Annotated in this window: 44 protein-coding genes, 1 tRNA gene and 2 pseudogenes (2 of these 47 only partly in view); 20 read left to right on the forward strand and 27 right to left on the reverse strand. The window is 70.8% G+C overall.

What is annotated here, in order from left to right:
• Positions 1-689: the 3' portion of a helix-turn-helix transcriptional regulator gene (locus ACGFNN_RS27780; RefSeq protein WP_393559900.1), read on the forward strand. It extends 304 nt beyond the left edge of the window; the window shows 689 of its 993 coding nt (coding positions 305-993); its start codon lies off the left edge, out of view; the stop codon is at positions 687-689.
• 110 nt (positions 690-799) lie between these two features.
• Here ACGFNN_RS27780 and ACGFNN_RS27785 read toward each other — a convergent pair whose 3' ends face one another.
• A complete protein-coding gene (locus ACGFNN_RS27785; protein ID WP_362540265.1) occupies positions 800-1,801 on the reverse strand; it encodes a sigma-70 family RNA polymerase sigma factor in 1,002 nt (333 codons plus the stop codon).
• Between the two features lie 147 nt (positions 1,802-1,948).
• On the opposite strand from ACGFNN_RS27785, the gene ACGFNN_RS27790 reads away from it, so the two are divergent.
• Positions 1,949-2,494, forward strand: a complete 546-nt coding sequence (locus ACGFNN_RS27790) for a GNAT family N-acetyltransferase (protein WP_393559902.1) — start codon at positions 1,949-1,951, stop codon at positions 2,492-2,494.
• Between the two features lie 34 nt (positions 2,495-2,528).
• Here the strand turns inward: ACGFNN_RS27790 and ACGFNN_RS27795 are convergent, their stop codons facing one another.
• Positions 2,529-3,311 carry a dioxygenase gene (locus ACGFNN_RS27795; protein ID WP_393559904.1) on the reverse strand — a complete coding sequence of 261 codons (783 nt, stop codon included), beginning with the start codon at positions 3,309-3,311 and terminating at the stop codon, positions 2,529-2,531.
• A gap of 191 nt (positions 3,312-3,502) precedes the next feature.
• Here ACGFNN_RS27795 and ACGFNN_RS27800 point away from each other — a divergent pair, with 191 nt between their 5' ends.
• Positions 3,503-4,015: a MarR family transcriptional regulator gene (locus tag ACGFNN_RS27800; RefSeq protein WP_365520298.1), complete on the forward strand. Its 513-nt coding sequence runs from the start codon at positions 3,503-3,505 to the stop codon at positions 4,013-4,015.
• Positions 4,016-4,094: 79 nt separating this feature from the next.
• On the opposite strand, the gene ACGFNN_RS27805 is transcribed toward ACGFNN_RS27800, so the two are convergent.
• Together ACGFNN_RS27805 and ACGFNN_RS27810 are read right to left on the reverse strand one after the other, a co-directional pair.
• A complete protein-coding gene (locus tag ACGFNN_RS27805; protein ID WP_393559907.1) occupies positions 4,095-5,624 on the reverse strand; it encodes an MFS transporter in 1,530 nt (509 codons plus the stop codon).
• Positions 5,625-5,873: 249 nt separating this feature from the next.
• The gene (locus ACGFNN_RS27810) at positions 5,874-6,542 is read right to left on the reverse strand and encodes a TetR/AcrR family transcriptional regulator (RefSeq protein WP_362540814.1); all 669 of its coding nucleotides are present in this window, start codon (positions 6,540-6,542) and stop codon (positions 5,874-5,876) included.
• A 265-nt stretch (positions 6,543-6,807) separates the two neighbouring features.
• Between ACGFNN_RS27810 and ACGFNN_RS27815 the strand changes: the two genes are divergently transcribed.
• On the forward strand, positions 6,808-8,088 hold the full coding sequence (locus ACGFNN_RS27815; RefSeq protein WP_393559909.1) for a M6 family metalloprotease domain-containing protein: 1,281 nt from the start codon (positions 6,808-6,810) through the stop codon (positions 8,086-8,088).
• 12 nt (positions 8,089-8,100) lie between these two features.
• On the opposite strand, the gene ACGFNN_RS27820 is transcribed toward ACGFNN_RS27815, so the two are convergent.
• Together ACGFNN_RS27820 and ACGFNN_RS27825 are read right to left on the reverse strand one after the other, a co-directional pair.
• Entirely contained in the window at positions 8,101-9,840 is a 1,740-nt protein-coding gene (locus ACGFNN_RS27820; RefSeq protein ID WP_393559911.1) for a class I adenylate-forming enzyme family protein, read from the reverse strand.
• Between the two features lie 143 nt (positions 9,841-9,983).
• Positions 9,984-10,169, reverse strand: a pseudogene (locus ACGFNN_RS27825) (NmrA family transcriptional regulator); the annotation flags it as partial.
• Positions 10,170-10,226: 57 nt separating this feature from the next.
• On the opposite strand from ACGFNN_RS27825, the pseudogene ACGFNN_RS27830 reads away from it, so the two are divergent.
• A pseudogene (locus tag ACGFNN_RS27830) lies at positions 10,227-10,559 on the forward strand (winged helix-turn-helix transcriptional regulator); the annotation flags it as partial.
• A gap of 263 nt (positions 10,560-10,822) precedes the next feature.
• Positions 10,823-10,895 (forward strand) — tRNA-Arg (locus ACGFNN_RS27835).
• 99 nt (positions 10,896-10,994) lie between these two features.
• Here ACGFNN_RS27835 and ACGFNN_RS27840 read toward each other — a convergent pair.
• Positions 10,995-12,413 carry an ATP-binding protein gene (locus ACGFNN_RS27840; protein ID WP_393559913.1) on the reverse strand — a complete coding sequence of 473 codons (1,419 nt, stop codon included), beginning with the start codon at positions 12,411-12,413 and terminating at the stop codon, positions 10,995-10,997.
• A gap of 95 nt (positions 12,414-12,508) precedes the next feature.
• Between ACGFNN_RS27840 and ACGFNN_RS27845 the strand changes: the two genes are divergently transcribed.
• Positions 12,509-12,667: a hypothetical protein gene (locus tag ACGFNN_RS27845; RefSeq protein WP_393559915.1), complete on the forward strand. Its 159-nt coding sequence runs from the start codon at positions 12,509-12,511 to the stop codon at positions 12,665-12,667.
• A 224-nt stretch (positions 12,668-12,891) separates the two neighbouring features.
• Here ACGFNN_RS27845 and ACGFNN_RS27850 read toward each other — a convergent pair whose 3' ends face one another.
• From ACGFNN_RS27850 to ACGFNN_RS27880, 7 genes are all read right to left on the reverse strand, one after another.
• Positions 12,892-15,096 (reverse strand): phosphocholine-specific phospholipase C, encoded by a 2,205-nt coding sequence (locus tag ACGFNN_RS27850; protein ID WP_393559917.1) that lies wholly within the window; start codon positions 15,094-15,096, stop codon positions 12,892-12,894.
• Between the two features lie 213 nt (positions 15,097-15,309).
• Positions 15,310-15,522, reverse strand: coding sequence for a hypothetical protein (locus tag ACGFNN_RS27855; RefSeq protein WP_393559919.1), 213 nt, complete (start codon positions 15,520-15,522; stop codon positions 15,310-15,312).
• A gap of 172 nt (positions 15,523-15,694) precedes the next feature.
• Positions 15,695-16,366 (reverse strand): potassium-transporting ATPase subunit C, encoded by a 672-nt coding sequence (locus ACGFNN_RS27860; RefSeq protein WP_393559921.1) that lies wholly within the window; start codon positions 16,364-16,366, stop codon positions 15,695-15,697.
• Positions 16,367-16,371: 5 nt separating this feature from the next.
• A complete protein-coding gene (gene kdpB, locus ACGFNN_RS27865) occupies positions 16,372-18,507 on the reverse strand; it encodes a potassium-transporting ATPase subunit KdpB (protein WP_393559923.1) in 2,136 nt (711 codons plus the stop codon).
• Complete coding sequence (gene kdpA, locus ACGFNN_RS27870; RefSeq protein ID WP_393559925.1) at positions 18,504-20,195, reverse strand: potassium-transporting ATPase subunit KdpA; 1,692 nt, start codon at positions 20,193-20,195, stop codon at positions 18,504-18,506. The genes kdpB and kdpA overlap by 4 nt, the downstream gene beginning before the upstream one ends.
• Positions 20,196-20,202: 7 nt before the next feature.
• Entirely contained in the window at positions 20,203-20,292 is a 90-nt protein-coding gene (gene kdpF, locus ACGFNN_RS27875) for a K(+)-transporting ATPase subunit F (protein ID WP_362540215.1), read from the reverse strand.
• Between the two features lie 429 nt (positions 20,293-20,721).
• On the reverse strand, positions 20,722-22,560 hold the full coding sequence (locus ACGFNN_RS27880) for an APC family permease (protein ID WP_393559927.1): 1,839 nt from the start codon (positions 22,558-22,560) through the stop codon (positions 20,722-20,724).
• A 395-nt stretch (positions 22,561-22,955) separates the two neighbouring features.
• Here ACGFNN_RS27880 and ACGFNN_RS27885 point away from each other — a divergent pair, with 395 nt between their 5' ends.
• From ACGFNN_RS27885 to ACGFNN_RS27895, 3 genes are all read left to right on the forward strand, one after another.
• On the forward strand, positions 22,956-23,558 hold the full coding sequence (locus ACGFNN_RS27885) for a hypothetical protein (protein ID WP_393559929.1): 603 nt from the start codon (positions 22,956-22,958) through the stop codon (positions 23,556-23,558).
• A 145-nt stretch (positions 23,559-23,703) separates the two neighbouring features.
• A complete protein-coding gene (locus ACGFNN_RS27890; protein WP_393559931.1) occupies positions 23,704-24,891 on the forward strand; it encodes a PQQ-binding-like beta-propeller repeat protein in 1,188 nt (395 codons plus the stop codon).
• Between the two features lie 184 nt (positions 24,892-25,075).
• Positions 25,076-25,837 carry an ATP-grasp domain-containing protein gene (locus ACGFNN_RS27895; RefSeq protein ID WP_393559933.1) on the forward strand — a complete coding sequence of 254 codons (762 nt, stop codon included), beginning with the start codon at positions 25,076-25,078 and terminating at the stop codon, positions 25,835-25,837.
• Between the two features lie 75 nt (positions 25,838-25,912).
• On the opposite strand, the gene ACGFNN_RS27900 is transcribed toward ACGFNN_RS27895, so the two are convergent.
• The 3 genes from ACGFNN_RS27900 to ACGFNN_RS27910 all read right to left on the reverse strand — a co-directional run bounded on the left by ACGFNN_RS27900 (position 25,913) and on the right by ACGFNN_RS27910 (position 31,785).
• Positions 25,913-26,770: an adhesin gene (locus tag ACGFNN_RS27900; protein WP_393560126.1), complete on the reverse strand. Its 858-nt coding sequence runs from the start codon at positions 26,768-26,770 to the stop codon at positions 25,913-25,915.
• Between the two features lie 96 nt (positions 26,771-26,866).
• Complete coding sequence (locus tag ACGFNN_RS27905) at positions 26,867-28,705, reverse strand: MFS transporter (protein ID WP_362540196.1); 1,839 nt, start codon at positions 28,703-28,705, stop codon at positions 26,867-26,869.
• Between the two features lie 293 nt (positions 28,706-28,998).
• Positions 28,999-31,785 carry a D-alanyl-D-alanine carboxypeptidase gene (locus ACGFNN_RS27910; protein ID WP_393559935.1) on the reverse strand — a complete coding sequence of 929 codons (2,787 nt, stop codon included), beginning with the start codon at positions 31,783-31,785 and terminating at the stop codon, positions 28,999-29,001.
• Positions 31,786-31,980: 195 nt separating this feature from the next.
• On the opposite strand from ACGFNN_RS27910, the gene ACGFNN_RS27915 reads away from it, so the two are divergent.
• From ACGFNN_RS27915 to ACGFNN_RS27925, 3 genes are all read left to right on the forward strand, one after another.
• The gene (locus tag ACGFNN_RS27915) at positions 31,981-32,700 is read left to right on the forward strand and encodes a GPP34 family phosphoprotein (protein WP_362540190.1); all 720 of its coding nucleotides are present in this window, start codon (positions 31,981-31,983) and stop codon (positions 32,698-32,700) included.
• Positions 32,701-32,951: 251 nt separating this feature from the next.
• Positions 32,952-33,809, forward strand: a complete 858-nt coding sequence (locus ACGFNN_RS27920) for a helix-turn-helix domain-containing protein (protein WP_393559937.1) — start codon at positions 32,952-32,954, stop codon at positions 33,807-33,809.
• A gap of 202 nt (positions 33,810-34,011) precedes the next feature.
• A complete protein-coding gene (locus ACGFNN_RS27925; RefSeq protein ID WP_393559939.1) occupies positions 34,012-34,221 on the forward strand; it encodes a DUF397 domain-containing protein in 210 nt (69 codons plus the stop codon).
• 90 nt (positions 34,222-34,311) lie between these two features.
• Here the strand turns inward: ACGFNN_RS27925 and ACGFNN_RS27930 are convergent, their stop codons facing one another.
• Positions 34,312-36,678 (reverse strand): tetratricopeptide repeat protein, encoded by a 2,367-nt coding sequence (locus ACGFNN_RS27930; RefSeq protein WP_393559941.1) that lies wholly within the window; start codon positions 36,676-36,678, stop codon positions 34,312-34,314.
• Positions 36,675-37,088, reverse strand: a complete 414-nt coding sequence (locus tag ACGFNN_RS27935; RefSeq protein WP_393559943.1) for a hypothetical protein — start codon at positions 37,086-37,088, stop codon at positions 36,675-36,677. The genes ACGFNN_RS27930 and ACGFNN_RS27935 overlap by 4 nt, the downstream gene beginning before the upstream one ends.
• Positions 37,089-37,686: 598 nt before the next feature.
• Between ACGFNN_RS27935 and ACGFNN_RS27940 the strand changes: the two genes are divergently transcribed.
• Positions 37,687-39,270, forward strand: coding sequence for a sodium:solute symporter family protein (locus tag ACGFNN_RS27940; RefSeq protein ID WP_393559945.1), 1,584 nt, complete (start codon positions 37,687-37,689; stop codon positions 39,268-39,270).
• A 119-nt stretch (positions 39,271-39,389) separates the two neighbouring features.
• Here the strand turns inward: ACGFNN_RS27940 and ACGFNN_RS27945 are convergent, their stop codons facing one another.
• The 3 genes from ACGFNN_RS27945 to ACGFNN_RS27955 form a co-directional block, all read right to left on the reverse strand.
• On the reverse strand, positions 39,390-40,505 hold the full coding sequence (locus tag ACGFNN_RS27945) for an ADP-ribosylglycohydrolase family protein (RefSeq protein ID WP_393559947.1): 1,116 nt from the start codon (positions 40,503-40,505) through the stop codon (positions 39,390-39,392).
• Positions 40,506-40,709: 204 nt separating this feature from the next.
• Complete coding sequence (locus tag ACGFNN_RS27950; RefSeq protein WP_393559949.1) at positions 40,710-41,183, reverse strand: carboxymuconolactone decarboxylase family protein; 474 nt, start codon at positions 41,181-41,183, stop codon at positions 40,710-40,712.
• Between the two features lie 106 nt (positions 41,184-41,289).
• Positions 41,290-42,396, reverse strand: a complete 1,107-nt coding sequence (locus ACGFNN_RS27955; RefSeq protein ID WP_393559950.1) for an alkene reductase — start codon at positions 42,394-42,396, stop codon at positions 41,290-41,292.
• A 58-nt stretch (positions 42,397-42,454) separates the two neighbouring features.
• Here ACGFNN_RS27955 and ACGFNN_RS27960 point away from each other — a divergent pair, with 58 nt between their 5' ends.
• Complete coding sequence (locus ACGFNN_RS27960; RefSeq protein WP_362540169.1) at positions 42,455-42,829, forward strand: MerR family transcriptional regulator; 375 nt, start codon at positions 42,455-42,457, stop codon at positions 42,827-42,829.
• Between the two features lie 108 nt (positions 42,830-42,937).
• Here ACGFNN_RS27960 and ACGFNN_RS27965 read toward each other — a convergent pair whose 3' ends face one another.
• Positions 42,938-45,514, reverse strand: coding sequence for a bifunctional FO biosynthesis protein CofGH (locus ACGFNN_RS27965; RefSeq protein ID WP_393559952.1), 2,577 nt, complete (start codon positions 45,512-45,514; stop codon positions 42,938-42,940).
• A gap of 120 nt (positions 45,515-45,634) precedes the next feature.
• On the opposite strand from ACGFNN_RS27965, the gene ACGFNN_RS27970 reads away from it, so the two are divergent.
• Together ACGFNN_RS27970 and ACGFNN_RS27975 are read left to right on the forward strand one after the other, a co-directional pair.
• Positions 45,635-46,471, forward strand: coding sequence for an HAD family hydrolase (locus ACGFNN_RS27970; RefSeq protein WP_393560128.1), 837 nt, complete (start codon positions 45,635-45,637; stop codon positions 46,469-46,471).
• A 75-nt stretch (positions 46,472-46,546) separates the two neighbouring features.
• Positions 46,547-47,734: a hypothetical protein gene (locus tag ACGFNN_RS27975; RefSeq protein WP_393559954.1), complete on the forward strand. Its 1,188-nt coding sequence runs from the start codon at positions 46,547-46,549 to the stop codon at positions 47,732-47,734.
• 67 nt (positions 47,735-47,801) lie between these two features.
• Here the strand turns inward: ACGFNN_RS27975 and ACGFNN_RS27980 are convergent, their stop codons facing one another.
• The gene (locus ACGFNN_RS27980) at positions 47,802-49,286 is read right to left on the reverse strand and encodes a peptidoglycan D,D-transpeptidase FtsI family protein (RefSeq protein ID WP_393559956.1); all 1,485 of its coding nucleotides are present in this window, start codon (positions 49,284-49,286) and stop codon (positions 47,802-47,804) included.
• 210 nt (positions 49,287-49,496) lie between these two features.
• On the opposite strand from ACGFNN_RS27980, the gene ACGFNN_RS27985 reads away from it, so the two are divergent.
• Positions 49,497-50,228 (forward strand): siderophore-interacting protein, encoded by a 732-nt coding sequence (locus ACGFNN_RS27985; RefSeq protein ID WP_393559958.1) that lies wholly within the window; start codon positions 49,497-49,499, stop codon positions 50,226-50,228.
• A 4-nt stretch (positions 50,229-50,232) separates the two neighbouring features.
• Here ACGFNN_RS27985 and ACGFNN_RS27990 read toward each other — a convergent pair whose 3' ends face one another.
• The 3 genes from ACGFNN_RS27990 to ACGFNN_RS28000 all read right to left on the reverse strand — a co-directional run bounded on the left by ACGFNN_RS27990 (position 50,233) and on the right by ACGFNN_RS28000 (position 55,380).
• Entirely contained in the window at positions 50,233-51,801 is a 1,569-nt protein-coding gene (locus ACGFNN_RS27990; RefSeq protein WP_393559959.1) for an APC family permease, read from the reverse strand.
• Between the two features lie 240 nt (positions 51,802-52,041).
• On the reverse strand, positions 52,042-53,961 hold the full coding sequence (locus tag ACGFNN_RS27995) for an AMP-dependent synthetase/ligase (protein ID WP_393559961.1): 1,920 nt from the start codon (positions 53,959-53,961) through the stop codon (positions 52,042-52,044).
• A 141-nt stretch (positions 53,962-54,102) separates the two neighbouring features.
• On the reverse strand, positions 54,103-55,380 hold the full coding sequence (locus ACGFNN_RS28000; protein WP_393559963.1) for an acetyl-CoA C-acetyltransferase: 1,278 nt from the start codon (positions 55,378-55,380) through the stop codon (positions 54,103-54,105).
• A gap of 74 nt (positions 55,381-55,454) precedes the next feature.
• Here ACGFNN_RS28000 and ACGFNN_RS28005 point away from each other — a divergent pair, with 74 nt between their 5' ends.
• Together ACGFNN_RS28005 and ACGFNN_RS28010 are read left to right on the forward strand one after the other, a co-directional pair.
• On the forward strand, positions 55,455-56,777 hold the full coding sequence (locus ACGFNN_RS28005) for a 3-oxoacyl-ACP reductase (protein ID WP_393559965.1): 1,323 nt from the start codon (positions 55,455-55,457) through the stop codon (positions 56,775-56,777).
• Between the two features lie 5 nt (positions 56,778-56,782).
• On the forward strand, positions 56,783-57,245 hold the 5' portion of the coding sequence (locus ACGFNN_RS28010) for a MaoC/PaaZ C-terminal domain-containing protein (RefSeq protein ID WP_393559967.1). The gene runs 392 nt beyond the window's last position; the window shows 463 of its 855 coding nt (coding positions 1-463); the start codon lies at positions 56,783-56,785; its stop codon lies off the right edge, out of view.

Here is a 57,245-nt window from a genome sequence, read left to right on the forward strand (position 1 = left end):
TGCGGGCTCTGGCCAAACTGGAACAGGTGCTGCCGTCGCGCCTGCGGCACCGGGTCTCCGCCCTGCAGCACGCCACCATCGCGCTCACCCGGGGCGACGGCGCGACGATCGACCCGCGGACACTCACGGTGATCGCCTCGGCGGCCACCGCGCGGGAGCGGCTGCGCTTCGGCTACCGCGCGGCGGACGGGGCCGCCTCGAAGCGGCTGACCGAGCCGTACCGGCTGGTGAGCGCGGGCAACCGCTGGTATCTGATCGCCTACGACCTGGACCGCGAGGACTGGCGCACCTTCCGGGTGGACCGGGTCGACGAGCCGTTCGCCACCGGCGCCCGCTTCACCCCGCGCGCGCTCCCCGCCGGGAGCGAGGACGCGGCGGAACTGCTCGGCCGGACGATGTCGGTGGCCCAGCCGTCCTGGGCCGTCGACGTGACGTTCGACGGGCCCGCCGCGGTCGTGGCGGACCGGCTGCCCCCGGAGCTGGGGCCGCTGGAGCCGAGCGGCGAGGACAGCTGCCGGCTGCGCACGCGGACGTCGGGCTCGCTGGAGTGGATCGCCCTGCGGCTCGCCCTGGCGGACTGCACCTTCGCGGCTCATGGACCACTGGAACTCGTGGAGTGCGTCGCCGCCCTCGGCGCTCGTCTCTCCCGCGCCGCACCGGTGATCGAGAAGCTGCCGGAAAAGGGATGAGCCCCGGCGCCGGGGGGGGTGGGCGCCGGGACTCAGTTCAGGGGACCGGCGGGAGACCGGTCGTCGGGCCGGTGCGAACCGGCTTGATGGGGAGATTACGGGTTATCGGCTCATGCCGCAGCATCAAAGCCCGTGTCGTGAGCCATTCGCTTCAATTCGAGCAGTGCGTGCTTCTCGATCTGGCGGATCCGCTCGCGGGTGAGACCGTGCTGCTTGCCCACCTCGGTGAGCGTCCGCTCGCGGCCGTCCTCGATCCCGTAGCGCATCTTGATGATGGAGGCGGTGCGGTTGTCGAGCTTGCCGATCAGGTCCTCGAGCTCCTCGCTGCGCAGCAGCGTCATCACGGACTGCTCGGGCGAGATGGCGGAGGTGTCCTCGAGCAGGTCGCCGAACTGGGTGTCCCCGTCGTCGTCCACCGACATGTTGAGGCTGACCGGGTCACGGGCCCAGTCCAGGACGTTGCCGACCCGCTCGGCATTGGATCCGAGCTCCTCGGCGATCTCCGCGTGCTCCGGGTCGCGCCCGTGCTCGCGGTTGAACTCGCGCTGCACGCGGCGGATCCGGCCGAGCTCCTCCACCAGGTGCACGGGGAGCCGGATCGTGCGCGACTGGTCGGCGATGGAGCGGGTGATGGCCTGCCGGATCCACCAGGTGGCGTACGTCGAGAACTTGAAGCCCTTGGCGTAGTCGAACTTCTCGACCGCGCGCACCAGGCCCGCGTTCCCTTCCTGGATCAGGTCGAGGAGGGGCAGGCCCGCCCTGGGGTAGCGCCTGGCCACGGCAACGACGAGCCGGAGGTTGGAACGGATGAATATGTCCTTGGCGCGCTCACTCTCGGCGAACAGCGCCTCGAGCTCCTCACGCGTCGCTCCGCCTGCGTCGCTCTCCACCTCGCCGTCGAGGATCTGCCGGGCGTAGACGCCCGCCTCGATCGTCTGGGAGAGCTCGACCTCCTTGGCGGCGTCGAGCAGCGGTGTGCGAGCGATCTCGTCCAGGTACATGCCGACCAGGTCGCGATCGGCGATCTCCCCGCCCCCGGCGCGAACACTGCTTGCCCGGTCGGTCCCGCCGGTGCTGGCGGACGAACGACGGGCGACGGCACGGGTTGCCATGCGTGCTCCCTTGCTGAGTAGGTCGCGACACCCTTTCGGGTGCCCTGCATCCGATGGAAACAACGACTGGAATCCGGACAGAATTCCCACGGGGACCATTCACTTTCGAGATCATGCAGTACCCTGTCGCCCCCAACCCGAGGACACATGGTGCAGATACGCACAGAAGTGCAGGTCAGGGCAGGCGTGGAGGCCGATCTCACGGCCCTCACGAACATCTACAACCACTACGTCCGTGAGACCGCCCTCACCTTCGACACGGTCGAGTTCACCCCGGACGAGCGGCTCCCCTGGCTGCTCTCCCACCCGGAAGACGGCCCCCACCGGCTCCTGGTTGCTCCGAACCCGGATACCCGTCACGGCGCGCCGTATGTCCTCGGCTATGCCACCAGCAGCCCCTACCGCCCCAAGGCGGCGTACAGCACCTCCGTCGAGGTGAGCGTGTACTGCGCCCCGGAGGCCACGGGGCGGGGCATCGGCCCGCTTCTCTACGCGGCACTGTTCGAGGCACTGGCGGGCGAGGACATCCACCGCGCCTACGCGGCGATCGCCCAGCCCAACGAGCCCTCGGTCCGCCTCCACGACGCCTTCGGTTTCCGCCATGTGGGCACGTACACGGAGGTGGGCAGGAAGTTCGGCCGCTACTGGGACGTCTCCTGGTACGAGAAGCCGCTCGGGAAGCCTCACGAGTGAAGGCGCACCCGGTGTGAGTGCGCCCCCGTGAGCGTCAGCCGAACTGCACCGAGCGCTTCGCCAGCCCCATCCAGAAGCCGTCGATGACACTGCTCGCCCGATCGAGGTCGCCCTCCGCGGCGCCGAGCGTGACGAACAGCGGGGCGAAGTGCTCGGTGCGCGGGTGCGCGAGCCGGCCCGCCGGCGAGGCGTGCTCGAAGTCCAGCAGGGAGTCGACGTCCTGGGCCAGCAGTGCCCGGTGCCCCCAGTCGTCGAACTCGGCCGACCAGCCGGGAGTGCCGCCGCCGGTGTGCCGCAGCGCGGCCAGGTTGTGGGTGAAGAACCCGCTCCCGACGATCAGGACCCCCTCGTCCCGCAGTGGGGCGAGCTTCCGCCCGATGGCCATCAGCTTCTGCGGGTCGAGGGTCGGCATCGAGATCTGGAGCACGGGGATGTCCGCGGCCGGGAACATCTCGACCAGCGGCACGTACGCCCCGTGGTCCAGGCCCCGGTCCGGGATGTCCTGGACCGGGGTTCCGGCGCCGCGCAGCAGTTTGCGGACGTCGTCCGCCAGCTTCGGGGCACCGGGGGCGGCGTAACTTACCGTGTAGTAATGCTCGGGGAATCCCCAGAAGTCGTAGACCAGCGGGACCACCTCGGTCGCGCCGAGGGCGAGCGGGGCCTCCTCCCAGTGGGCGGAGACCATCAGGATCGCCCTGGGGCGCGGCAGCCCCGCCGACCAGGCGGCCAGCTCGCCGGGCCAGACCGGATCGTCGGCGAGTGGAGGCGCGCCGTGGGAGAGGTAGAGGGCCGGCATACGTTCCGCGGTGGCTGTCATGACACTCCCGTTCCCTGGCCGATCAAGGTATGTGTGTTCCCTACAGGTACCGGGCATCCGCGTGTGCGAGCCCGGGGTCGGGCGGGTGGAGCGAACCCTCGGACCACCCTGCGCAAGTTCTTGAACCTTCAAGGTCCAACATCCCGAGACCTTAGCTCTATCTAGTTCAACTTTCAAGAAAAGGTCGTACAGTGGAGTACATGACCACGGCATCCCCCGGCGGGCCCCGGTGGCTCTCCGACGAAGAGCAGAGCGTGTGGCGCGCCTATCTCCACGCCACCACGCTCATGGAGGACCATCTCGACCGCCAGTTGCAGCGCGACGCGGGCATGCCGCACATCTACTACGGACTGCTGGTCCATCTCTCCCAGGCGCCCCGGCGGCGTATGCGCATGACCCAGCTGGCCAAGGACGCCAAGATCACCCGCTCCCGCCTGTCGCACGCCGTGGCACGGCTGGAGAAGAACGGCTGGGTGCGCCGCGAGGACTGCCCCTCGGACAAGCGCGGCCAGAACGCCGTGCTCACCGACGAGGGCCACGAGATGCTGTCACGGTCCGCGCCCGGACACGTCGAGGCCGTACGCCAGGCGATGTTCGCCCGTCTCACCCCCCAGCAGGTGACGAGCCTCGGCGAGATCATGCAGGTCATCGCCACCGGCCTGCAGCCGGAGGGTACGGACGCGGATCTGCCCTGGCTCCGCTGAGCGGAACCAGGGCAGACGAAGGACGGCCGCGGACGGGGCCGCCGCGAAGTTCACACGCGAAAGGCCCCTGACGCCCGGGTCAGTGTGCGACGACCGGGATCCTGAACTCGTCCTCGGCGCCGTCCGCCGACTCCCCCGCGCCGCCGGACGGGCCGGCGGTACCGGTGCCCGGACGTCCGGTGTTGATCAGCGTCACCGCGATCGCCGAGGCGACGACCAGGATGCCGACGGCCCACCAGATGGCGGCGGCGAAGCCGCTGACCATGGCCTGCAGCTGGAGCAGCTTCGGGTCGCTCGCACCGGCGGCGTGGTCGGCGATGTACGCGGTGGTGGCACCGGCCGCGATGGTGTTGAGCAGCGCCGTACCGATGGCGCCGCCGACCTGCTGCGAGGTGTTCACCATCGCGGAGGCCACACCGGCGTCACGCGGCTCGATGCCGTGCGTGGCCAGGGACATCGCCGGCATGAACGCGGTACCCATGCCCAGGCCGAGCAGCAGCTGCGCCGGCAGGATGACGGCCGCGTAGGAGGTGTCGATGTCCAGCTGGGTCAGCAGGAGCATGCCCACCGCCGCGAGCAGGAAGCCGGGCCCCATCAGCAGCCGCGGCGGGACGCGGGTCATGAGGCGGGCGCCGATCTGGGTCGACCCGGTGATCATGCCCACGATCATCGGCATGAAGGCGAAGCCGGTCCTGACCGGCGTGTAGCCCTTCACGACCTGGAGGTAGTACGTCAGGAAGAGGAAGAGCCCGAACATCGCGATGATGGCGAGGCCCAGCGAGAGGTAGACGCCTCCGCGGTTGCGCTCGGTCAGCACGCGCAGCGGCAGCAGCGGCGACTTCACCCGCGACTCGGTGAGGACGAAGGCGAGCAGCAGCACTCCGGCGGCCACGAACATGCCGATGGTCAGGGCGTCGGACCAGCCGGCCGCCTCCGCGCGGGTGAAGCCGTACACCAGCGAGACGAGGCCCAGCGTGGACAGGATGACGCCGGGGATGTCGAGCGGCGAGCGGTTGCGGCCGCCGGCGGGCTCACGGATGACGAACCAGGCACCCGCGGCGGCGACGATGGCGAACGGGATGTTGACGAAGAAGGTCCAGCGCCAGTTCAGGTACTCGGTCAGGAAGCCGCCCAGGATCAGGCCGACCGCGCCACCGCCACCGGCGATGGCCCCGTAGATACCGAAGGCCTTGGCCCGCTCCTTGGCGTCGGTGAACATCACCGCGAGCAGGGACAGTGCGGCCGGCGCGAGCAGCGCGCCGAAGACGCCCTGCAGGGCACGGGAGCCGAACATCATGGCCTCGCCCTGGGCCGCGCCGCCGAGCGCGGAGGCGGCGGCGAAGCCGAGCAGGCCGACGACGAAGGTCCGCTTGCGGCCCCAGAGGTCGGCGATGCGTCCGCCGAAGAGGAGCAGCCCGCCGAAGGCGAGCGCGTAGGCCGTGATGACCCACTGCTTGTTGCCCTCGGAGATGCCCAGGTCGGTCTGGGCGGAGGGCAGGGCGATGTTCACGATGGTCGCGTCGAGCACGACCATCAGCTGGGCGAGGGCGATGAACGCCAGCGCTTTCCAGCGACTGGGATCAGGGACGGTGCCGGCTGTTTTCGACATGGGGGTAGCCACCTAAGGACGCGAGGAACCACCGGTCCGGCGTACGGGGCACGCGAGGCGAGCCGTACGGGACCGAGGAAGGGCAGGAGGTGCCGGCGGCGCGACCTGTGTCTCAGGTCCGGGCCGGTGCCAGGGACGGTGCGGCCCGTCCGGGGCCGCGGGATCTGCGGTCGGGATGGGACCGCGGGTCAGGTTGCACGGCCCGTGGCGGGCCGGGGATTCGGGTGACGGTTCTCCGGTGCGCGGGCGTCAGTGCCCGCTGCGCAGGACCTCCAAGGTCGCCGCCGATCCGGGGAGCTCGGAGCGGGCCGGGGCTTCCAGGCCGTCCAGGAAGAGCTGCAGATGGCGGTGGGTGAACCGGTCGATGTCCGGGCAGGCGATGCCTGGCAGCGGCCGGGTGAGCTGGGACAGGGCGACGAGCACGTCACCGACGGCGATGTCGGTGCGCAGCCTCCCCGCGGACATGGCGCGCTCCACGAGCCCTTCGACGGCCTCTTCGAGGCGACGGCGCTCGGCGAGCAGTTCGGGGTGGTCCTTGTCGAAACCGCCGGACAGCATCGGGCACAGCGCGCCGATCCGTTCGTCGGCGGCCGCGTGCACGAAGCGGCTCAGCGCGGCGAACGGGTCGGACTCGGCCGCGACGGCCTCCTCCACCCGGTCGGTGGTGCGGGAGGTGACGGCCAGGACGACCTCGTGGACCAGGGCGGCCCGGTCGGGGAAGTTCCGGTAGAGCGTGGCGTTGCCGACTCCGGCGCGCCGCGCGACCTCGTCGAGCGGCACGTCGGGCCCGAACTCGACGAACATCTCGCGCGCCGCCGCCACGATCCGCTCCCTGTTGCGCAGCGCGTCCGCCCGCGGGCGGGGTGTACGGCGCTGCGCGGCGCAGGGTGCGGGGGCGGTTCCGGCGACGGATTCCACTGCCACGGCCCTTCCCTCCGAGTGAGTCTTCCCGGCCTCCGGCGGATCCGGGGACCATGTCCCCGTTTCGTCGGAGACACAGGTTCAAACGGGGAAAGCCTCCCCGGTTATTTCCCGCACCTTTGTGACCTGAGTCACACAATCGTGGGTGCCGGAATTTCCCCCCATCGGCGCACCCGGCAGGCGGTCTCCGGCCACCCGGCAGAGGCTGATCCGCAGAGCGCAGTCAGGACCGGCCGACTGCCGCGGACCGAAGGCGACGCCCATGCAGCAGCCCCGCCACCGGATACGCGGATACCGCCGCCCGCTCGCTCTCGCCGGAGCGACCGCCCTGGTCATCGCCACGATGGCCTCCGCCAGCTCCACCCTCCCCATAGCCAGCCGCGCCTCCGCCGGACCGGTCGCGGCGGCCCCCCGGGGCACCGGCCTGGCACCCTGCCGGATACCCGCGGCCATGGGCGTACAGATGTCGGAGGGGATGCCGACCCCGCCCGGCTACGCCCGCTCGACCGGGCGGATCAGAGCCCTCAACCTGATGATCGACTTCCCCGACGCGAAGGCCACCGAGCCCGCCGCGGACCGGCTGGCCGAGTTCTTCCCGCAGACCTCCGACTGGTTCCGCACCAGCTCCTACGGGCGGCTGACCTACCAGCCCGAGACGCCCGTGAACGACTGGCTGCGGATGCCCCTGCCGTTCTCCGAGTACGGCATCGAACGCGGTTCACCGTACGAACCCGGCTACCGCAAGATGGTCAAGGACCTGGTGGAGGTCGCCGACCCCAAGGTCGACTTCTCGGCGTACGACCTGGTCAACGTGCTGGTCACCCCGAACGCCGGGCCCTCCGCGCTGGACACCGTCCTCTCGGTGACCTTCTCCGGCAACGACGACGCCCCCTTCGCCGACGGCATCCCACTCGCCAACACGTCCTTCGTCTACAGCCGCCAGGACGACGGTTCCGGCTCGTACGCGGAGACCGGCTACCGGGTCCTGCCCCACGAGAACGGCCATGTCTTCGGCCTGCCCGACCTCTACACGATGGAGGGCGGCGGCTCGGTGGGGCACTGGGACATCATGTCCGAGGACTGGGGGGCCAACAACGACCTCCTCGGCTGGCACAAGTGGAAGCTCGGATGGCTGGACGGCGACCAGATCAGCTGCGCCGCCATGCCCGGCACCAGCGAGCACGTCCTCGAACCACTCGCCACGAAGGGCGGCCCGAAACTCGCCTTCGTACCGGTGAGCGCCCAGTCCGGCTACGCCGTGGAGGTGCGGACCGCCGAGGGCAACGACGAGGCGGTCTGCCGCCCCGGCGTCCTCGTCTACAAGGTGAGCTCCGACGTCGACACCGGCCAGGGACCGATCTCCGTCGAGGACAGCACCGAGGACAGCGGCGGCTGCACCCGGCGCCCCAACGTCCACGCCGAGCTCTCGGACGCCACCTTCCAGCCCGGTGAGACCTTCACCGACCGGGCCGACGGGGTACGAATATCCGTGCTCGACAAGGATTCCCAGGGGAACTACCGGGTGCGCATCACCCGGCCGTGAACGCCCGTCCCCTCACCCCCGCCACCCCTCGCGCAACTCCCGCTTGAGGAGCTTCCCCGTGGGGTTCCGCGGGAGAGGCTCCTCGGTCAGCCGCACGTACGCCGGCACCTTGAACGCAGCCAGGCTCCCGCCCACGTGCTCCCGCAGCGCGTCCGGCGTCACGGCCGATCCTGGACGCACCCGGACGACCGCCGCGACCTCCTCGCCCAGCACCGGATGCGGCACGCCGAGCACCGCCGCGTCCTCCACGTCGGGATGCTCGTGCAGGGCCGCCTCCACCTCGACGCAGTAGACGTTCTCGCCGCCGCGGATCACCAGGTCCTTGATCCGGTCGACGACGGTGACCCGCCCGTCCCGGACGACCGCGAGATCCCCCGTACGGAACCAGCCGTTCGTGAACGCCGCCCCGGTCGCGTCCTCGTCGCGCCAGTAGCCGTGCACCAGGGACTGGCCGCGCAGCCACAGCTCGCCCGTCTCGCCGTCCGGCAGCTCCTCCCCCGCCGGTCCCGCGATCCGCACCTCGGTGACCGGTGTCGGCGTGCCCACGGATTCCGGGTGTGCCCGGTAGGCGCCGCCGAAGTTGGCGAGCACCCCGCCACTGGTCTCCGTGAGGCCGTAGCCGTTGCGGGGCTCGACGCGCTCCCCGTACCGGGCGGTGAGCCGGGCGACCAACGAGGGCGGAGCCGCCGCACCACCCGTGTTCAGCCCGCGCAGACCCGCGAGCTCGTCGCCCGCACGGTCGGCGGCGGCGAGCAACTGGAGCGCGGTGGCCGGGACGCCCGCGTAGTGGGTGACCCCGCGCTCCCGGATCAGCCGCAGCGCCTCGTCCGCATCCCACTTCGGCATCAGCACCAGGGTGCCGCCCGCCGACATCGCCGAGTAGAAGCTGGTGAACGCCGCGACATGGAAGAAGGGGAACGTCATCAGGGTGACCGGGACGGGCCCCTGCCCCGGGATGACACCGCGCCCCAAGGCCGACACCGCCGCCTGGTAGCGGGGGTTGAGGGCTGCGCCGGCCTGGGCGAGATGAGTGGCCACGGCGCCCTTGGGGCGTCCGGTGGTGCCCGAGGTGTAGATGATCGTGGCGTCGTCCTCGGGCCGCACCTCCACATCGGGCGGAGCGGCGTACGGGTCGGGCTCCGGCAGATCGGCGTACCGCTCGCCGCCCTCGGGCAGCTCCCCGTCGTGGTGGAAGACGACGAAGCGCGCCCCGGCCTTCCGCCCCCACGCCTCGACCTTGCCGAGCTGCTCCCCGTCGACCAGGAGGACCTTCGGCTCGCAGTCGTCGAGGGCGAACGCGAACTCACCCTCGGTCCACCAGGAGTTGAGTGGTACAGCGATCAGTCCGGCCAGCTGGGCGGCCCAGAAGGCGATCTGCCACTCGGGGTGGTTCCGCATGGCCACGACGGCCCGGTCACCGGGGCGCAGCCCGTACGTCTCGGTGAAGCGTACGGCGAGGGCGGATGCCGCCGCGAAGAACTCCCCGTACGTGCAGACCCGTTCACCGTAGATCAGGAACGGCTGGTCGCCGAAGGCCCAGGTGGTCTCCACGAACTCCCGCAGGGTGCGGGGGCCGTGCGCGTACACGAGCGGCCCGTGCTCGGCGCGTTCGACGGCGAAGGGTGCGCCGGGGGCGGTGAGCGAGGCCTCGACGCGCGCGCGTTCGCTCTCGTCGGGTGCGGCGCCCTGACCGCGCTCGAGATCGGGGGTACGACTGGGTTCGGGCGAATGGCCGGGTTCGGCGTGCGGCACGGGCGGCCTCTCACGTGCGACGGACTGGCTCAGCGACGCGGCGACGCTATGCCCGCACCCGGCGCCCGTCAACCGACCCTCCCCCGGCCGGTCGAACGGGCCGGCCCCGCTCCCACCGCGACGCACGGCAGAGCCGCCGCGACTCACCGGAAGGCCGGGAGGCTCCGCGCCGCCCAGGCGGAGAACGGGGCAGCCGGGCGGCCGAGCACCTTCTCGACGTCCGGACTCACCGCCTGCTCGGCGGGGAGCGGCAGCCCCAGGATGTCGAGCGTTCCGCCGACGACCTCCGCCGGCATGAACTGCGCCATGCGGGCGGACGCCGTCTCACGGGGGCAGGCGCCGGCACAGCCTGGGCACCCGGGAACACAGCGCCTCAGGCGTGCCCGATCACCCCCGTGCTCGACATCGTCTTCAACCGCTGGACGACTCCGATCCTGTGGACCCTCAACGCCTTCGGCCGCCAGCGCTTCGTCGTACTGCAGCGCAACATCGGCACCATCACCCCCAAGGTCCTCACCCAGCGCCTGCGGCAGATGGAACGCGACGGACTGGTGACACGCACCTACCACCCCGGGGTGCCACCGAGGGTCGAGTACGAGATCAGCGACCTCGGCCGCAGCCTGGCCCCGCTCTTCGCCCACCTCACGGAGTGGTCCACCGAGAACCTCCCCCGCGTCGAACAGGCACGGCGCGACTTCGACGCGGCGGAGGAACCGCCCGGCGGGCGGCGAGGCGGCGCGTGCGGTGAGGCGGCGCGTCGTACAGCCGACCGCTCCGGCCATCGGGTCGGCACGCGGAACGCGTTCCGCTCGGTGCTCCCATCCCGAGGAACCCGGGACACCACAGCCGCACCCCGGCACACCCTCGCGCGACGAACCCACCCGCTACACTGATCCCGGTGCACGGCCACAACCGCGCACCGCACTGCTCCTCGGAACCGAGTGCCCGGCTCTACCGGCCCGGACACACCTTTCCGGGGCTCGCCTTCGTAGCTCAGGGGATAGAGCACCGCTCTCCTAAAGCGGGTGTCGCAGGTTCGAATCCTGCCGGGGGCACAAGGGAAAAGGCCCGGACCGATCACGGTCCGGGCCTTCTTGACGGCAGCACCTGACGGCAGTCGTGCCCAGGCGAACCGCGGAGACGATCCGACGCACTCAGGATGACCATCCCGCGAGGAGATCCGTCGGGCCGTACGCAGCGTCGACGCCCGCACAGTCGGTCCCGCTGCGCGAGACAGCGATCACCGGCACGGGAGCCGGCGTGAGCGCGGCGCGGTGTCGGTGCAGCGCCGCGAGATCGTGCCGGTCGAACGGGGAGTTCTCCAGCCACTTCACCGAGCCGACGAACAACAACTCCTTGGCGATCGGGGCGCGGTCCGCTCCCACGATGTCGATCTCCACGTCGTTGGTCCGGGTCCAGTAACCGCCGATGGCGGGGGCGGCGGGAAGGTGCGCGTCGGGCAGCAGCCGTGCCAGCGCCTCACGCACCAGAGGTTCAACAGCCCTGCCACGCCAGCTGGTCCAGCTCTCGCGGATGCGCTCCAGCGTCAGGTCTCCGCGGCCTCGCTCGATCTCCTGCATCGCGGGCCCCAGAAACTTCAGCCAGAAGCGGAGGTAGGGATCTGCGACCCGGTAGCGACGATCCTTGGAAGGCCGCGTGGATACGGGAAGCTCCGCCGCGATCACCCGTTTGTCCAAGAGCATCCCCAGTGACCGCTGTAGCGGGGTCGCCCCGATGCCGCCGGCGGCGCGGGCGATATTGGAGAACGTGCGTTCTCCACTGCCGATCGCCGAGAGGACGGTGCGGGCTTGGACCTGCTGGGGGAACTCCGCGGCCAGCGAGCGCTCCGCCGACACCAGCAAGGCCGATACCGGATCACTGAGCGCCGCGTGCAGGAACTCCCACATCCCGGCGCCGCGCGGCCACTCCGTACAGACCAGGGGCAGCCCACCGGTGATCAAGGTCGCGTCGAAGGCCGAGGCGGCATCGAGGTCGAGCATCGCGCCCACCTCCGCCGGGTTGAGCGGACCCAGCACCATCTCCCGTCCACGCTGGTGGAACGGGCGTCCATAACTGTTCAGCGCCTCCATCATCGACAGGTCGGAGCCGATGAGAACCAGCAGAACCGGCCTCTTCTCGAGCATTCGGTCCCAGGCCCGTTGAAGCATGCCCTCGAAGGCGCCCTCCGCATCCATCAAATAGGGCACCTCGTCCATGACCACCACACTCGCCCGGTCCTGCGGCAGTGCCGCCGCCAGCACATCGAACGCGGCATCCCAACTCGCCGGACGGGCCGCGGACAGCAGATTCGCCAGCGGAAGGCTGGACGACTGCGCATCCCGACCGAGCCGCTCCAGGTCCGCCCCCGGCGACGCCCCTGTGGCGGCGTAGAAGAGGAAGGGCGTACCGGATCTCTCGGCGAACCGCTCCACCAACCGCGACTTACCCACCCGGCGGCGCCCTCGAAGCATCACGCACCGCCCGGGCCGCTCCCCGCCGACCCCGGCCATCACCTTGGCCAGCTCTCGATCCAGCGTCTCGAGCTCGTGTCGCCTGCCCACGAAGTCCGCCATGTCGCCACCTCCTCAGCGTCACCCGATGACACAGATACTAACATCAAGGTTAGTAACCTCAATGTTAGCTTTCGGGTCTCGGGAAATGCCGCCCCATGCTGAAGGCAGCCGGCCCGCATGGGCACAAGTACGCCGTCGACGCCGTTCTGGCGGCTGTGGTCGGGCGGGAAGCCGCGCGAGGAGCTGAGGCAACCGTCTTCACCTCCGACAGCGACGACATGATCAACCCCTCGCGGGACGCTTCGTGCGAGTGAAGAGGGTCTTACGAGACTTCGCCCATACCCCACCCCGTCCGGGGCCGTTGTACTCGCGTGCTTCAGCTCCGTCGGTCACCGACGACCGGGACGCCTCCGCAGCAGCCGGCTCTTGTGGCTCATGGCCTCACGCCGCGTGTCCTGCATGACGTCCGCGCGGCAGTGAGCATCCCCCCGCGAGCCCGTCCGACCAGCACGGCTGACCGGCCGGCACCGGCGCCGCCTCACTCCGTGCCGGCTCGGGTCATCCCCGGCTGGAGGTGGGCGGCCATGGCCGGGTCGCTGATGCCGTCCCGGCCGGTCTCCACGCGGCCGGCGAAGCGGTGCTCGGAGAGCGAGCCGTCGGTGGTGACCGTGAAGTCGTACCAGTCGCCGCTGGTCCACAGCGGCCAGCGCTTGTGCACCTCCCTGCGGGGACCGACGTGCACCGCCCGCGGGCCTGCGAAGCGGTAGGCGTGGGGCTCGACCCGGAGCATGATCCCTCGTGCGCCCGGGTTGCGGACCGTGAGGACGACGGACTTCGCCGCACGGTCGTAGCGGAGTTTCAGGGAGGGCGTGATGGGCGCGTCGGTGCTCCCCGTGAAGGAGCGGAAGAAGCCGCCCGGGCCGTGGACCTCGAGGTCGTAGGCGCCGGAGTCGGCGTCGGCGTCGGTGGGTGTCCACACGTCGGTGAGCTGTTTGCCGGGCTCGACGGTGTAGCGCCGCGGTATCCGGTCGAGGTGGTGCCTGTCGTAGACGTGGAAGACGGCGCCCTTGTCCCCGGTGTTGAGGAATCGGAGCTCCACCGTGCCGGCCTCGCGGTCCACGGAGGCGTCGGTGTGCAGTTCGTAGGGCAGCGCACGCGAATAGCGCGGTCCGGGCTCCTGGAAGAGCGGTTCCGGTACCGCCGGTGCCTTCGGGGCCGGGAGGGTTCGCTGTTCGGCGTCGGAGTCGGCCCAGTTGCTCTGGTCCGGGAGGTCGGGGAAGCGGCGCTCGTTGGGGTGCCTGAAGTCGAAGGCAGAGGTGAGGTCGCCGGAGATCGCCCGGTGCCAGGGACTGATGGTGTCCAGCTCGATGTCGAAGCGCTGTTCCAGGAACATGCCCACCGACGTGTGGTCGAAGACCTCCGAGGAGACCCAGCCGCCCCTGCTCCAGGGGGACACGGCGTAGAGCGGAACCCGTGGGCCGAGCCCCCAGGGCCGTGTGGTTCCGGTCACGGTGTCCTGCGGCTTGAGCCACTTCGCCGGGTCGGCGGAGGCGTCGAAGTACTCGCCGTCCAGGGGGATCGTCGACTTGCCGGCGAGGCTGCCGTCGAGGTTGTACGAGGGGACGGCCGGTGCGGGAACGTGGTCGAAGAGGCCGTCGTTCTCGTCGAAGGTCAGCAGGAAGACGGTCTTGCTCCACACCTCGGGGTTGGCGGTCAGCGCGTCCAGCACGTCCGCCGTGAAGTTGCCGCCGTGCGTCGGGCTGGAGCCGGCTCCGGGGTGCTCGGAGTTCGACGCGGTGGTCAGCACCCAGGAGACCTGCGGGAGCGTGTCGTTGCGTACGTCTTCGCGGAGGCGGTCGAGGAAGTCGGGCCCACCGGTCATGCCGTGCTCGTAGACCGGGGTTCCGGGCCGCGCGGTCCGGAAGCTCTCGAAGGCGAGGCAACCGTGCATCGCGCCGGTCCAGTTGTCGTTCATGTCCTGGTAGATGTGCCAGCTGACACCGGCTCGCTCCAGTACGTCAGGGAGGGTGTCCCAGGTGAACGCGTTGCTCGCGTACGTGTACGTCTGCGGCCAGGCGTCGGGCACCCACTTGCCCTTGATCCAGCTCCGAAGGTTGTTCGGCTCGGACTGGTCGTCCTTGGGGTTGATGCCCTGGCGGCCGAGCTCGGGGTTGAAGTTGGAGCCGGACCAGAACGTGATGCGGTTGGGGTCGGTCCCGGTGGTGACGGAGCAGTGGTACGCGTCGCAGATGGTGAACGCCTCGGCGAGAGCGAACTGGAAGGGGATGTCGTCGCGCCGGTAGTACCCCATGGAGTACTCGGACTTGAACTTCGGCCAGAAGCCGGACTTCCCCTGGTTCCATGCGGCCTGCGCGTCGGAGAAGGAGTGCGGGGTGCTGGGGACGAGAAGCGCGCTGGAGCGCGCCGGGTCGAGGTGGTAGGGCGGGATCTCCCTGGAGCCGTCGGACTGGTACCAGACGGGCTTTCCGCTCTCCAGCGGAACGGGGAAGCGGTCGCCGAAGCCGCGTACTCCTCGCATCGAGCCGAAGTAGTGGTTGAAGCCCCGGTTCTCCTGCATCAGGATCACGACGTGCTCGACGTCCTTGATGGTCCCCGTGCGCACCGCCGCGTCGACGGCGAGCGCGCGGCTGATGGAGGTGGGCAGCGCGGAGGCGGCGGCCGCCGCGCCGAGGGTCGTCGCGGATCTGCGTAGGAAGTCACGTCGGGTGCTGGCGGAACTCATGGCGGCTTCTCTCGCTCGGTGCGGCGGTGAGGACAGGAACTGCCGGGCACAGGGTTCTGCCTGCTGCGGCGACAGCCACCGCACCTTAGGGAGGCGGAAATGACACCTCGTACGTCGGAGACGGAAGACGGCATGAACGGCACCTGGCCGGAAGCGCGGCTCACGGCATTACGGAACCGAAGGAGGCGAAAAGTCGTCGGGCCACTGCCGGCGTCACCGCGCCGGGCTGCGTAGCCGGGTCATCGCGCGGTGCAGGTCGTCGAAGGCCTGTTGCTCGTCGCGCGGGCTGTAGCGGCGGGCGGAGAGTATGCGGTCGCGGGACCTGCGGATCCGGGCGTAGGCGTGGAAACGGGCGAGGACTTCCTCGACCACGCACTCGGGTGGCGTGGACGTGGCATGGGGGTCCGCGCTCTCCGAGGCCGGCATCTCTGCTCCCTGTTCATGTCGAATCGTGGTGCTCGGACGGAGAGTGGGGGACTGGGCCGTGGGTATGGCGCCCGGCCCTTCCCCGACCCGCCGCCCCGCCCCGCTGCTCGCGCCTGACGCGAGCAGCGGGGCGGGGCGGGGAAGCGGGCTCGACTTCCTGGGCGTAACCCGCTCACCGGCCGGCTACGAGCGCCTTGAGGGCGGTGTTCAGTTCGAGGACGTTGACCCGGGGTTCGCCGAGGAAGCCGAGTTGGCGGCCGTCGGTGTGGGCGTCGACGAGCTTGCCGACCTGCGCGACGGGCAGGCCGTTCCGTTCGGCGACGCGGTGCACCTGGATCTCGGCGTACTTCGGGGAGATGTTCGGGTCGAGTCCCGAGCCGGAGGAGGTGACCGCGTCGGCGGGTACGTCGGCGGGGGCGACGGTGTAGCCGTTGACGGAGTTGTCCTTGATGACGGCGGCCTTGGCGTCCTTGACCCACTGGACCAACTCCGCGTCGCCGGCGGCCCGGTTGGTGGCTCCGGAGAGTATGAGCTCGTACTGGGTGTTGACGCTGTTGGTGCCCAGGCCGTTGGCCGGCCGGCCCTGGAACCACTTGAGATCCGGTTCCGGGGTCTCCTGGCCGTCCTTCAGCGGCAGGTTGTACGCCTGGCCGATCAGGGAGGAGCCGACGACCTTGCCGTCGGCGGCCGTGATCTCGGAGCCGTTCGCCCGGTCGGGGAAGAGTCCCTGGCCGATGCCGGTGACGGCGAGGGGGTAGAGGACGCCTGTCACCAGGGTGAGGACGAGCAGGGCGCGCAGGCCGGCGCCGAGCAGTCGGGCGGTGTTGCTCACTGAGTTGTTCATGGCTGTCAGCCGATTCCGGGGATGAGTGAGATGAGCATGTCGATGATCTTGATTCCGACGAAGGGGGCGACCAGCCCGCCGAGGCCGTAGACCGTGAGGTTGCGACGGAGCATCCGGTCGGCGCTCATGGGCCGGTAGCGGACGCCCCTGAGGGCGAGGGGCACCAGTGCCACGATGATCAGCGCGTTGAAGACGACCGCGGAGAGGATCGCGGAGTCCGGGGAGGTCAGGCCCATGATGTTGAGCTTGTCCAGGCCCGGGTACACCGCAGCGAACAGCGCCGGGATGATCGCGAAGTACTTGGCGACGTCGTTGGCGATGGAGAAGGTCGTCAGCGCGCCCCGGGTGATGAGGAGCTGCTTGCCGATCCCGACGATCTCGATGAGCTTGGTCGGGTCGGAGTCGAGGTCGACCATGTTGCCGGCCTCCTTCGCGGCCGACGTGCCGGTGTTCATCGCGACGCCGACGTCCGCCTGGGCGAGAGCGGGCGCGTCGTTGGTGCCGTCGCCGGTCATCGCGACCAGCTTCCCGCCGGCTTGCTCCCGCTTGATCAGCGCCATCTTGTCCTCGGGGGTGGCCTCGGCGAGGAAGTCGTCGACCCCGGCCTCCTCGGCGATGGCCTTGGCCGTCAGCGGGTTGTCGCCCGTGATCATGACGGTGCGGATGCCCATCCTGCGGAGTTCGTCGAATCGTTCCCGCATGCCGTCCTTGACGACGTCCTTCAGGTGGATCACGCCGAGCACGCGGGCGCCATCGGTGTCCTCGACCGCGACGAGCAGCGGGGTGCCGCCCTCCTCGGAGATGCGGTGCGCGGCCTCCTCCGCGCCGGTGTCGACGGTGCCGCCACGCTCCTGGACCCAGGCGATGACGGAACCGGCCGCTCCCTTGCGGACCTTGCGGCCGTCGACGTCCACGCCGGACATGCGGGTCTGCGCGGTGAAGGCGATCCACTCCGCCCCCACGAGCTCGCCCTGGTGGCGCTCGCGCAGGCCGTACCGCTCCTTGGCGAGGACGACGACGGAGCGGCCCTCGGGCGTCTCGTCGGCCAGCGAGGAGAGCTGTGCGGCGTCCGCGACCTCCGCCTCGGTGGTGCCTCGTACCGGTACGAACGCGGCGGCCTGACGGTTGCCGAGCGTGATGGTGCCGGTCTTGTCCAGCAGCAGGGTGGACACGTCACCGGCGGCCTCGACCGCACGGCCCGACATGGCCAGCACGTTGCGCTGCACCAGACGGTCCATGCCGGCGATGCCGATGGCGGAGAGCAGCGCTCCGATCGTCGTCGGGATCAGGCAGACCAGCAGCGCCACCAGTACGACCATGGTCAGGTGCGTGCCGGCGTAGTCCGCGAAGGGCGGCAGGGTGGCGCATGCCAGCAGGAAGACGACGGTGAGTGAGGCGAGGAGGATGTTCAGCGCGATCTCGTTGGGCGTCTTCTGCCGCGCGGCGCCCTCCACCAGGTTGATCATCCGGTCGATGAAGGTCTCGCCGGGCTTGGTGGTGATCCTGACGACGATGCGGTCGGAGAGCACCTTCGTACCGCCGGTGACCGCCGACCGGTCACCGCCCGACTCGCGGATCACGGGCGCGGACTCGCCGGTGATCGCCGACTCGTCCACGGACGCGACGCCCTCGACGACGTCCCCGTCGCCGGGGATGACGTCGCCCGCCTCGCAGACGACCTGGTCCCCGATGCGCAGGTCGGTGCCCGGCACCAGCTCCTCACGGCCGGCGACGACCCGGCGGGCGACGGTGTCGGTCTTCGCCTTGCGCAGGGTGTCGGCCTGCGCCTTGCCGCGGCCCTCGGCCACCGCCTCGGCCAGGTTGGCGAAGATCACGGTGAGCCAGAGCCAGGCGCTGATGGCCCAGCCGAACCAGTCGCCGGGGTCCTTGAAGGCGAACACCGTCGTCAGGACGGATCCGACCAGGACGACGAACATGACGGGTGACTTGACCATCACCCGGGGATCGAGCTTGCGGAAGGCGCCGGGCAGCGACGTGACGAGCTGCGCCGGGTCGAAGAGACCCGCGCCGACCCGTCCTTCCGTGGTGGCGGGGGTGCTGTGCGGCTCCCGCGCCTCGGTGGTGGTGGCCGTGACCCCTGTGGACATCGTGTCCTCGTGCTTCTGCGTGTCGGTGTTCATGCCGCCAACCCCTCGGCGAGCGGTCCCAGCGCGAGCGCCGGGAAGTAGGTGAGACCGGTGATGATCAGGACCGCGCCCACCAGGAGGCCGGTGAAGAGCGGTTTCTCGGTGCGCAGGGTTCCGGCGGTGACCGGTACGGGCTTCTGCCCGGCCAGCGAGCCCGCCAGCGCCAGGACGAACACCATCGGCAGGAATCGTCCGAGCAGCATCGCGAGGCCCAGGGTGGTGTTGAACCACTGGGTGTCGGCGTTCAGTCCGGCGAAGGCGGAGCCGTTGTTGTTCGACGCCGAGGTGTAGGCGTAGAGGATCTCGGAGAAGCCGTGCGCCCCGCTGTTGGTCATCGAGTCGCCCGGGGTGGGCAGGGCCATCGCCGCGGCGGTGAAGGTCAGCACCAGGGCCGGGGTGATCAGGATGTAGCAGGCCGCGAACTTGATCTCCCGGGTCCCGATCTTCCTGCCCAGGTACTCCGGCGTGCGGCCGACCATCAGTCCCGCGATGAACACCGCGATGATCGCCATGATCAGCATGCCGTAGAGGCCGGACCCGACTCCGCCGGGCGCGATCTCGCCGAGCATCATGCCGAGCATGGTGATGCCGCCTCCGAGCCCGGTGAGGGAGGAGTGGAAGGAGTCCACGGCGCCGGTGGAGGTCAGGGTGGTCGACACCGCGAAGATCGACGATCCGCCGATCCCGAAGCGCACCTCCTTGCCCTCCATCGCACCGCCCGCGAGGTCCAGGGCCGTTCCGTGGTGGGAGAACTCGGTCCACATCATCAGGGCGACGAAGCCGACCCAGATGGAGGCCATGGCGGCCAGGATCGCGTAACCCTGGCGGACCGAACCGACCATGAGGCCGAAGGTCCGGGTCAGGGAGAACGGGATCAGCAGGATCAGGAAGATCTCGAAGAGGTTGGTGAAGGGGGTGGGGTTCTCGAAGGGGTGGGCGCTGTTGGCGTTGAAGTAGCCACCGCCGTTGGTGCCCAGCTCCTTGATGGCCTCCTGGGAGGCGACCGCGCCGCCGTTCCACTCCTGGCTGCCGCCCATGAACTGGCCGACCTCGTGGATGCCGGAGAAGTTCTGGATGGCGCCGCAGGCCACCAGGACCACGGCGGAGACCGCCGCGATCGGGACCAGGATGCGGACGACGCCCCGGACCAGGTCGGCCCAGAAGTTGCCCAGTTCACCGTTGCCGGCCCCACCCGCGCCGCGTCGGGAGCGGTGGAGGGAGAACCCGCGTACGAGGGCGATGGCGACGGCCATGCCCACGGCGGCGGAGACGAAGTTCTGGACGGCCAGTCCGGCGGTCTGGACGACGTGCCCCATGGCCTGCTCGCCGTAGTACGACTGCCAGTTGGTGTTCGTCACGAAGGACACGGCCGTGTTGAAGGCCTGGTCGGGGTCGATCGAGGCGAAGCCGAGCGAGCCGGGCAGGACGCCCTGGAGCCGCTGGAGCAGGTGGAGGAAGAGGACACCGGCGAAGGAGAAGGCCAGCACGCCGCGCAGGTAGGCCGGCCAGCGCATGGCCGCTCCGGGGTCTGCGCCGATGGCCTTGTAGATCCACTTCTCGACGCGCCAGTGCGTGTCCGAGGTGTAGACCCTGGCCATGTAGGTGCCGAGGGGTATGTAGGCGAGCGCCAGCGCGGCTGTCAGGGCGAGCAGCTGGAGCACACCGGCAAGGACGGGGCTCATGACGCTCTCAGAACCTCTCCGGGTAGATCAGGGCGAGGACGAGATAGCCCAGCAGGGCGACGGCCACGATCAGGCCGACCACGTTGTCCACGGTCACAGCTTCGTCACTCCCTTGGCGACGAGAGCCACGAACGCGAAGACCGCGATCGTGACGACGACGAAGGCCACGTCGGCCATCACGTGCTCCTAGTGGGATGAGATGCGGGGGAATGAGATGAGATGTGGCGGAAGAGGATCCGACATACAGAGGAAAGCGCCTCCGGGGCTGGATGCCGCCGCCGTTGATGGCTCCCTTACGGCGGCGGGGGCGGCCTTGATGCTTCTTTTACGAGGGGGTTCCGGCGGGGTGGGCCGACGGCGGGCCCGGAGCGCCCCGAGGCCACGGGGCCTCCCGGAGCGTCAGGTGCCTTGAGGACTCCCGCGGCTCCCCGGTGGCCGCCCCACCCGGGAGCCGCCCACGCCGCCGGACGCCGCCCACCGGACGCCGGGCGCCCCCTCGCGGGCCTGGCTCCTCGTCCGCGAGCCGTCAGGGCAGGCGGAAGCGGAGCCGGCAGATCAGGGCGTCGGTCTCGCGCCGCACGGCCCGGGCGACGACCGCTCCGCGCCGGTTCTGCAGCAGCCGGTGCCACCACCGCTCGGGCTCGGTCTCCGGGATGAGCACGGTGATCCGGGTGCCGGGATCGGCTCTCCTCGTCTCGCGGACATAGGCGGCGACGGGGTGCCCGAGGGACCGGCGCTCGGAGGGTACGAGGGCCAGGGCCACGCCTGGGTCCCACCGGGCCCAGGCGCGTTGCAGTTCGTACGAGCGGGCGCGGTCTTCGGTGTCCGGGTGGACGACGTTCACCGCCCGTACCTCGTCGCCGAGGCAGGCCGCGGCGCTCAGCGCCTCGCAGGTGAGCCGGGTCAGGTCCGACACCGGGACGACCACGACGGACCGCGCCCGGCGCGGGGGCTCGGGGACCTCTCCGATGCCGAGGCGCTCCCCGATACGGCCGTAGGCTCGCCGGACGGTCTCGAACGCGACGACGAGCAGGGGCAGGGCGATCACGATGAGCCAGGCCCCGTCCTGGAACTTGGTCGCGGTCACCACGACGGCCGACACCCCGGTGAGCAGGGCGCCCACTCCGTTGAGGAGGGCTCTGCCCCTCCACCCGCGCCCTCGTTCCCCGCGCAGGTGCACGACCATGCCGACCTGGGCGATGGTGAAGCTCACGAAGACCCCGATGGCGAACAGCGGCACGAGGGTGTTGGTGTCGCCGCCCGAGAAGAGCAGCAGCGCGGCGGAGACCGCGGCGAGGGCGAGCACACCGTGCCGGTGGACCTGGCGGTCGGCCTGGAGGGCGAAGACGTGCGGCAGGTGGTTGTCCCTGGCCAGCAGCTTCAGCAGCACGGGCAGCCCGCCGAACGACGTGTTCGCGGAGAGCGCCAGGAGGATCGTCGTCGCGAACTGGACGACGTAGAAAGCCGCGTTGTGACCGAGCGCGGCGTCCGTGAGCTGGGCGAGCACCGTGACGCCCTCGACCGGCTGGAGGTGGAAGCGGGAGATCAGCACGGAGAGGCCGATCAGCATCACGCCGAGCACGGCGCCGAGGGCGACCTCGGCGTGCTGGGCCCGCCTGGCTCGGGGCGTACGGAAGACGGGCACGGCGTTGGCTATCGCCTCCACACCGGTCAGGGCGCTGCATCCGGAGGCGAACGCCTTCAGCAGGAGCGCGCCGACCGTGGTGGCGTCGTCCGCGAGCACGGACGCGTGTCCGTCCGAGGCCGCGGTGCTCACCGGGGCCGACCTGAACAGGCCGACGGCGATCAGCGTGAGGACCGATCCGACGAAGACGACGGTGGGCACGATGAAGAGCCGCGCCGAATCGACGATGCCCCGCAGGTTCACAGCGGTGATCAGGACGAGGACCGCGAGGCAGAGCCGGAGCCGGTCCTCGTGGAGGGCGGGGAAGGCCGATGTCAGCGCGGCGACGCCGGCGGTCACGGCGACGGCCACGTTGAGCACGTAGTCGAGGACCAGCGACGCGGCGGCCACCAGGCCGGTGCGTCGGCCCAGGTGCTTCTTCGCGACGGCGTAGGCGCCGCCACCGTCCGGGAACGCGGCGATGACCTGCCGGTAGGAGGCGACCAGCACGGCCAGCAGCGCCGCGATGGCCAGCGTCACCGGAAGGGTGAAGCCGAGGCCGTGCGCACCGGCGGCGGCCAGCACCAGGACGATGGCCTCCGGGCCGTACGCCACCGAGGCCATGGCGTCCAGGGACAGGGCCGCCAGTCCGGTGACGGCGGTGAGCCGGTGGCGTTCGCCGGTATCGGGCGGTTCCTCGGGCGCGGGCGCCGAATCCGGCTCGCTGGTCAGAACGGTCATGGGACTGGTCTCCTTCTCGGGGGTCGCGACCCGCCCGGGTCCGGCTCCGGGCGGGGATCGGGCCCGGACCGGCGGGGAGGCGCGGGATCCGGGGTGGTCCCAGGCTGCGTGCTCCTCTGCCGCGTCGGGCCTTTCCCTGGCGCGTTCTTCGCGCCCGGACGGCGGACTTTGACGCTCCGCTGACTCACGTCCGGCCAGAACGACGGGCGTCACGGGGCCAGCACTCCGCACCCAGGACACCGGCGTGAAGCACCTGATACGGCACGGAAGGCGACGGAGCGTCATACGACGCGCCAGGCGACGGCTCGTCCAGGACCGTCAGGAACACGCACGGACCGCGTCAGGGAAACGTCATGGCCTGCCCCCGGGCGGCGCCCGCCTGCTTGGGTCGGGCCATGGGACGCCGCGAGGACGCGAGCGGTGCGGCCGGTGCCCGAGCGCTGCCGCCCGCCAGGACGCCGCACTACGCACACCGGACGAAGGAGCTGCGGAGTGCCGCTCGGCAAGCGATCGCGCTCCTCCTCGCGCTGCTGCTCATCGACAGGGCCGCGGAAAGCCTCACCTCCGGCCGGACGGTCCTGTGGAGCGGGCTCGCCCTCCTGCTGTTCGCGGTGCTGTACCCGCCACGGGTGACCGCGGCCCCCGGGCGGCTGGTCTGCCGTGGGCTGGTGCGCGCGCGGGCCGTGCGCACCGATCTCCTGGTGTCCGTGCACGTCCCCGAAGGCCTCACCCGCCGCCTCGTGCTGCGGGACTCCCTCGGTGGCCGGGTCGAGATCGATCCGGAGGTTCTCATCGCCGATCCCAGGCTCTGGTACCGGCTGGCCGAGGACGCCAGGCTCTCCGCGGACCGCGGGTCACTGATCCGCGGCGGGCCGGCCCTGCGTCGGCTGGGCGCCCGCATCGACCGGGAGACGGCGCGGGCGGTGTTCGCACTCTCCGGCTTGGAGGAGGCGACGGGGCCTCGGCCGCAGGACGAGCGCCCAGGGCTGGACCGTTGACGCCTGATCACCAACTGACAGGAAACAGAAGGCAATTGTTCACCATGCGAGGGAACATGACCCCTGCGGCGGATCCCCTGGTCAGCGACCGGACCGCCGCACGCGCGTCGCCGACGCGACGCGAAGACCGTGGGGAGAGGAACACGTGAAGCTCCGAAGAACCTTAGGCGTCCTGCTGGGTGCCGCCCTGTCCGTCGTCACACTGGTGGCACCTGCCGGGGCGCAGACCGCCCCGACCGGTACATCGGCCACCTACCAGATCAACGCACGACACAACGGCAGCCTGGTCGACGGCGCCGTGGGGGCGCCGCCGCTCAGCCGGAAGTGGTCACGCGATCTGGGCGGTGACGTCTCCTACCCCGTGGTGGCCGGCGGGCGGGTGTTCGTCACCGTCTCCTCCACCGACGGGTACGGGACCGTGCTCCACGCCCTCGACGCGGCGACGGGCGAGGACACCTGGGCCCCTGTCGACCTCGGCGGCACGTACTGGTGGTCGGCGCTCGCCTACGGAGGCGGCAGGCTCTACGCCCAGACCTACGACGGCGAGCTCACCGCCTTCGACCCGGTCACCGGGAAGAAGATTTGGAGCATCTCCCTCCCGGGGCAGTACTCCTTCACCTCGCCGCCCACGTTCTCCGGCGGCATGGTGTACACGGGCGGAGCGGGCTCCGGAGGGACCCTGTACGCGGTGAAGGCCTCGGACGGTTCGGTGGTCTGGACCCAGGACGTCGCGAACGGGGACAACAGCTCCCCGGCCGTCGACGCCAACGGGGTCTACGTCTCCTACGCCTGCGAGCAGACCTACGCCTTCGCGCCCGCGACGGGCGCTCCGGTCTGGCACCACGACACGGAGTGCTCGGGCGGCGGAGGCCGCACCCCCGTACTCGCCGACGGCAGGCTCTGGGTGCGCGACGACGCGGGCATGACCCCCTCGGTCCTCGACGCGGCGACCGGGACGGTCCGCGGCACGTACGACGCCGCCGGCTGGTCACCCGCCCCGGCCTTCGACGGCCGCCAGGGCTACTTCGTCGACGAGGGCGTCCTCACGGAGCGGCACAGCCGCACCCTGGAGACGCGATGGAAGTTCGAGGGTGACGGCGAGATCAGCACCGCGCCGATCGTCGTCAACGGCTACGTCTACGTCGGTTCCCGAACCGGGCAGCTGTGGGCGCTCAACGGCGCCACCGGGCAGCCCGTCTGGTCCACGGACGTCGGCGCGCCGATCAACGAGCCCGACGAGCACAACGTCTCTCAGCCGCTGACCGGCCTGGGCGCGGGCGGCGGTCTCGTGATCGTTCCCGCCGACGACCTCGTGGTCGCCTACGGGCAGTGAGCAAGGGGGTGGCCGCCACCTCCGGCGGCCACCCCGGCTCGGGGGCGGGACCTTGGGGCCGGACCGGACCAGCGCGGTCGAAGGCGGGTGCGGGACCGCTGGTCCGGCAGGACGGCCGGGACTCATCGAACGTCCGGCGAAATCCGGTGGGCCGACCGCCTCCGCTGCGGCAGGATCCGGGCTCATGACCCTCGTGCTCCCGCCCCGTCTCACCGCCTCCGCCCGGACTCTCCGCGACACGGCCGAGCGACGGGGGCTGCCCGTCGTGCAGTTGACGGACCAAACAGTTCCGGCGGAGCTGTCCGCCGGCTGCCCCCGCACGCCGGTCCATCTGCACGCGGGTCCTTCGTTCGCCGACGCCGTCGCCCCCGCGCTGGGCATCGCGCCGCTCGAAGCCCCCGCCGACTGGCTGGCCGGGCTGCCCGACGCGTTCGTCCGCCGGGAGATACGCGCCGTGCCGATCCGCGAGGCGTACGCGCTGCGCCGCCCGGCCTTCGTCAAGTCGCCCAACGACAAGAGCATTCCGGCCCTGGTCTACACGGACGGGTCACGGCTGCCCGGCCCCGACGCGGTCGACCCGGAGACCGTGGTGCTGGTGAGCGATGTCGTGACCCTGGAAGCGGAGTACCGCCTGTATGCGCTCGACGGGCGGGTGCACACCGGCAGCCGGTACGCCGACTCCGGGCGGCCGGCCCTGGCCCCGCTGTCCGCCTCCGCCGAGGCGTTCGGCGCGGATCTGCTGGCGGCCGCCGGGCACTCCCTGCCCTCCGCGATCGTCGTGGACGTCGGCCTCGACGACGCGGGCCGTTGGATGGTCGTCGAGGCCAACGCCGCCTGGGCCAGTGGCTGTTACAAGTCGGATCCGGAGCGCGCGCTCGATGTGGTGCTCAGGGCCGCAGGTCCCGCCGCCCTCCTCACCGAGCGGGACGCCGCGTTCGTGCGCTGACGGGCGCCACACCCGGGAAAGCACCATGGCCGCGCGCCGGGAGGCGTCCGGGACCGCCGTCCGACCGGACGCCGGTCAGCGGCAGGACGCCTTCAGCTGCGCCGCGGCGTGGTGCGCGCCCACGAGGGCCGTGTCGCCCCAGTCCCGCCCCCGGTCGACGAGTTGCACGGCGAAGGTGTCCCCCTTGACGGGATAGGTCCCCGCGTCGACGGCGGAACCGCGGTGCTCGGGCTGCCGTACCGCGAACCCGGTGTAGGCCGAGTCCGGGTTGTGCGGGTCGGAGAGCACCCGGTAGACCGTCGGGTCGCCCGCCACGTCCCTGTCCCGGACGCTGCTGGGCACGAAGACCGTCAGCGCGCACTCCCCGAACCCGTCTCCGAGGTGCCAGGACCAGACCGCGCTGCTCCCCCGGTCCCTGCCCGGGCTTCCCGACATGGGGACGGCGCTGAACCTGCCGTCGCAGGAAGCCCCGTCGAATCCGCCCGGCTCGACGGTGTACCAGCCAGCGTCACCGTTCTCGAAGCGCCCGTGCTCCGTGTACGTCCCGGTCCCGCAACCGGGCCCGGCCCACTGTGCGAAGCGGAAGCGGCCCGCCCCCGTCGCGGGTCCCGCCGGTGGGCCGGGCTCCCCCGTCGCGGGAACGGCTGACGGGCCGGGCTCCCCGGCCCCGATCCTGGTCGGTGCACCGCCGCCCGCCGGTACGGGGAGGGCGCCGGACCCTCGCCCGGCCTCCGGCCCCGTATCCCCTGGCCCCGCCGACGCCAGGAACACCGCCGTCGCCAGGCCGCCGACGGCCAGCACCGCGCCTGCCGACGCCCGTGCCCTGCGCCGCGAGGGGAGTCCGGAGATCCTGCCCGCCGGCGTCCCCCCGGCGGTCCGGAGCGCGCCGCCGCGAGGCGAGCGGTCCACGGAACCGCATCCGGGACAGGCCATGCCCGGCAGCGGGCCGGCGTGTTCGCCGCCGCAATGTTGGCACCTCATGGCAGCACACCCTGCCAGTGCCGCCCGCCCTGAGGGAGGGTTCGCGCACTATTGGCGCAGTTCCTCGGGACACGGCGTCCCCGGCCGCAGCTGGTACGGGGCCGCGAGGCGGTAGACGCCCGGGCGCGGGGCCAGCAGCTCGGTCCACTCGTCGCCGTCGCCGTCCTCCTCCACCTTGATCAGGCAGCCGTGGACGTTGGTGAAGTCCTTCGGGGCGTCGCTGTCCTGCGCGGAACGCTTCTTGGACTCCTCGGTCTCCTGCGGCCGCTCCACCCCCTGGCCCTCGGCGTCGACGACGGCCAGCCAGCGGCTGTACGGGATCCGGATGAGGACCCGTCCCGCCGACTGCACGCGGATCGTCAGCTCGTCGTCCTCCGCCCGCTCGACCGTCGCGGGCGGATCGGCGAGCGGCGCCGGGTCCAGGACCCGGAAGAGCTTCCAGTTCGCGTCGCTCCAGACGGCCTTCAGATAGGGCTGCCCCTTCTCGACGAGCGCCGCCTCCTGCTCGCCGCCGGGGTCGGGCCTCCCGGTCGGCAGCACCACGTAGTGGACGGCCCAGCGGTCCAGCCACGCGCGGTAGTTCACCGCGTCGAGGGTGTCGTCGTAGAAGAGGGGGTTGCGCTTCATGTCGGCCTGCCGGTTCCAGCCGCGGGCCAGGTTGACGTACGTGTCCAGCGCCGAGGCCTCCCGGTGGCTGCTGGGCGGCACCACCTCGACCCGGCCCTTCTCCGCGTCGACCTTCTGGAGCTGGTTGACCAGCGGGGCGAGCTCACGGTTCCACGAGGCGGTGGGGGCGGTACGGACGATGTCGTCAACCCCCTTGAAACCGATCCAGAAGTTCAGCCCCGCGAAGACGACGAGCAGCGCGTACCAGTGGAGCGTGCGCCGCTTCGTGTAGGGAAGCGCGGCGAGCAGGACGACGCCGGCGAACAGCATCGCCATGCGCGACACGTTCGAGCCGATCTGCGAGTCGACCACATAGGTCAGCAGCGTCCCGACGCCGTAGACCGCGGCGGCGGTACGGACCGTGTGCCAGTCCCGGGGCACCAGGAAGAAGACGAAGACGGAGTACAGGAACGGCAGCGAGAGGGTCCCGAGCGCCATCGGCTGTGTGCCCGAGAACGGGAACAGCCACGCGGAGAGCACGACCACCGCGACGGGGGGCAGACCGACCGCGTACGCCCCCGGACGCCGTTTGTTGAGGAAGAGAGCCGCGGCGACGACCCCGAGGAAGAGCCCCGCGACCGGGCTGCCCGCCGTCGCCAGCGCGGCGAGCGGCGCGGCGACGACGGCCTTGGCCCACCGCTTGTACCGCCAGCGGTGGGGCCAGCAGAAGACCGCGGCGACGGCACCGAGCGCGAACATCATGCCGAGCCCGAAGGTCACCCTGCCGGACAGGGCGTTGCAGAGGTACGCGAAGACCCCCGCGAACGCGCACGCCAGGGGGTTACGGACGGCGGGGACCCGCACCAGGATCAGGGCGGTGAGCGCCGAGGACACGGTGCCGGCGATCATCATCGTCGTACGGACGCCGAGCAGCGACATCAGGTAGGGCGACACCACGCTGTACGACACGGGGTGCATGCCCCCGTACCAGGCGAGGTTGTACGCGGTTCCGGGGTGGCGGCCGACGAACTCGGACCAGGCGTCCTGGGCCGCGATGTCGCCCCCGCTGTTCGCGAAGAAGAAGAACCAGATCAGGTGGACGGTGGCCGCGACCGCGGCGGTCAGCAGGACGGGGTGGCGCGCGACGCGCTCCCGCAGCGTCGGCCGGTCGGCGCCCTCGCCGCCGCCGGGGCCGGCCTGGGCCGGGATCCGGACGGTCAGCTCCGCGGCGGGCTTCACGAACGGGCTCTCGTTCGCCCGCGTCGGCTCAGCGGTGGTCACTACGACCCTCCCCAGTCCTTGCCCGGACCTGCCGAACCGTCGGTGTACTGCACTGGCCGCCGTACGGGCCTCGTTCGTACCGGCCTCGTACGTACCGGGAAGGACGCGTCCCGGCGTCCGCCCGTTGCCCGGACGCTAGCACGCACCGTTTCAGCCGCGCCGGTCCATCGACGGACCGCTCCCGGGCCGGGACGGGCCGTCGCAATTCATCCGGCGTGGCGGGACAGGGCCCGGGACCCGCTGGCCCCTTCCCGGTCATGGCCGGGAAGGGGCCAGCGTTCGCGGAGGGCCGGTCAGGTGATGCGGGTCAGCTTGTCGCCGAAGCCCGGTTCCGTCATGGCGCTCTGCAGCGCCACGGGGACCGAGACCTTGCCGGTACCGCTGCCCACAGAGACCTCCCCCACGACGGTGCCCGCGTCGGCCTGGTGGGCCGGCACCTTGCCGCCGTCGGTCAGCTCCACGTCGACCTCGAGCCCGCCCCAGCCGACGGCCTTCAGGTCCTTCGTGGCGACGAGCGGGGTCTGTCCGCCGAAGCCGTTGTCGACGTACCCGACGACCTGGCCCTTCTTGACGACGGCCGCGGAGTCGACGCCCCGCTGGGCGGCCTGGATCAGCTTGAGGCTGTTCTGGATCGCCCGGTCCAGCTTCGCGTACAGCGTGCCGTCGGTGTCGGCGCCCATCACCGCGCCGATGATCCGGCGGGACTTGCCGTCGACGACCGTGTCGGCCGTCCAGAGCAGGTTGCCTCCGGCGGGGGTCGACGAGCCGGTCTTGATACCGCTGACACCGTCCTCGAGGAGGATCGTGTTGTTGTTGTAGATCTTGCCGACGCCGGGGATGTCGGCCTGCGGCATGTTCACGATCTCGCGGAAGATGTCGTTCTGCATGACCGCCTTGCCAAGGCTGATCTGGTCGGCGGGCGTCGACATGGTGGACGACTTCAGACCGCTCGGATCGGTGTAGGTCGACTTGGTCATCCCGAGGTCGTCCGCGGCCTTGTTCATCTTGTCGACGAAGGCCTCCTCCGAGCCGGCGTCCCAGCGGGCCAGCAGACGCGCCACGTTGTTCCCGGAGGGGATCATCAGCATCTGGAGCATCTGGCGCTCCGTGTAGGTGTCGCCCTCCTGGATGCGGGCCATCGACTCGTCGGTGTTGCCCGACTCGTCGGCCGCCTGCTTGTCGACCTGGATCTTCTCGCCGGTCTGGTCACCGGTGATCGGGTGTTCCCGGAGGATCACGTAGGCGGTCATGACCTTCGCCATGCTGGCGATCGGCGCGGACTTCTCCTTACCGTAGGCCCCGATCGTGCCGACGCCCTCGACCTCCACCGCGCCCTGTCCTTCGGCCGGCCAGGGCATCTCCAGCTCGTCCCCGCCGAAGGTGTACGTCGGCGAAGCGGACATCGTCAGTGTCGGGTCGGGGAGCGGGCGCACCGACTGTGCGATCGCGAAGATGATCAGGGCCAGCAGGACGAGCGGCGTCCAGATCTTGACGCGCCGGACCGCCGTACGGACCGGGGTCTCCGGGGGCGGCGGAGTGTTGGTGAGCTCGGCCAGCAGGTCGAGCGGGGGCTTGGGCGGCATGGGCTGCTGCCTGGTCCGCTCGGCCTCGGTGAGCCCCGCCCCGGCGTTCGAGCCGGCGGCGGGTCCCCCGCTCGTCACGTCGGGGGTGACGGTCGGCCCGACCACCGGCTCGGGTCGGACGTCGTCCGACCGCAGCGGCACGAACTTGCTGGTCCGCTCGGCGGGCGCCTCGGGAGCGGCGCCGGAGGGCTTGGCCCCCCAGGACGCGGGCTTCCGCGGTGCTTCCGTCTTCTCCGCCTCCGCGGTGGTCCTCGCCGGGAGCTTCAGCGCGGTCGTCGGATGGTCGATCTGATCGGCCCGCACCGCCTTGAAGACGGCGGTCGGATGATCGATTCCTCGCCCGTCCCCCACGGGCTCCGCGTCCTCGTCCTCCTCGGACCCGGCGTCCTCGGCGGACTCCGCCTCGGCTGCCTTGCCGGCCTGCGCGGACTTCTCCGCGTGCTCGGCCGGGGAGCTCTCCTCGCGGGTCTTCGGGACGCGGACAGCGCTCCCGGAGGCGGCGGCCGGAACGGCATCGTCAGCCGTGTCGGCGTCGGAGTCGGGGTCGGGAGCCGCGTCGGTGTCGGAGTCCGTGGCGGCTTCGGTGTCGGCGTCGGCGTCGGCGTCGGCAGCCGCGTCGGTGTCGGTGTCGACCGCGGAGGCGTCGTCGGCCGACGCGGCATCCTCGGCGACGTCTTCGGCGACGTCCTCGGCATCGGCGGCCGAATCCGCGACGGAGTCGGACGCCTCGGCCTCGGTGCGGTTCTCGTCCGCACCACCGGCGGGCCGGTCACCCTCGTCGCCGTCCTGGCCGGCGGCGTCCCGGCCCTCGCCGTCCGCCTCCGCGTCCGTGGTCTCTCCCTCGGGTCCGGTGGCCACCCACGCCGCGACGACGTCCCGGAGCCGGGCGTCGGTGGGCGTCGGCTCCGCCCCGGAACCCTGCTCGGGCGCGGCCTCGGAGTCGGTCCCGTCGCCGGATGCGCCGCCGTCCGCGTCCGAGCCGTACCCGGCGTCCGGGCCGGCTTCGTCCTCGGAACGGTCGTCGGCGTCGGACGCGGCGGGCTCGTCGGACGCGGCGGGTTCGGCGGGTTCCGCGTCGGACGCCTCGGCGTCGGCGACGTCCGCAACCGGTTCCGCTTCGGGTTCCGGATCCACGGTGGCGCCGTCCGCCTCGGCGGCGTCCTCGCCCTCGGGCGCCTGAGGCGCCCCCGCAGCCGCTCCGGCGGCGTCCCGCGGCTCCGTGGCGCCCTCCGCCTCTCCGGAGGCCTCAGAAGCGCTCTCAGGGCTCTCGGAGGCGCTCTCGCGCTCCGCGTCGCCCTCCGGCGCGTCGGAGGAACCGGAGTCCGGCAGGCGGAAGACGGCCGTCTCCGTGTCTGTCACGGCGCCGGTGGTCCCGCCCTCGGTCTTCCCGCCCGCCCCGGCCGTCGGTTCACGGAACACGGCGAAACGCGGATCGCGTTCCTCAGCCGTCCCCGACGACTTCCGCTGCTCCGACTTGTCGGGGGACTCGCCCGCCACCGATTACCTCCTTGATGCGCCACGGGGCCATGCCCGCACTGTCCGAACCATCTACCAGTGTCCTGTGTGAACCGTTGGCCGAACCGCAAGACGAGAACGACATACCTAACGGTTCCCTCACAAAGCACCCAGGCACCCTCGACAGACCAATGTGAGAGGGGTCACCCTGTCATTCATCCACGCGGGGAGGCATGGATGGGCAGGAGCCGCAGAACAATTCCGGAGGAGCTTCTGCTGCTCGCTCTGGACCCGACAACGGGTACCACAGCGCAGCCGCAGTCGCTCGACCTCGGCCTGGCCGGGGCACAGCTAGTGGAGCTGGCTCTGGCAGGACGGATAGCCCCTGACGGGGATCGTATCGCCGTGGTGATGCCACGGCCGACAGGAGATCCGACTCTGGACTCCGCACTGGAACTGCTGCGCCGTCGTGGCAGTCCGGTTCGGGCGGTCCACTGGATCGGCGGGCCCCGACTGGGACTTCGCCAGATCTATCTCGCTCATCTGGAGCGGTGCGGCATGGTTCATGCCGTGGCGGGCCAGATGTGCGGAGTGCTGCCGACGACTCGCTACCAGGCGACGGACACGGCGGTCAGCCGGGACATCAGGTCCCGGCTGGACAGTGCGATCCGCACCGGCGTACCGCCGGACCCGCGGACCGCGGCGCTCGCCGCACTGGCCCACGCGGTCGGTCTCGGCAAGCACCTGTACCCCGGGAACGAGGGGCGTTCATCGCGCTCCCGGCTCCGGGACCTGATCAGACACGACCCGATGGGCGGTCTCGTCGCGCACGCCGTGATGGACGTCCAGAACGGTGTGGCCGTCCAGCCACGCCGTGGTCAGCAGGCGGCCGGCGTGCCGTTGCAGCCGCAAGCGCAAGCGCGGCGCGGCAGCATGGCGCACACCTCCGTCCACTGACAGCACGACCGCGCGGACACCTGCGCGGAGAACCGAACACCGCCGCACCGTCGTCCCCATGACCCGGTTCGGGAGCCGCACCAGGCGCGGGGCAGCCGGATCCACCGGCTGCCCCGCGCTTTTTCGCGTGCGTACCGGGTGACGTGGATGCGTGTGGCGATTTCCCAGCGAACCCGGGTGGCCGGGTGGCAATCTGCTGAGCAGTAGATACACACAGCTACAACTGCCGCATATCCGGAGGTGCCGTTCCCGTGCCGACCAACGTCAATCCCACCGTCAGGCGACGCCGGTTGGGCCAGGAATTGCGCCGCCTCCGCGAGATCAAGGGCATGACGGCCGAGGAGGTGGCGGAGCGCCTGCTCGTGTCGCAGTCGAAGATCAGCCGCCTGGAGAACGGCCGGCGCTCCATCAGCCAGCGCGACGTACGCGACCTCTGCGGGGTGTACGAGGTCGAGGACCACCGCGTCGTGGACTCCCTGATGCAGATGGCCAAGGACTCGCGCCAGCAGGGCTGGTGGCACGCCTTCGGCGACATCCCGTACAGCGTTTACATCGGGCTGGAGACCGACGCGGCGTCCCTCCGCGTGTACGAATCCCTGATCGTTCCGGGACTGCTCCAGACGCGCGAGTACGCGCAAGCGGTGATCGAGGGCATGTGGCCCGAGGCCACGCCCAGCGAGATCGACAAGCGCATCCAGATCCGGCTCAAGCGTCAGGACCGGCTCACCGACCCGGTCAACCCGCTCCGCTTCTGGGCGGTGATCGACGAGGCGCTGCTGCGCCGCATCGTCGGCAGCCCTCAGACGATGCACGCCCAGTTGATGCACCTCGCCGAGCTGAGCGAGCTCCCGCACGTGACTCTCCAGGTGCTCCCCTACGACGTGGGCGCGCATCCCGGCATGTACGGAAAGTTCGCCATCCTCGAGTTCCACGAGGCGATGGATGCCAGCGTCGTGTACCTCGAAGGGGTCACGAGCGATCTGTACCTGGAGAAGGCCAACGACGTCCAGAGCTACGCCGTCATGTACGAGCACCTCCGGGCCAAGGCGTTGAGCGCGGAGCAGTCGCGGGACTTCATCGTCGCGGCCGCCGAAAGCTGTGGCGCATAAGTAATTAATCGCCACCCAGCAAAGGGAAGAGCGAAATATAGACCTCCGTCACCCCACCCCGGAAGACCCACCCTTAGCGATTCACCCAAAGGGGTGAACGGCGCTCTCCTTCGAAGATTCCGCAGCGTAGCGTCACCCGTGGAGTCGCTGACTCGCAGCGACCGCAAACCGGGGCCCAACGGCCGACGCAATCATCGGAGGCATGCTGATGGAGCATGGAAAGCTCACAGAATGGACCAAGTCATCCTATTCCGCCGTTAATGGGGATTGCGTCGAGGTCAAGGCTGTCGCCGGGGTGTACGGCTCCGTGGCGGTACGTGATTCCAAGGACCCCGGCACCGGCGTTCTCGACTTCACCTCCGGCACCTGGTCGGCATTCCTGCAGGACGTCAGCCGGGCCTCCCAGCACTGAGGCCGGAGGAAGGGCCGGCTGACGCCCACGAGGCAGCATCCAGCCACACCCTCTCGACTGGTTCGCCGTCCTGGCCGAGAGGGTCGCCGCTCATTCAGGAGTCGTCAGCAGACTCCGGGTTTGCACCGTTACCGGATTGTCCGCGCCCAGCACGCGCTCACAGACCGCCAGATTCAGTCGCGCGAGCTCCTGCGCCTCGGCCGCCCGACCGAAGGCCGCCAGCGAGGCGGCGAGCCCGGCCCGATTGGCGAGCAGGTACGGATGCTCGGGGCCGAGCGTTCGCTCCTGTCCGCCCACGGCGCGCCTGGCCAGGGAGATCGATTCCTCCAACGCTCCGCGCTCTGCCAGGATCCAGCTCAGGAGAATCGTCGCCGAGAGCGTCTGCGCATGCTCGGGGCCGTGCAGACGCTCACGTTCGGCCAGAGCCTTCCGGGCGACAGGCTCCGCCTCCTCGTACCTGCCGAAACGGTGCAGCCCGAAGGCAAAATTGTGCCGCCCGGTGACCGTCGGCAAGGAATCACAGCCGAGCAATTCCTCACAGGCAGTCACTGTTTCGGGCGCGACGCGATCGAATTCCTCTGCCATCCCGGCGACAGCCAGGTACTCGATGAGTAGCGACCGGATCATAAGAGTGTCCGGGTGATTCTCGCCCAGAGTTGCGCACCGTACTTCCTGGGCCTTTCTCAGCACTTCGATGCATTCCTCCGTCCGACCCAGCTGACTGAGTGGCTCATGCACGGAGAGGAAGCTCTCCAACGTGTCGCGATCCTCCTCGCCAAATACCCTCTTCCGCCCGTCCAGGACCCTGCGGTGCATGGCTTCGGATTCTTCGTACTTTCCCACCCTGAAAAGGGCCAGGGCCGTGTGATGACCGGCGTCGAGGGTAAGCGGATGATCCACGCCGAGATGCGTCTCGGCCACCTGCAGGGCACCTTGGGAGAGGTGCAGGGACGCCTGATAATCACTGTCGTGGAAGATGTGCCTGGCCAGTGAGTTCGCCAGTCCGACCACAGTGGCGCCGGCATCAGGCCCCGTCACCAGCCCCAGCAGCTTCGTCGTGTGCGGGATCAGCGTGCGGATGTGGCTTCCCGATGCCTCACCGCCCGGCTGCTCGGGGATCGCGGAATCGAGCAGCCTCGCCGCTACCTTGATCAGCGGCTGCAACTGGTCACCGGGAATGGCGGCCCGGACGCTGTCGAGCAGAATCCCGTGCGTCTTGAGACACCGCACGACGACGCCCCTGTCCTCTGCGTCGACCATCGAGATCATGGAATGGTCGAGAAGCCCTCGGAGCGCAGCCTCCACCCTCTCTCCCGGAAGCGGCGGCTCCAAGGACCCCAGATCAACTGCACCCGTCGACAGAGGCCGCAACAGGGAGAGGGGAACCGGGTCGCTGCTCCAGCAGGCGAGCAGACGGAGCAGCGACTCGCATTCGGGAATCCCGTCGTCGGCGAGGGCATTCAGGGAGATCTCCCAGGTGCGCCCCACGAGTTGCCGGGCATTACCCTCCGGACTTCCTGACTCCGCCCCCCTGTCGATCAGTTCGGTGGGGTTCTCGTCGAGGTGCCGCCGATATTCGGTCATGGACCAGTTCTCCAGAAGCTGTCGAGACAGAAAGGATCCGGCCAAAGACAGTGCGAGAGGGAGGCATTCGAGTCTCCGGGCGAGGGTTTCCGCCTCGAGCGGCGTGCCGGTTCCCGGAGCGAGGTCGTGCAGCACCAGTGCGGCTTCCTTCACGGGCAGCACACCGACCTGGTGGAGTTCGGCTCCGCTCCACACACGTGCGCCTCCCACGCGCGTGGTCACGACGACAGTTCCTTGCGGACTGGATCTGAGCCACGCGCCTTCTTCGAGGAAGACGGGATCGTCCGCGTTGTCGAGAACCAGAAACCAAGGCTGCGCCGAGTGGTTCAGGTAGTGCCATACGAGATCGGCCGATGCGCGCCGGCCGTCGTGAGCGGCGACAAGTTCGGCGGTCTCCGCGCCCCGGTCGGCGGCCACGGCAAGCATGCCTGCGCGGAGAGTGGCACGCTCGGAGGCATTTACCCACAGGCCTATGCGGCCACCCTGGCCGGTCACCTCGTTGAAGAGACTCTGCGCCACGGTGGTCTTGCCGCAGCCACCCATTCCGTGGAGCACGTGGACTCCACCGCTCTCGCTTCCCACCGCGTCACGCAGCCTGCCCATCAACTCGACACGGTCCCTGAGGATCCTCGGAGCCCTCGCCACGAGCGGAGTCCGTACGGAGTCCGGCGCCGCCAGGGCGGACCCGGGGCCCGTCTGCCTGCGCAGCACCGTTCGCCGCAGAGCAGGGCCGAAGAGGGAGGAACTCGCGTCCGGAGCCTCGTGGTAGTGGTTCTCGGTGACGTACTGGTCGCCGGTCGCCTGGTAGACGCGGCCCTGCCCCGAGGCCCTGCCATGCACCGGGTACTCGTCCCCGGGCAGCGTCCCGCTCACCGTTCGGTGATGTGCTGGTCGCGCCCGGCCTGGTAGACGCGACCGCTCCCGGACGCCTCGGCACGCAGGTGCACGCCTTGGGGCGCGTCCTTCGCCCCGGGATCCAGCTCCGACAGCAATGCGCGCAAGTCCTCTGCGATGTCCGGACGTTCGACGAGCAGACGCCTCATCCTGCCCGTCCAAGCGTCGCGGAGCTCTCCCTCGGTCAGTTCGTCACCGGTGTCCCGGGCCGAGAGCAGGTCGTCGCGGGCCGCGTCCAGTTCCCCCTGAACGCCTTCGGCACGCGAAGGATCGGTCCGCCGGAAGAGCGAGACAAGACCGTCCCGTGTCCTCTCCCATGCGTCGGTGGCCATCAGAGTTACCACCGAAGCCCCTGCGGTCCGTGCCAGCTCGATCAACTGTGCGTCCATACACGCCCCCTGTCCGTCGGCGCCGGTGCGGCACCTGAAGAGGGCATCCACACTATGTGTGATGGATCGCCACTGTCAGGCGCAATGAACGCCTGCGGCCTCGGACCCCACTTGCGCGGGCGTTGCGGCCTCCCACGACTGCGACCTGGGACAGCCGCCGGGAGGCCCGAGCGCCTGGCGGTTGTCGGCGAATTCTGTCTCTTCCGGAGGGCGGGAGCAGGGTGCTGACCGCTCGGCGGCCAAGGCCCGTTCGTAGATGCAGATCTCCCCCTTCCGATGCCGCACGGGACCCGCATCCCGTGCGGTCTTTCTGCGTTCCCGGGCGCTGCGGCCCGGCGTCCGTCTCTGCACAGCCTGACGAAGTGCCCGCTCATCGTGTGGCCGCGGTCACGTTCACGACAACGCCCCGCAAGGTCAAGAACGAGTAAAATCGTTCTGCTTGCTGATCCGCGTTCACATCCCTGATCGAGAAAACCTTGACCGGGAGCCCGGGCAAGCGGTTCAATCCCGGAAGTCCCCTTCCCGCACGGGACCCCGCTGAACGGCCTTACTGACGAAGTGCGTTCCCGTTCACAAGGCGGACCCCTGGAGGGGGCACATGAACAGTCTCGACTGGGCCGTGCTCATCGGATACTTCGGTGTGATGGTCGCGATCGGAATCTGGTCGCACAAGCGCGTGGACAATGTCAGCGACTTCTTCACCGCCGGCGGCAAGATGCCGTGGTGGCTGTCGGGCATCTCGCACCACATGTCCGGTTACAGCGCGGTGATGTTCACCGGTTACGCGGGCATCGCGTACCAGTACGGGGTCACGTCCTTCGTGACCTGGTCGCTGCCGATCGCGATCGGCATCGGCATCGGCGCCAAACTCTTCGCGCCCCGGCTCAACCGGCTGCGCTCGCGGCTGCACGTCGCATCGCCGCTCGAATACCTCAAGAACCGCTACAACATCCCGACCCAGCAGGCCCTCGCCTGGTCCGGGCTGCTGCTGAAGATCGTGGACGTCGGCGCGAAGTGGGCGGCCATCGCCACCCTGCTCTCCGTCTTCACCGGCGTCACCCTGACCCAGGGCATCTTCATCACGGGCGCGATCACCGCCGTCTACTGCACGGTCGGCGGGCTGTGGGCCGACGCGCTCACCGAGCTGGGGCAGTTCATCATCCAGCTCTTCGCCGGTCTCGCGATGCTGTTCATCGCGATGAACGAGCTGGGCGGCTTCAGCTCGCTGTGGACGGTCTGGGACAAGCTCCCCGAGGGGCACACCAGCCCGACGGCCGGCCCGTACACGGTGACCTTCCTGCTCGCGTACCTCTTCATCAAGACCTTCGAGTACAACGGCGGCATGTGGAACCAGGCCCAGCGCTACATGGCCACGGACTCCGCACGCTCCGCGACCCGCTCGGCCCGGCTCTCGGCCGTGCTCTGGCTGGTCTGGCCCGTGGTGCTCTTCTTCCCGATGTGGGTCGCCCCGCTGCTCGTCGAGGCGAAGAAGCCCGACGCCTCGGACTCCTACGCGCTGATGACCGAGCAACTGCTGCCGCACGGGCTGCTGGGCCTCGTAGTCGTCGGGTTCTTCTCCCACACGATGGCGATGTGCTCCTCCGACGCCAACGCCATCTCCGCCGTCTTCACCCGCGACATCGCACCCGTCCTCTCCAAGTCCGCCCGCAACTGGAGCAACCGCAGCGGCCTCCTGGCCGCGCGACTGTCCACGCTGGCCTTCCTGGCCCTGTCGATGGGGCTGGCGACCCAGATCAACTCGCCGACGTTCAAGGACATCATCTCGGTCGTCATCAAGTGGGTCGCCGGTCTGATGGGGCCGATCGCCATCCCGTTCATGCTGGGTCTGCTGCGCAGGTTCCGGCGTTCCGGCCCGACGGCGGCGCTCACCAGCTGGGCGGCGGGGCTGCTGGCCTTCTACTTCACCAACTACAACTTCGACGGTTCGGTGAAGACGACCGTCGCCCTGCAGTACCAGGTGGCGCTGCCGCTCGCGATCTCGCTGGTCCTCTACATCGTCATCGGCTTCATCAAGCCCGAGGACACCCCGGAGCGCGACGCGCTGATCGAGCAGATCAACACGGACGACGAGGGACCGGCCGGCGGAGCGGCGGCCGCGGCCGTGCCCACGCAGAAGCCGGCTCCGGGCAGCACGGGAGTCCCGGAGGGCGCGAGGGACTGACCTCGCCCCCACGAGCGGGGCACGGACAGGACACGGCGGTGGGCGGGCGCGGCGGCGTCCGCCCACCGCTGCGTTCCGCCCTCCGTCCGGCCGGTCCGGTCAGCCCCGCGGCGGTCCGGTCAGCCCCGCGGGTAGCGGGCCAGCCAGCCGGGAGCGGCCGCCGCGGGGCTGTGCAGGGCGGGGCCCTGGGTCATCTCCATCGCGAAGTCGTCGGAGATCTCGAGGAGGGTCGAGCGCCCCTCCACCTCGGCCAGCCAGGCCGGGGGCAGCGCGGTCTCCCCGTGCAGCGCCCCGAGGAGGGCCCCGCACACCGCTCCGGTGGCCGACGAGGGCCCCGAGTGGTTCACGGCGAGCCGCAGTCCGTGGCGTACGTCCTCGCCCACCAGGGCGCAGTACAGGGCGACGGCGAGCACCTCCTCGGCGGAGTCCGTGTCGCCCAATGCCTCGATGAGGGCGGGCCCGGGGATCCCCTGCCGTACGGAACCGAGGGCCTGCCGCAGCGCGTCGGTGACCTGCTCGTTGCCCGGACGGTCGGCGATCAGGGCCAGCGCGTGCTGCACCGAGCCGTCGAGGGTCTCCCCGCGCGTCAGCCCGTGCACCATGAGCGCGAAGGCGCCGGCCGCGAGCTGGGCGGTGGCGTGGCCGTGCGTGTGGGCCGCGCACTCCACGGCCAGCTGGAGGACGAGCTGGGGCTCCCAGCCGACGAGCAGCCCGAACGGCGCGGAACGGGTGAGCGCGGCGGAGTCCCGCGCCGCGGGGTTCTTGGGCACGGCGAGGGTGCCCATGGTCTCGTCCCCGAAGCCGACGAGGCACTCCCGGGTGGGGGCGCGGCGGGTGTACAGCCACTCCTCCCGGGCGAGCCATCCGTTGTCCTCGCGGCGTTCGTCCGGTCCCCAGGCACTCTGGGTGGCCGCCCACCGCAGATGGGCCCGGTACACGTCGGTGGGTGGATGCCAGGCGCCGGTGTCCTTGCGCACCTGCGCCCGTATGAGCCCGTCGACGGTGAAGAGGGTGAGCTGGGTGACCGCGGTGACGGCGCCGCGTCTGCCGTGCGCGGGGACGAAGTCGCTCACGCCGTCCACGCCGTGTGCCGCCCGGATGGCCTCCAGGGTGAGCGCCGAGACCCCTGCCCCGAGCGCGTCCCCCGTCGCCCCGCCGAGCAGCGCCCCCCGGACCCGGCTACGGAAGTCCTGCTGCTGGACACGGCCCCAGACCGCGGTGGTTCCTGTGGTCACCGTGCCCCCATTTCCTCCGGCCTCCGGTGCGGCTGCGCAAGCAGCGTAATCGAACGGGGACGGGGGGCTCGTAGCAGGAACGCTATGTACGGACTAGCGCTCCTGAGCACTTTTGAACGCCATTCCTCACGTTTTCACGGACCGTTTACAAGAAGTGCCGGGGCCGGAATTCCGGCCCCGGCACACCGCGGGCCGGGCGGACCGTCAGCCGAACTGGCCGGGCTTGTACTCCCCGGCCGGCTGCCGGGTGATGACGTTCAGCCGGTTGTAGGCGTTGATGACGGAGATGAGGGCGACGAGGGCGAGGAGCTGGTCCTCGTCGTAGTGCTCGGCGGCCCGCGCCCAGGCCTCGTCCGTGACCCCGCCCGCCGCGTCGGCGATGCGGGTGCCCTGCTCGGTCAGCTCCAGGGCGGCACGCTCGGCGCCGGTGAAGACCGTGGCCTCCCGCCACGCCGCCACCAGGTGCAGACGGGTCGCGTTCTCCCCGGCCTCGGCCGCTTCCTTGGTGTGCATGTCCAGGCAGAATCCGCAGCCGTTGATCTGGCTGGCGCGGATCTTCACGAGTTCCTGCGTGGCCATCGGCAGGGCGGAGTCGGTGACCGCTTTTCCGGCCGAATTGATGTGCTTCAGGAACTTGGCCGCGAACTGGCTTCCGAAGACGTTGACCCGTGCTTCCATGATGGCTCCTCTGCGTCGCTTCCCGACCGGGTACACCCTTCAGACCGACGGGCCCGGCCGGATGTGACAGGACCCGATGTGATCCGGGTCTCACCCGGCACCCCCGTCAGACGCCGGCCGGCAGGGCCGGGTAGTCGGTGTAGCCCTTCGCCCCGCCGACGTACATCAGGTACGCGTCCCGGACCTGGTTCACCGGCGCGCCGGTACGCATCCGCCGGATCAGGTCGGGGTTGGCGAGGAAGGGCCGGCCGAGCGCGATCACATCGGCCCCGGCGGCCAGCAGCCGCTCGCCGTGGGCGAGCCCGCCGTCCCGGGGGATGTGGTCCTTCGGCAGCACCGGGTTGGCGACCAGCGTGCCCGGCCAGTCCTGCCGGATCCGCCGGAAGACGGGGTCCTCGGGGTCGGCGTACGTCACGTGGAGGTAGGCGAGGCCGCGCTCGGCCAGGGCCGCGACGAGCGCGGGGTAGATCTCCTCGGTGTCCCCCTCGTGGAGGCTGTTGACCGTGACGCGGGGCGAGATCCTGAGGCCCACCCGCTCGGCGCCGATCTCGGCCGCGACGGCTTCGACGACCTCCACCACGAAGCGGATCCGGTTGGCCACGGAGCCGCCGTAGGCGTCCGTGCGCCGGTTGGTGCCCTCCGCCAGGAACTGGTGGAGCAGATGGCCGTTGGCGCTGTGCACCTCGACCCCTTCGAAGCCGGCGTCCCGCGCGTTGCGGGCCGCGGCGGCGAAGTCCGCGACGGTGGTCCTGATGTCCTCGGCGGTCATCTCCCGGGGGACGACCGAGGGCCGGCGTCCGGCCGGGGTGTGGATGGTCTCCGGCAGTGCGATCGGGGACGGCGCCACCGGCGTCAGCCCGCTGGTGTCGGGGTGGCCGACCCGGCCTCCGTGCTGGATCTGGAGGAACATCCGGCCGCCCTCCGCCCGTACCGCGTCGGTCACCAGGCGCCAGCCCTCGACCTGGGCGGGGCTGTGGATCGCGGTGATGTTCGGGTACGTCTGCCCCACCGGGTTCGGGGTGGACGCCTCGGCGATGATCAGCGCCGCGGAGGCGCGCTGGGCGTAGTACGTGGCCATGAGCGGCGTCGGCACCCCCTCCGGCGTGGCCCGGTTCCTGGTCAGCGGGGCCATCACGAGACGGTGGGGAAGGGTGAGCGGGCCGAGGGCGACGGGCTCGAAGAGTTCCGGCGTGGAAGTGGCTGTGTTCGTCATGCCGGAACCGTAAGAATTGACACCGGTGTGAGGTTCAAGTCCCGGAGGCGAGGAATTCATGCGGATCGGCGAACTGGCCCGGCGTACGGGCGTGAGCGAACGCTCCCTGCGTTACTACGAGACCCAGGGGATCCTGACGGCCGACCGCACCCCCGGCGGCCACCGCGACTACCCGGAGGGCGCGGTCGACCGCGTCATCCGCATCCAGGAGTTCTACGCCGCCGGACTCTGCAGCTCGAAGATCGCCGAACTGCTGCCCTGCGTCAGGGACGAGGACGGGGGACCCTCCGCGATCGCCACACCGCGCCTGGTGGGCGACCTCTCCGTGGAACGCGACCGCATCGACCGGCAGATCGAGGAACTGCGCCGCTCCAGGGACGTGCTGGACGAGGTGATCGCGACGGCGTCCGGGCAGCCGGCGAGCAGCGGCTGACGGCATCCGGGCGCCCCACGAGCACCGGCTGACGCCGCCCGGGCACCCCGCGCACCGGCTGACGCCGCCCCGCCCCGCGCCCCCGTCGGGGTGCGGGGCGGGCCCGGCTCAGCTCTCCAGCACCGGCAGCAGCTCCGGCAGGTGCCCGTCCGAGGCCGCCGCCGCGGTGATCCGTTCCTCCGGGACCTCGCCGTACAGCGTGGTGCGCGGCTTCGCCGGGCGGCCTGCCAGATCGGCGATGGCGACGAGGTCCTGGACGGAGCGGTAGGAACCGTAACTCGATCCGGCCATACGGGAGATGGTCTCCTCCATCAGCGTCCCGCCGAGGTCGTTGGCGCCCGAGCGCAGCATCTCGGCCGCGCCTTCCGCGCCCAGCTTCACCCAGCTGGTCTGGATGTTGGTGATGTGCGGATGGAGCAGCAGACGGGCCATCGCCGTGACCGCCCTGTTGTCCCGGTCGGTGGGGCCGGGGCGGGCGATGCCCGCCAGGTAGACCGGGGCGTTGGTGTGGATGAAGGGGAGCGTGACGAACTCCGTGAAGCCGCCGGTCTCCTGCTGGAGCCGGGCCAGCGTCCTGAGGTGTCCGAGCCAGTGGCGGGGCTGGTCCACATGGCCGTACATCATGGTGGACGAGGAGCGCAGGCCCGTCTCGTGCGCCGTCCTGATGACCTCCAGCCAGGTCGCGGTCGGCAGCTTCCCCTTGGTGAGGACCCAGCGGACCTCGTCGTCCAGGATCTCCGCGGCCGTTCCCGGGATGGAGCCGAGCCCTGCCTCCTTGGCGGCGGTCAGCCAGTCACGGATGGACATGCCGGTGCGGGTGGCGCCGTTGACCACCTCCATCGGCGAGAAGGCGTGGACGTGCATCCCGGGGACGCGCTCCTTCACCGCCTTCGCGATGTCGAAGTACGCCGTGCCGGGGAGGTCCGGGTGGATGCCGCCCTGCATGCAGACCTCGACCGCGCCCACGTCCCACGCCTGGGCCGCCCGGTCGGCGACCTGGTCCAGGGAGAGGGTGTAGGCGTCGGCGTCCGTGCGGCGCTGGGCGAAGGCGCAGAAGCGGCAGCCGGTGTAGCAGACGTTGGTGAAGTTGATGTTCCTGGTGACGATGTAGGTGACGTCGTCGCCCACGACATCACGGCGCAGTGTGTCCGCGATCCGGCACAGCTCGTCCAGGGCCGGGCCGTCGGCGTGGAGCAGGGCGAGCGCCTGGTCGTCGGTGAGCTTGGCGGGGTCGTCGGCCGCCTGCCCGAGGGCCTGGCGTACGTCGGTGTCGATCCTGGAGGGGACCATGCCGGGTGCCGCGGCCTCGCGCAGGGCTGCCCAGTCCCCGTAGACCTCGTCGAAGTCGTCGCGCCGGTCGCCGGTGCGGCCCTGGGTGTCGATGGTGCGGTGCAGGTCGGTACGGCCCGAGGCGTTGAAGCCCTCGTCGGGCTCCTGCCAGGGGATCCCCGCGGGGATCGCGCCTTCCTTCGCCAGGCCCGTCTCCGGGTCGGCGAGCGCACGGACGTGCGGGAGGAGGCGCGGGTCGAGCCACGGTTCGCCCCGCTGGATGAACTCCGGGTAGATGGTGAGGCGTTCGCGCAGCTGGAAGCCGGACTCGGCGGTCCGGGAGGCGAGTTCGTCGATGTGCGGCCAGGGGCGTTCGGGGTTCACATGGTCCGGGGTGAGCGGCGAGACCCCGCCCCAGTCGTCGATGCCCGCGCCGATGAGCAGGGCGTACTCGGCGTCCACGAGGTTCGGCGGCGCCTGGATGCGGGCCGAGGGGCCGAGGATGTGGCGAGCCACGGCGATCGCGGCCGCCAGCTCCTCCAGTTCGGCGTCCGGCATCCCGCGCATCGCGGTGTCGGGCTTGGCCCGGAAGTTCTGGACGATGACTTCCTGGATGCCGTGATAGGCGCGGGCCGTCCTGCGCAGTTCGAAGAGCGAGTCGGCGCGCTCCTCGTACGACTCGCCGATCCCGATCAGGATGCCGGTGGTGAACGGCACGTTGGACCGGCCGGCGTCCTCCAGGACCCGCAGCCGGACGGCCGGTTCCTTGTCCGGGGAACCGTGGTGGGGGCCGCCCTTCTCCGACCAGAGCCGGGTCGCCGTGGTCTCCAGCATCATGCCCATGGACGGGGCGACCGGCTTCAGCCGCTGCAGGTCCGTCCACGTCATCACGCCCGGGTTCAGGTGCGGCAGCAGCCCCGTCTCCTCCAGCACCCGGACCGCCATCGCCCGGACGTAGGCCAGGGTGTCGTCGTACCCCTCGGCCTCCAGCCACTCACGCGCCTCGGGCCAGCGGTCCTCGGGCCGGTCCCCCAGGGTGAACAGGGCTTCCTTGCAGCCCATTTCCGCACCTTCGCGGGCGATCGCGAGCACCTCGTCAGGGGAGAGGAACATCCCGTGGCCCGCCCTGCGGAGCTTCCCCGGCACGGTGACGAAGGTGCAGTAGTGGCAGGTGTCCCGGCAGAGCCTGGTCAGCGGGATGAAGACCTTGCGCGAGTACGTGATCACTCCGGGCCGCCCGGCGGCCTCCAGCCCCGCGTCCCGCACCCTGGCGGCGGAGGCGGCCAGATCGGTCAGGTCGTCCCCCCGCGCCTGGAGCAGGACGGCGGCCTCGGCCACGTCGAGGGCGACGCCGTCGCGCGCCCGCCGCAGGGCACGCCGCATGGCGTTGGTCGTGGGGCGCTGAGGATCGGTCATGATCCGAGCATACGAGCGCCCCCCTCATGCCGGACCAGGGCCTCCGCCGCTCGTGACCGTGTGATCACCGCTGGCGCCTTGGCCGTTATGTCCCTCTTGCCCCGTAGGCTCGGGGAGGTGATGGAAACGATCGTGTTCGACATCGGAGAGACCCTCGTCCGCGACGACCGCCACTGGGCCTCCTGGGCCGACTGGCTCGGCGTCCCGCCGCACACCGTCAGCGCGCTGGTCGGCGCCGCGGTCGCCCAGGGCCGCGACTCCACCGACGCGCTGCGCATCCTGCGCCCCGGTATGGACGTTGCCGAGGCCTACCACGCGCGGGTCGCCGCGGCCCGGGGCGAGTACCTCGACGAGACCGACCTGTACCCCGATGTCCGGCCGGCCCTCGCGGAGCTGCGGGCCATCGGGATGCGGGTCGTCGTGGCCGGTGACAGGACGGCGCGGGCAGGGGAGTTGCTGCGGGCCCTGGACCTGCCGGCGGACCTGGTCGTCACCTCGGAGGAGTGGGGCGTCACCAAACCGGACGGGGAGTTCTTCGCCCGGGTGCTGGAGGTGTCGGGCGCCTCCCCGGAGACGACCGTGTACGTGGGTGACCACCCGGCCGACGACCTCTTCCCGGCGAGTTCGGCGGGGCTGCGCACGGCGCACATCCGCCGTGGTCCGTACGGTCATTGGTGGGCGGACCACCCGGACGTCATGGAGACGGCCGACTGGCGGGTGAGCTCCCTGACCGAGCTTCCCGCCCTGCTGGGCGGTCCCCGCGCGGCCCGGCGGAAGCCGTACGCGCCGCCCCTCCCGCAGGCCGGCGCGGACGGGCCGACCGTGCTCCCCGGTCAGTCCTCGGCCCCGGGAGCCACGGAGGACGCGCCGGAACCGGGGGCGGAGACCGCACCGTCCGGCCCGGCACGCCCCGCCCTGCCCGAGGCACCGGCGGGCGGCATCGGGGAGCGCCCGTGACCGTCGTGTGATCACCGCCCCGTACCCTCCATCCGCCGGGGTTTCCACGGCACATGAGGGATACGGGGGCGGGACATGACGTACGGACGGGCGGCGGCACCGGTGGTGGCCGGAGGGCTGCTGCTGACACTGCTGCTGTGGTGGGCCGGGGCGAGCGTGAACGCGCTGCATCTCCAGGGGACGGCCGACGTCCTCGGCGGCCGGGTCGCCGCCGACCTCCAGCACTGGCTCTCCCCCTGGTCGTTCGACCTGCCGGACGCGGTGCGCTGGGGCACGGGCTCGGTGGACGGCTCGGGAAGCCCGGCGGGGACGAACGGTTCGCGCTATCTCTCCCTGTACGAGACGGCGATGCAGATCCGGCTCACCACCGTGTTCGCGTTCTTCGTACCCGGCGCGCTGCTCCTCGTCCGCAGGCTGCCGCCGGTGAAGGGCCGGACACCGGCGACGCTGCTGGCCGTCTGGGCCTGGGGCATGGTCGCCGGGACCCTGGCGGTCACCGTGTCCGCGCCGTGGCTCATCGCCGCGCGGGGCCGGGGCAGTTTCCGCTTCCTGCCGCAGCTGGCGGGCGAGATGACCGCCGGCCGGCAGATCCTGGCGCTGACCTCCCTGCTCGCGGCCGGCGTGACCGTCCTGGTCGCCCGGGTCACCGTCAAGGGGGCGGGTGAGCTGCCACGGGCGAGCGTCCCGGCGGGTGTCTCCAGGCTTTCGGCGACGGTCGGCACCTGCGTGGTCGCCCTGTCACTGGTCGTCCTCTCGTACCAGTCGGTCGCCGCCGAGATCCAGGGCGTCCGGCTCTCCGGAGGGGTGCTGTCCGAGCCCGGTGACCTGCTGCGCCAGTGGCTCCTGCTCGGCGGCTGGGCCGGACCCGCGGGGACTCCCATCGACCGGTGGCTGCTGCGGCGGGCCGCCGACGCCCTGCTGCTCCTCGTCGTGTGGTTCGCGCTGCGGTGGCTGCCCACCCTGCTGACACGGGCCTCGGTCCCGGCCATGGCCGCCGGTGCGGTCTGCGCGACCGTCGTCGGCCTGCTGGCGAGCCAGCTGGCGCAGATCGCCCTGGACGCCGCCGACGCGGGCATGCGGTGGGGGCTGATCCAGATGACGTCGGTCATCGGAACCGGGGTCCCGGCGGCCCTGGTCGTCGGATCGGTGGCCGGCGCCGCGGCGGCGGTGACGCTGCGGCTGACCGCGGTCCGGACGGCCGCGTCCGGGAGCACCGGCACCGGCACCGCCGCGGACACACATCCGGCAGCTCCCGGCGCCTGACGGCCCACCACACGCCGAAGGGTCCGCCCAGGCCCCCTGAGGGGCGCGGGCGGACCCTTCGCGCCGTCTACTTGCCCAGCACCGCCTGCATCACCTTCCGCGCGATGGGCCCACCCAGGCCACCACCCGAGATGTCCGAGCGGGAGATGTCCATCGCGGTCGGGTCGATGAACACCGCGACCGCCACCGAACGGCCGTCGGAGTCCTTGCCGTAGGACACGAACCAGCCGTACGGCACCTCCTTGGTCACGTCGTTGCCGCGCTGCGCCGTTCCCGTCTTGCCGCCCACCGTCACGCCGTCGATCAGGGCACGCCGGGCACTGCCCTCCTTGGCGGTGAACTCCATCATCTCCTGGACCTTCTCCGCGGTCTCCTCGGAGACCGCCTGGCTCATGAGCCGCGGCTCGTGCTGCTCCAGCACGTCGGTGTCCGCGTCCTGGACCTTGTCCACGATGTAGGGCTGCATCAGCTTGCCGTCGTTGGCGAGGGCCGCAGTGACCATCGCCATCTGCATCGGGGTACTGGTGAGACTGCCCTGGCCCATCCCGGTGAGGGCGGTGCCGGGCTTGTCCAGCTCCTGGGGGTACAGGCTCTTCGTGGCGAGCAGGTCGCCGAAGGCGTCGGAGTAGACGTCCTCGTTGAAGCCGAACTTCTCGGCCGTCTCACGCATCCCCTCGTCGCCCACCTTGAGGGCCGCGTCGAGGAAGACGTTGTTGCAGGAGTACTGCATCGCCGTCTTGAACGAGGCCTTGTCGCAGGTCGCGTCCCCCGCCTCGCTGCTGATCGTGCTCGACGACAGCGGCAGCTTGTACGGGGAGCGTGCGTCGGTACGGGCGTTGACGTCGGTGACGACGCCGTGCTCCAGGGCGGCGGCCGCGGTGAGGATCTTGAAGGTGGATCCCGGCGGGAACGTCTCGCGCAGCGGGCGGTTGGCCAGTGGCTTGCCCTTGTCGTCGATCAGCGCCTGGAACTTGTCGCCCTCCTTGAAGGAGTTGCCGGCGAAGACCGAGGGGTCGTACGACGGCGTGGACACCAGGGCGAGCACCTTGCCGGTCGACGGTTCGAGGGCGACGACGGCACCCCGCGCGTCGAGGTCGGAGAGACCCTTGTACGCCGCCTCCTGCGCCTTCGGGACGATGGTGGTCACCACGTCACCGCCGCGCCGCTCCTCACCGGTGAGGATGTCCTTGGCGTGCCGGAAGGCGAAGCGCTCGTCCTGCCCGCTGAGGATGCTGTCGTACGTCTTCTCCAGCAGGGACATGCCCTGTGCCTGCGAGGCGTAGCCGGTGACGGGGGCGTACATCGGGCCCTGTTTGAAGGTGCGCTGGTACTTGAAGTCGGTTCCCTCCACCAACTTCGAGCCGGTGATCGCCTTCCCTCCCACGATGATGTCGCCGCGCGGGGTGGCGAACTGCGTGATCTTCACCCGGCGGTTGTGCTCGTGGGTGGAGAGCTCCTCGCTCTTGGCGAACTGCAGCCAGTTCGTCCTGATCAGCAGAGCCAGCATCAGAAGCCCGCAGAAGATGGCTATGTGGCGCAACGGCCTGTTCATCGTGCTCCCGCTCCCAGGCAGCCGGGCACACACGCACACGGGCCGCACCATTGATGTCCGGAGGTGATGGATGCGATTTTAGCGCCGGTTGGTTGCACCCGGCGATCACAAGGATCGGTCCCCGGCCACAACTCCCGCCGGATCCAGCCGAAAACAGAGAACTTAGGCTACCCTAAGTCGATTCTGTCTCGACGTCCGCGGGAGGGCTTCATGGGTCACGGCTGGGAGGGCGCTGTCCTCAAGCTCTTCAGGGGGCGGGACTTCACGTTCACCGTCACCGGAACGGAACAGGTCACCGATCACTTCCGGCGGGTGACGGTGACCGACGGAGGGCTGCTCGAGGCGACGGGCGGCGCCCATCCGACCATGTGGGTCAGGCTCTGGTTCGAACGCGACGGCAAGCCCCACCAGCGCGGCTACACCCTCGTCGACCCGGACCCGGCCGCCGGGACGTTCGGGCTCGAATTCGCCCTCCACGAGGGCACGGCGAGCGACTGGGCCCGCTCCGCGCGGCCGGGGGACACCATCGACGCGACGCTCCAGGGCACCCGCTTCGCACCGCCCGACCCCCGGCCGGGCCGGCTCTTCGTCATCGGGGACGCGGCCTCACTGCCCGCCGTCAACTCGCTGCTGGACGAGTTCGCCGGTCTGCCGGCGACGATCTGGTGCGAGACCGCCCACACCTCGGACGCGGAGCTGCCGTTCCGGCTGGACCCGGCCCACCACACCCTGCACACCGTCCCGCGCCGCGACGCGGGCGCGCACCTGGTCTCCGAGGTGCGCAACGCCCTGCCCGGCCTGCTCGGCGAGGACCGCTCGGACGCGTACGTCTGGATCGCCTGCGACACGGCGACCACCCGGACCCTGAGCACGTACGTCCGCAAAGAACTGGACTTGCCCAAGGACCGGGTGAACGCGCTGGGTTACTGGCGCGCGAGCTGACGCCTCAGTCGGCGACCACGAAGGCGGGGGTCTCCTTCGTCAGCACCTCGCCGCGGAAGAACGACGGGCTGCGCCGCCTCATGATCTCCATCAGCACCACACCGAGCAGCAGCAGTCCGACGCCGATGACGAAGACCGATCCGACCCCGAGGACCGAGGAGCCGGAGCCGTAGGCCGGGTCCCACATGTCGTAGAGGGTCTTGCCGAAGACCGCCGTGAGGAGGATGCCGCCGAGCGCCGGGAAGAGGCCCTTGAAGACGAGGTCGCGGGCGGACCGGGTGAGCTCCTCGCGGAAGTACCGGACGCAGGCGAAGGCGGTCAGCGCGTAGTAGAAGCAGATCATCAGGCCGAGGGCGTAGATGGTGTCGACGAGGACGTGCTCACTGACCAGCGTCATCACGGTGTAGAACGCGCCGGTCGCGACACCCGCCACCACCGTGGCGCGGCCCGGCGTCCGGAAGCGGGGGTGGACGCGGGCGTAGGAGGCGGGCAGCGCCTCGTACGAGGCCATCGCCAGGACCGTGCGGGCCACCGGGATGAAGGTGGTCTGCAGGCTCGCGGCGGCGGAGGCCAGGACCGCGAGGAAGAGCAGGATGCCGAGGCCGGGGCCCATCACCGGACCGGCCAGGGCGGCGAAGACGTTGTCGGAGGTGTCGGGGTTGGCGAGACCCAGCCCCGACGAGCCGGAGCCGACGACCATCTGGGCGGCGATGCCCGTGGCGAGGTAGGACCCGACCAGGACGACCATGGCGATGAGGGCGGCCCGTCCCGGGGTGCGCTCGCTGCCGGTGGTCTCCTCGTTGGCGGTGAGACAGGTGTCCCAGCCCCAGAACATGAAGATCGACAGGGACAGCCCGGCCGTGAAGGCGGCGAAGGACTGCACGGCGAAGGGATTCAGCCAGGACCAGGAGAAGTCCGCCGAGGTGCCGGCGAACTCACCGCTGCCGGCCTTCTGCACGGCCATCACCACGAAGACCGCGAGGACCACGAGCTGGAGGGCCACGAGCGTGTACTGGAGTCCCTTGGTGGCCGTCATCCCCCGGTAGCTGATCGCGGTCGCGACGGCGATCAGGAGGAGGCAGGTGACGATGTGCACCGGCTTGCTGTCGTCCAGGGCGGCGACCGAGTCGCTCCCGGTCACCTCACCCGCCAGCAGCCAGAAGTACGAGGTGGCGACGCCCGCGAGGTTCGACAGGACGATGATCGTGGCGATCACCAGCCCCCAGCCGCACATCCAGCCCAGGCGCGGCCCGAAGGCCTTGACCGTCCAGGTGAACGAAGTGCCGCAGTCCGGCACCGCCTTGTTGAGCTCGCGGTACGCGAAGGCGACCAGCAGCATCGGCAGGAACCCGGCGAGGAACACGGCGGGCATCTGCAGCCCGACCTCCCCGGCGGTGGAGCCGAGGGTCGACGTCAGGCAGTACACCGGGGCGACCGTGGAGATGCCGAGGACGGCGCTCCCGAGCAGGCCGACGGAGTTCCCGCCGAGGCCCTTCTCGCGTACGCCGCCCTCGCCCGGGCCGCTTCCCGGTACCGCGTCTTGGGCCCGAGGCCGCGTGTCCAGCTCACTCATGGGGAGGACGCTATGTGCTGCGATTTCCATATCCGGAAGATGAGACTCCCTTGTCTCACCCTTAACTCATGCCACCCAGAACGCAATTGAACCAAGACATTGAAGGTTTACCGTAAACAGCACCTTGCAATCAACGACCGTCCGCGCGGCCCCAAGTCGTACGGGAACCGCACCACTGTCCAATTTGTCATGGTTCAAAATTTTCCCGCGCCGGTGTCCACAGCACGGCCGCGGCCCGGGTCACCTGCGGTAGAGCTCCTCGATCTCCGCGTCGAAGTCACGGGTGATCGCGTCCCTCTTCAGCTTGAGCGAGGGGGTGAGGTGGCCGCTCTCCTCGGTGAAGTCACCCGTCAGAACGGTGAACTTCCGGATGGACTCGGCGCGCGAGACCAACCGGTTGGCCTCGTCCACCGCGCGCTGCAGAGCGGCCAGCAGCTCCTCGTCCCGGACGAGGTCACGCATGGGGACGCCCTCCTTCTTCCGCATCCGGCGCCAGTGGGCGAGGCCGTCCGGCTCCAGGGTGATCAGGGCGCTGACGAAGGACCGGTTGTCCCCGACCACCATGCACTGGCTGACCAGCGGGTGGGCGCGCAGCCAGTCCTCCAGCGGGGCGGGGATGACGTTCTTGCCCCCGGACGTGATGATGATGTCCTTCTTGCGGCCGGTGATCGTGAGGTAGCCGTCCTCGTCCAGCGCGCCCAGGTCACCCGTCGGGAACCAGCCGTCGCCCGGGTACGGCACGGTCTCGCCGCGCGAGGTGTCCCAGTAGCCGCGGAACACCTGCCCGCCGCTCAGCAGGACCTCCCCGTCGTCCGCGATGCGTACGGCCGTGCCTGGCAGGGGCCAGCCCACCGTGCCGAGGCGGGGCTTGAGGGGCGGGGTCACCGTGGCGGCCGCGGTCGTCTCGGTGAGGCCGTACCCCTCGAAGATCTGGATGCCGGCTCCGGCGTAGAAGGCGGCGAGCCGACGGCCCAGCGGGGAGCCCCCGCAGATCGCGTACCTGACGTGCCCGCCCAGGGCGGCGCGTATGCGCCGGTAGACCAGCGGGTCGTACAGGGCGCGGGCCGCGCGGAGCCCGAGGCCGGGCCCGGGGCCGGTGCCGTGTTCGGCGGCCTCGACGGCCTCGCCGTAGCGCTGCGCGATACGGGCCGCGCGGTCGAAGGAGGAGGCCCTGCCCATCTTCTCCGCGGTGGCGCGTCCGGTGTTGAAGACCTTCTCCAGGACGTACGGGATGGCCAGCAGGAACGACGGCTTGAAGCCGGCCAGGTCGGCGAGGAGGTCCTCGGTCCGGATCGACGGGGCGTGCCCCAGCCGCACCCGTGCCCGCAGGCAGCCGATGGCCACCATCCGGCCGAACACATGGGAGAGGGGCAGGAAGAGCAGCGTGGAGGCCGGGTACTTCGACACCGATTTGAAGACCGGGTGGAGCAGCTCGATCGCGTTGTCGACCTCGGCGAAGAAGTTCCCGTGGGTCAGGACGCAGCCCTTCGGCCTGCCCGTGGTGCCCGAGGTGTAGATGAGGGTGGCGGGACTGTCCGGCCCCAGCGCCGACCGCCGGGCGGTGACCGCCGCGTCGGGGACGTCCTTGCCGATGGCCTTCAGCCGGCCGATCGCACCCGTGTCGAACTGCCAGAGATGCGTGAGGTCCCCGAGCTGTTGCCGCTCCTGACTGACCAGCCGGCCCTGCTCCTTCGACTCGACGGCGCAGGCGACCGCTCCGGAGTCCTGGAGGATCCAGCGCGTCTGGAAGGCCGAGGAGGTGGGGTAGACGGGCACGGTGACCAGGCCCGCCGCCCAGGCGGCGAAGTCGAGGAGAGTCCACTCGTACGTCGTACGGGCCATGATCGCGAGCCGGTCCCCGCTCTGCAGCCCCTCCGCCACCAGGCCCTTGGCGACGGCCTGGACCTCCGCGGCGAACTCGGCGGCGGTGACGTCCTGCCAGCCGCCGTCGGGCCGCTTGCGGCTGAGGACCGCCTCGGACGGTGCCTGGAGGGCGTTGTCGTAGGGGATCTCGGCGAGCGAACCGCTGCGCACCCCCGGAGCGAGCGGCGGTACGGAGACCTCACGCACGGTGCCGTCGGCCCCCCTCACCTTGGTCGGCTCGACGAGTACGGGGACGGCGGGCGCGGCGGATTCGGCGGTGGGGGCGGGCGTGGACACGAGCGGCTCCTCGACATGGGGTCCGGCGCCGGACCCTTCCCTGGGGTCCGGCGCGGGGCGGCTGCTGGATGCGCGGGGTCGTTCACGTACGGATGGGCGGGCCGGCGGTGGTGGTGCGCCGGTGTGTCGGAGGCGCGGGGGTCAGGGGCGTTCGAGGATCGCGGTCACTCCCTGTCCGCCGGCGGCGCAGACCGAGATCAGGCCGCGGCCGGGCTCGCCCCGCTCCGCGAGGAGCTTGGCCAGGGTCGCGACGATCCGGGCGCCGGTCGCGGCGAAGGGGTGCCCGGTGGCGAGGGACGACCCGGCCACGTTGAGCTTCTCCCGGTCGACGGGTGCGAGCCCCTGCTTCTCCCAGGAGGCGAGCGTGGCCAGCACCTGGGAGGCGAAGGCCTCGTGGATCTCGAACAGGTCGAAGTCCCCGACGGTCAGCCCGGCCCGCTCCAGCATCCGCGGCACGGCGTACGCGGGAGCCATCAGCAGCCCGTCCTCGCCGCCGACGTAGTCCACGGCGGCCGTCTCGTACAGCGAGAGATACGCCAGCGGTTCCAGGCCGTGCGCCTCGGCCCACTCCTCGCTCGCCAGCAGCACCGTCGCGGCGCCGTCGGTGAGGGGGGTCGAATTGCCCGCCGTCATCGTCGCTTCGGGGTGCGAGGCGCCGAACACCGGCTTCAGGGTGGCGAGTTTCTCCACCGTGGAGCCGGGGCGCAGATTCTGGTCGCGGTCCAGGCCGAGGTACGGGACGACCAGGTCGTCCAGGAAGCCGCGGTCGTAGGCGGCGGCGAGCCGCTGATGGCTGGTGGCCGCCAGGAGGTCCTGGTCCTCGCGGGTCACGCCCCACTTCCTGGCCGTCACCGCCGCGTGCTCGCCCATCGAGAGCCCGGTGCGGGGCTCGGCGTTGCGCGGGATGTCCGGCACGAGGTGGCCCGGGCGGATCGCGGCCAGCGCCCTGATCCGGGCGCCCGCCGACTTCGCGCGGCGGGCCTCCAGCAGGATCCTGCGCAGCCGGTCGTTGACCCCGAGCGGGGCGTCGCTCGTGGTGTCCGCGCCGCCCGCGATCGCCGAGTCGACGGCGCCGAGCGCGATCTTGTTGGCCGCGGCGATGACGGCCTGAAGCCCGGTGCCGCAGGCCTGCTGGATGTCGTAGGCCGGGGTGCGGTGATCCAGGCCGCTGCCGAGGACCGTCTCCCGGGCGAGGTTGAAGTCCCGGCTGTGCTTGAGGACCGCACCGGCGACGAACTCGCCCACCTGCTGCCCCCGCAGGCCGAAACGCCCGACGAGCCCGTCCAGCGCGGCGGTCAGCATGTCCTGGTTCGACGCCTGCGCGTAGGGGCCGTCGGAGCGGGCGAACGGGATGCGACTGCCGCCGATGACCGCGACCCGGCGCGGCTGCGGAAGTGCGAGGGGAATCAACTCGACCAACTCATCTCGACAACTCCTGACCCTTGAGTAACCTTACTCCGGAGTAAATCTACGACCGAGCAGGAGTCCAGACAATGGCCGACCGCTATCTGCACTTCACCAGCACGGCATCCGGCCGATTCCTGACCCGCAGGCTCGGGCTGCCCCAGCCCGCACCACTGCGCCGGTGGACCCTGGAGACCCCTTCCCTCGAAGGGCCGCTGCTCCACCTCACCGCCGGGGAATCCGCCCACCGGGACTCGCTCGGGCCGGTACTCGCCGCGACAGGACTGGAGGTCACCGACCGGGCCGAGCGTCCGGCCGCGATCGTCCTGGACGCCACCGGTGTCACCACCGCGGCCGGGCTCTCCGGGGTGCACGCGGCACTGCACCCCGTCGTACGGTCGCTCGCCCCGGGCGGCCGCGTCGTGGTGCTCGGCACGACGCCCTCGCCGGACGACCACCACCAGGCGGCAGCGCAGCAGGCCCTGGAGGGCTTCGTGCGCTCGCTCGGCAAGGAGATCGGCAAGGGCGCGACCGTGCAGCTGCTGCGGCTCGCCCCCGGGGCCGGCGCCGGCAGCGCCGAGTCCACCCTCCGCTTCCTGCTGTCCCCGCGCTCCGCGTACATCAGCGGCCAGGTCGTCGAACTCACCGCCGGTGAGCCCGGGGAGGTGGCCGACTGGGACGTGCCGCTGGCCGGGCGCACCGCGCTGGTCACCGGCGCGGCACGGGGCATCGGCGCGTCGGTCGCCTCCGTCCTGGCCAGGGACGGCGCCCAGGTGTTCTGCCTGGACGTCCCGCAGGCCGAGGAGGAGCTCTCCCGTACGGCGGCCCGCCTCGGTGCCACCGCCCTGCCTCTGGACATCACCGCCCCCGACGCGGCGGAGCTGATCGCGACGGCCGTCCCCGGCGGCCTCGACGTACTCGTCCACAACGCGGGGATCACCCGTGACCGCAGGCTGGCCAACATGGCCGCCGACCGCTGGTCCTCGGTCATCGACGTCAACCTGGACAGTGTCCTGCGCACCACGGACGCCCTGCTGGAGGCGGGCGCGGTGAACCGCGGCGGCCGGATCGTCGCCACCGCCTCCATCGCCGGGATCGCGGGCAACAACGGCCAGACCAACTACGCGGCCAGCAAGGCGGGGATCATCGGCCTGGTCCGCTCTCTGGCGCCGCGCGCCGCCGCCGAGCACGGGGTCACCGTCAACGCCGTCGCCCCAGGTTTCATCGAGACGAAGATGACGGCCGCCGTGCCCCTGTTCATCCGGGAGGCCGGCCGCCGGATGAACTCGCTGTCCCAGGGAGGCCTGCCCGTCGACGTCGCCGAGACCACCGCCTGGTTCGCCCAGCCCGCCTCCGGCGCGGTCAACGGCCAGGTCGTGCGGGTCTGCGGCCAGAGCCTGCTGGGGGCGTGAGCGTCATGACCAGCCTGAGCCTCTCGCTCGCTCGCGGGGCACTCACCTCGCCCTTCAAGCGGGCCGGCCGCCCTGGCGCGACGCTGCCCGCCCGGCACGAGGTGCTCCCGGCCCACCGGATCGCGCCGGGCCCTCTCGCCGCCTACCGCGAGGTCTGCGGATTCAGCGGTACGAGCACTCTGCCGCTCACCTATCCCCATGTGCTGGGCTTTCCGCTCGCCATGCGTCTCATGACCGCACGCGACTTCCCGCTGCCGGTGCTCGGACTCGTCCACACCTGGATCGAGATCACCGCGCACCGCGGGACGCGGCCGACGGACGAACTCGAACTCACCGTGTACGCGGCCGGGCTGAACCCCCATCGCCGGGGCACCGAGGTCACCATGGTGACCGAGGCCCGGAACGCCGGGGAGCTGGTCTGGGAGTCCCGCAGCGGGTACCTCGCCCGGCACCGGACAGAGGCCGACG

This window comes from Streptomyces sp. NPDC048590 (assembly GCF_043199535.1).
Taxonomy (GTDB): domain Bacteria; phylum Actinomycetota; class Actinomycetes; order Streptomycetales; family Streptomycetaceae; genus Streptomyces.

What these genes read in the sequence shown, in the direction of transcription:
- ACGFNN_RS27785 (WP_362540265.1), bottom strand. Translation starts at nt 1,801, where the DNA reads ATGGCAACCCGTGCCGTCGCCCGTCGTTCGTCCGCCAGCACCGGCGGG.
- ACGFNN_RS27790 (WP_393559902.1), top strand. Translation starts at nt 1,949, where the DNA reads ATGGTGCAGATACGCACAGAAGTGCAGGTCAGGGCAGGCGTGGAGGCC.
- ACGFNN_RS27795 (WP_393559904.1), bottom strand. Translation starts at nt 3,311, where the DNA reads ATGACAGCCACCGCGGAACGTATGCCGGCCCTCTACCTCTCCCACGGC.
- ACGFNN_RS27805 (WP_393559907.1), bottom strand. Translation starts at nt 5,624, where the DNA reads ATGTCGAAAACAGCCGGCACCGTCCCTGATCCCAGTCGCTGGAAAGCG.
- ACGFNN_RS27815 (WP_393559909.1), top strand. Translation starts at nt 6,808, where the DNA reads ATGCAGCAGCCCCGCCACCGGATACGCGGATACCGCCGCCCGCTCGCT.
- ACGFNN_RS27840 (WP_393559913.1), bottom strand. Translation starts at nt 12,413, where the DNA reads ATGGCGGACTTCGTGGGCAGGCGACACGAGCTCGAGACGCTGGATCGA.
- ACGFNN_RS27845 (WP_393559915.1), top strand. Translation starts at nt 12,509, where the DNA reads ATGCTGAAGGCAGCCGGCCCGCATGGGCACAAGTACGCCGTCGACGCC.
- ACGFNN_RS27850 (WP_393559917.1), bottom strand. Translation starts at nt 15,096, where the DNA reads ATGAGTTCCGCCAGCACCCGACGTGACTTCCTACGCAGATCCGCGACG.
- ACGFNN_RS27855 (WP_393559919.1), bottom strand. Translation starts at nt 15,522, where the DNA reads ATGCCGGCCTCGGAGAGCGCGGACCCCCATGCCACGTCCACGCCACCC.
- ACGFNN_RS27860 (WP_393559921.1), bottom strand. Translation starts at nt 16,366, where the DNA reads ATGAACAACTCAGTGAGCAACACCGCCCGACTGCTCGGCGCCGGCCTG.
- kdpB (WP_393559923.1), bottom strand. Translation starts at nt 18,507, where the DNA reads ATGAACACCGACACGCAGAAGCACGAGGACACGATGTCCACAGGGGTC.
- kdpA (WP_393559925.1), bottom strand. Translation starts at nt 20,195, where the DNA reads ATGAGCCCCGTCCTTGCCGGTGTGCTCCAGCTGCTCGCCCTGACAGCC.
- ACGFNN_RS27880 (WP_393559927.1), bottom strand. Translation starts at nt 22,560, where the DNA reads ATGACCGTTCTGACCAGCGAGCCGGATTCGGCGCCCGCGCCCGAGGAA.
- ACGFNN_RS27885 (WP_393559929.1), top strand. Translation starts at nt 22,956, where the DNA reads ATGGGACGCCGCGAGGACGCGAGCGGTGCGGCCGGTGCCCGAGCGCTG.
- ACGFNN_RS27895 (WP_393559933.1), top strand. Translation starts at nt 25,076, where the DNA reads ATGACCCTCGTGCTCCCGCCCCGTCTCACCGCCTCCGCCCGGACTCTC.
- ACGFNN_RS27900 (WP_393560126.1), bottom strand. Translation starts at nt 26,770, where the DNA reads ATGGCCTGTCCCGGATGCGGTTCCGTGGACCGCTCGCCTCGCGGCGGC.
- ACGFNN_RS27915 (WP_362540190.1), top strand. Translation starts at nt 31,981, where the DNA reads ATGGGCAGGAGCCGCAGAACAATTCCGGAGGAGCTTCTGCTGCTCGCT.
- ACGFNN_RS27925 (WP_393559939.1), top strand. Translation starts at nt 34,012, where the DNA reads ATGCTGATGGAGCATGGAAAGCTCACAGAATGGACCAAGTCATCCTAT.
- ACGFNN_RS27935 (WP_393559943.1), bottom strand. Translation starts at nt 37,088, where the DNA reads ATGGACGCACAGTTGATCGAGCTGGCACGGACCGCAGGGGCTTCGGTG.
- ACGFNN_RS27940 (WP_393559945.1), top strand. Translation starts at nt 37,687, where the DNA reads ATGAACAGTCTCGACTGGGCCGTGCTCATCGGATACTTCGGTGTGATG.
- ACGFNN_RS27950 (WP_393559949.1), bottom strand. Translation starts at nt 41,183, where the DNA reads ATGGAAGCACGGGTCAACGTCTTCGGAAGCCAGTTCGCGGCCAAGTTC.
- ACGFNN_RS27955 (WP_393559950.1), bottom strand. Translation starts at nt 42,396, where the DNA reads ATGACGAACACAGCCACTTCCACGCCGGAACTCTTCGAGCCCGTCGCC.
- ACGFNN_RS27960 (WP_362540169.1), top strand. Translation starts at nt 42,455, where the DNA reads ATGCGGATCGGCGAACTGGCCCGGCGTACGGGCGTGAGCGAACGCTCC.
- ACGFNN_RS27965 (WP_393559952.1), bottom strand. Translation starts at nt 45,514, where the DNA reads ATGACCGATCCTCAGCGCCCCACGACCAACGCCATGCGGCGTGCCCTG.
- ACGFNN_RS27970 (WP_393560128.1), top strand. Translation starts at nt 45,635, where the DNA reads ATGGAAACGATCGTGTTCGACATCGGAGAGACCCTCGTCCGCGACGAC.
- ACGFNN_RS27975 (WP_393559954.1), top strand. Translation starts at nt 46,547, where the DNA reads ATGACGTACGGACGGGCGGCGGCACCGGTGGTGGCCGGAGGGCTGCTG.
- ACGFNN_RS27980 (WP_393559956.1), bottom strand. Translation starts at nt 49,286, where the DNA reads ATGAACAGGCCGTTGCGCCACATAGCCATCTTCTGCGGGCTTCTGATG.
- ACGFNN_RS27985 (WP_393559958.1), top strand. Translation starts at nt 49,497, where the DNA reads ATGGGTCACGGCTGGGAGGGCGCTGTCCTCAAGCTCTTCAGGGGGCGG.
- ACGFNN_RS27990 (WP_393559959.1), bottom strand. Translation starts at nt 51,801, where the DNA reads ATGAGTGAGCTGGACACGCGGCCTCGGGCCCAAGACGCGGTACCGGGA.
- ACGFNN_RS28005 (WP_393559965.1), top strand. Translation starts at nt 55,455, where the DNA reads ATGGCCGACCGCTATCTGCACTTCACCAGCACGGCATCCGGCCGATTC.